Annotated in this window: 30 protein-coding genes and 2 pseudogenes; 13 read left to right on the top strand and 19 right to left on the bottom strand. The window is 65.1% G+C overall.

Annotation, left to right across the window (positions count from 1 at the left end; translation table 11 throughout):
• Positions 1-516 (bottom strand): PHP domain-containing protein (locus LLH00_01045; protein MCE5269854.1); only part of this gene is annotated, 516 nt, incomplete at its 3' end.
• 206 nt (positions 517-722) lie between these two features.
• Here LLH00_01045 and LLH00_01050 point away from each other — a divergent pair.
• Both LLH00_01050 and LLH00_01055 read left to right on the top strand, forming a co-directional pair.
• The gene (locus LLH00_01050) at positions 723-2,267 is read left to right on the top strand and encodes a methylenetetrahydrofolate reductase C-terminal domain-containing protein (protein ID MCE5269855.1); all 1,545 of its coding nucleotides are present in this window, start codon (positions 723-725) and stop codon (positions 2,265-2,267) included.
• Between the two features lie 92 nt (positions 2,268-2,359).
• Positions 2,360-4,195 carry an SUMF1/EgtB/PvdO family nonheme iron enzyme gene (locus tag LLH00_01055; GenBank protein ID MCE5269856.1) on the top strand — a complete coding sequence of 612 codons (1,836 nt, stop codon included), beginning with the start codon at positions 2,360-2,362 and terminating at the stop codon, positions 4,193-4,195.
• 148 nt (positions 4,196-4,343) lie between these two features.
• On the opposite strand, the gene LLH00_01060 is transcribed toward LLH00_01055, so the two are convergent.
• A complete protein-coding gene (locus LLH00_01060; protein MCE5269857.1) occupies positions 4,344-5,774 on the bottom strand; it encodes a transglutaminase domain-containing protein in 1,431 nt (476 codons plus the stop codon).
• 134 nt (positions 5,775-5,908) lie between these two features.
• Positions 5,909-9,238, bottom strand: a complete 3,330-nt coding sequence (locus tag LLH00_01065) for a glycosyl hydrolase-related protein (protein ID MCE5269858.1) — start codon at positions 9,236-9,238, stop codon at positions 5,909-5,911.
• Positions 9,239-9,502: 264 nt separating this feature from the next.
• On the opposite strand from LLH00_01065, the gene LLH00_01070 reads away from it, so the two are divergent.
• Positions 9,503-9,967: a hypothetical protein gene (locus LLH00_01070; GenBank protein MCE5269859.1), complete on the top strand. Its 465-nt coding sequence runs from the start codon at positions 9,503-9,505 to the stop codon at positions 9,965-9,967.
• Positions 9,968-9,985: 18 nt separating this feature from the next.
• Here LLH00_01070 and LLH00_01075 read toward each other — a convergent pair whose 3' ends face one another.
• The 7 genes from LLH00_01075 to bla all read right to left on the bottom strand — a co-directional run bounded on the left by LLH00_01075 (position 9,986) and on the right by bla (position 21,465).
• Entirely contained in the window at positions 9,986-12,445 is a 2,460-nt protein-coding gene (locus LLH00_01075; protein ID MCE5269860.1) for a hypothetical protein, read from the bottom strand.
• A 162-nt stretch (positions 12,446-12,607) separates the two neighbouring features.
• On the bottom strand, positions 12,608-13,477 hold the full coding sequence (gene folP, locus LLH00_01080) for a dihydropteroate synthase (protein MCE5269861.1): 870 nt from the start codon (positions 13,475-13,477) through the stop codon (positions 12,608-12,610).
• A gap of 32 nt (positions 13,478-13,509) precedes the next feature.
• Positions 13,510-15,543 (bottom strand): ATP-dependent zinc metalloprotease FtsH, encoded by a 2,034-nt coding sequence (gene ftsH / locus LLH00_01085; GenBank protein ID MCE5269862.1) that lies wholly within the window; start codon positions 15,541-15,543, stop codon positions 13,510-13,512.
• 229 nt (positions 15,544-15,772) lie between these two features.
• Positions 15,773-17,266 (bottom strand): tRNA lysidine(34) synthetase TilS, encoded by a 1,494-nt coding sequence (gene tilS / locus LLH00_01090; protein ID MCE5269863.1) that lies wholly within the window; start codon positions 17,264-17,266, stop codon positions 15,773-15,775.
• A gap of 140 nt (positions 17,267-17,406) precedes the next feature.
• Positions 17,407-17,898 (bottom strand): HEPN domain-containing protein, encoded by a 492-nt coding sequence (locus tag LLH00_01095; GenBank protein MCE5269864.1) that lies wholly within the window; start codon positions 17,896-17,898, stop codon positions 17,407-17,409.
• Positions 17,899-18,015: 117 nt separating this feature from the next.
• Positions 18,016-20,670 carry a valine--tRNA ligase gene (locus tag LLH00_01100; protein MCE5269865.1) on the bottom strand — a complete coding sequence of 885 codons (2,655 nt, stop codon included), beginning with the start codon at positions 20,668-20,670 and terminating at the stop codon, positions 18,016-18,018.
• A gap of 42 nt (positions 20,671-20,712) precedes the next feature.
• A complete protein-coding gene (gene bla / locus LLH00_01105; protein MCE5269866.1) occupies positions 20,713-21,465 on the bottom strand; it encodes a subclass B1 metallo-beta-lactamase in 753 nt (250 codons plus the stop codon).
• 221 nt (positions 21,466-21,686) lie between these two features.
• On the opposite strand from bla, the gene LLH00_01110 reads away from it, so the two are divergent.
• The gene (locus LLH00_01110; GenBank protein ID MCE5269867.1) at positions 21,687-23,360 is read left to right on the top strand and encodes a formate--tetrahydrofolate ligase; all 1,674 of its coding nucleotides are present in this window, start codon (positions 21,687-21,689) and stop codon (positions 23,358-23,360) included.
• Positions 23,361-23,472: 112 nt separating this feature from the next.
• Here LLH00_01110 and LLH00_01115 read toward each other — a convergent pair whose 3' ends face one another.
• The 6 genes and pseudogenes from LLH00_01115 to dusB form a co-directional block, all read right to left on the bottom strand.
• Positions 23,473-23,976 carry an OmpA family protein gene (locus tag LLH00_01115; protein ID MCE5269868.1) on the bottom strand — a complete coding sequence of 168 codons (504 nt, stop codon included), beginning with the start codon at positions 23,974-23,976 and terminating at the stop codon, positions 23,473-23,475.
• Positions 23,977-24,015: 39 nt separating this feature from the next.
• Positions 24,016-24,123 (bottom strand): annotated as a pseudogene (locus LLH00_01120) (thrombospondin type 3 repeat-containing protein).
• 15 nt (positions 24,124-24,138) lie between these two features.
• A pseudogene (locus tag LLH00_01125) lies at positions 24,139-24,831 on the bottom strand (porin family protein).
• Positions 24,832-24,989: 158 nt separating this feature from the next.
• Complete coding sequence (locus LLH00_01130) at positions 24,990-25,733, bottom strand: sugar isomerase domain-containing protein (protein MCE5269869.1); 744 nt, start codon at positions 25,731-25,733, stop codon at positions 24,990-24,992.
• A 66-nt stretch (positions 25,734-25,799) separates the two neighbouring features.
• On the bottom strand, positions 25,800-27,320 hold the full coding sequence (locus LLH00_01135; protein MCE5269870.1) for a hypothetical protein: 1,521 nt from the start codon (positions 27,318-27,320) through the stop codon (positions 25,800-25,802).
• A gap of 376 nt (positions 27,321-27,696) precedes the next feature.
• A complete protein-coding gene (gene dusB / locus LLH00_01140) occupies positions 27,697-28,677 on the bottom strand; it encodes a tRNA dihydrouridine synthase DusB (protein ID MCE5269871.1) in 981 nt (326 codons plus the stop codon).
• Between the two features lie 468 nt (positions 28,678-29,145).
• Here dusB and LLH00_01145 point away from each other — a divergent pair, with 468 nt between their 5' ends.
• Positions 29,146-29,802 carry an endonuclease III gene (locus LLH00_01145; protein MCE5269872.1) on the top strand — a complete coding sequence of 219 codons (657 nt, stop codon included), beginning with the start codon at positions 29,146-29,148 and terminating at the stop codon, positions 29,800-29,802.
• A gap of 1 nt (position 29,803) precedes the next feature.
• Here the strand turns inward: LLH00_01145 and LLH00_01150 are convergent, their stop codons facing one another.
• Entirely contained in the window at positions 29,804-30,667 is an 864-nt protein-coding gene (locus tag LLH00_01150) for an HDOD domain-containing protein (GenBank protein MCE5269873.1), read from the bottom strand.
• A 40-nt stretch (positions 30,668-30,707) separates the two neighbouring features.
• Positions 30,708-30,926, bottom strand: a complete 219-nt coding sequence (locus tag LLH00_01155; protein MCE5269874.1) for a hypothetical protein — start codon at positions 30,924-30,926, stop codon at positions 30,708-30,710.
• Positions 30,927-31,116: 190 nt separating this feature from the next.
• Here LLH00_01155 and LLH00_01160 point away from each other — a divergent pair, with 190 nt between their 5' ends.
• The 7 genes from LLH00_01160 to LLH00_01190 all read left to right on the top strand — a co-directional run bounded on the left by LLH00_01160 (position 31,117) and on the right by LLH00_01190 (position 42,149).
• Positions 31,117-35,901: a SpoIIE family protein phosphatase gene (locus tag LLH00_01160; GenBank protein MCE5269875.1), complete on the top strand. Its 4,785-nt coding sequence runs from the start codon at positions 31,117-31,119 to the stop codon at positions 35,899-35,901.
• 3 nt (positions 35,902-35,904) lie between these two features.
• Complete coding sequence (locus LLH00_01165) at positions 35,905-37,974, top strand: PAS domain S-box protein (protein MCE5269876.1); 2,070 nt, start codon at positions 35,905-35,907, stop codon at positions 37,972-37,974.
• Positions 37,975-37,987: 13 nt separating this feature from the next.
• Positions 37,988-38,422 carry an ATP-binding protein gene (locus tag LLH00_01170; GenBank protein MCE5269877.1) on the top strand — a complete coding sequence of 145 codons (435 nt, stop codon included), beginning with the start codon at positions 37,988-37,990 and terminating at the stop codon, positions 38,420-38,422.
• A gap of 104 nt (positions 38,423-38,526) precedes the next feature.
• Positions 38,527-38,877 (top strand): STAS domain-containing protein, encoded by a 351-nt coding sequence (locus LLH00_01175; protein MCE5269878.1) that lies wholly within the window; start codon positions 38,527-38,529, stop codon positions 38,875-38,877.
• Positions 38,878-38,893: 16 nt separating this feature from the next.
• Positions 38,894-40,048 carry a VWA domain-containing protein gene (locus LLH00_01180; protein MCE5269879.1) on the top strand — a complete coding sequence of 385 codons (1,155 nt, stop codon included), beginning with the start codon at positions 38,894-38,896 and terminating at the stop codon, positions 40,046-40,048.
• A gap of 48 nt (positions 40,049-40,096) precedes the next feature.
• A complete protein-coding gene (locus tag LLH00_01185) occupies positions 40,097-40,972 on the top strand; it encodes a cyclic nucleotide-binding domain-containing protein (GenBank protein MCE5269880.1) in 876 nt (291 codons plus the stop codon).
• A 223-nt stretch (positions 40,973-41,195) separates the two neighbouring features.
• Complete coding sequence (locus LLH00_01190; protein ID MCE5269881.1) at positions 41,196-42,149, top strand: LD-carboxypeptidase; 954 nt, start codon at positions 41,196-41,198, stop codon at positions 42,147-42,149.
• A gap of 309 nt (positions 42,150-42,458) precedes the next feature.
• Here the strand turns inward: LLH00_01190 and LLH00_01195 are convergent, their stop codons facing one another.
• Complete coding sequence (locus LLH00_01195) at positions 42,459-45,176, bottom strand: response regulator (GenBank protein MCE5269882.1); 2,718 nt, start codon at positions 45,174-45,176, stop codon at positions 42,459-42,461.
• Positions 45,177-45,650: 474 nt separating this feature from the next.
• On the opposite strand from LLH00_01195, the gene LLH00_01200 reads away from it, so the two are divergent.
• Positions 45,651-46,106, top strand: a 456-nt coding sequence (locus LLH00_01200; protein ID MCE5269883.1) for an anthranilate synthase component I, incomplete at its 3' end; no start/stop codon positions are given.

The following is a 46,106-nucleotide window of genomic DNA, read 5'->3' on the forward strand; positions in this document are numbered from 1 at the left end:
GTTCACCATGTAATCCGGGTCGCCGAAGATTTCCAGTATCTCCGGGCTGTCCCAGGCATAGGAACTCACCTCGCCGCGCACGTAGAGCATGTCGATCAGGTGGCTCATGTTGGGTACGCCCGCGCCGGTGCGGCGGGCCAGCTCGGTCTCGGCGATATCCAGCCCCCGCGCGCGCAGGTCATCCAGCACCGAGGCCATGAAACTCCAGGAACGCTCGCGCAGCCCGTTCAGGTAATGGATAAGGGCGTTGTCCTCGGTATCGATGAAATAGCCCAGGATATGGTAACGCTCGCGGGTGGTCAACTCCACGGCGGGTACAATCCGCAGGCCCATCAGCTCGCCGGCGCGCAAGCCATCCGGCACCGAGGCCAACGTGTCATGGTCCGATATGGCGATGGCTTTCATGCCGCGCACGCAGGCGCTGAAGGCTAATATCTCGGGAAGATAGCCTCCATCCGAGGCCATGGTGTGCACATGAAGGTCGCAGGGGTAGCCTGGACTTTCGAATCTGGGCATCCGCTCGTCTTTCTCCCTTGTTCCCGGGTCATCCGGTCCAGTTGCCAATTTCTTACGGCTCTGTTATTATAATTTTCTGTCGGGGCAGTGTCAACGACGCTCCGGCCGAGTGGCCGTCAGAGGCAGGTCCTGTAACGAGTCGCCGTAATGCGGGGTTTCCTGGGTCAGGGGTTGTCGCCTCAAATTGTCCCCAAAGAGAGGGTGCAATGGAGAACAGGTTCAAGACCCGGCTTAGCGAGGAAGGCTCTTTCGTGATCTCGGTGGAGCTGGTGCCCACCCGTGGCCTGATGCGCAAGGATTTCAGCGAACTGATCGCTTTCACCGAGGCGGCGGTGGCCTACGGGAAAATAGACGCGCTCAGCCTGACCGACAACCCCGGCGGCAACCCACGCCTGTCTCCGGACGTGCTGGGCATGGACGTGCTGTTCCGGGGCATGAGCCCGCTGGTGCACCTGACCTGCAAGGACAACAACCGCAACGGCCTGGAAAGCCGCGCTTTCCAGCTCAACCGCATGGGCGTGCAGAATGTGCTGGCCCTGACCGGGGACTACCCGGTGGACGGGTTCCACGGGGTGGCCAAGCCCTCGTTCGACCTGGACTCGGTGGGCCTGGTGCGGATGCTCCAGGACATGAACCAGGGGCTGGAGGTGCAGGTGCGGCCCGGCAAGTTCCAGACCCTCGACCCGACTGATTTTTACATCGGGGCGAGTGTTTCGCCGTTCAAGCGCCACCGCGCCGAGCTTCTGGGCCAGTTCATCAAGCTGGAGAAGAAAGTGCGCAACGGCGCCCGGTTCATTATCACCCAGTTGGGCTACGATATGCGCAAGTTCGACGAGTTGCTGCGCTACATGCACCTGCGCGGCCTGGACGCGCCGGTGCTGGGCAATGTCTACGTGCCGCACCGGATTGTCTCGCGGATCATGAGCGAAAACCAGGTCCCCGGCTGCGTGGTCACCCCGAAAATGCTCGAATGGGTGAACAGCCACGCCGCCGACTCGGACAAGGGCAAGGCCGCTTTTCTGGAGTTCGCCGCCAGGCAGGTGGCCGCGCTCAAGGGGCTGGGCTACCGCGGGGCGCATATCGGCGGGTTCGGCCTGTCGTTCAAGGATGTCTGCACGGTGATCGACCTGAGCGCGCAGATGGAGTCGCAGTGGCGCGAGGCGGCCCGTGAGATCCAGTACCCGCAGCCGGATGAGTGCTATTTCTTCCAGCGTGACGAGGAAACCGGCATGAGCAGCGACACGCTCTCCCCGCTCTCGGAGCGGGACCGCCGCGACGGCACGCGGGTCAACTACACGTTCATGAAACTGGTCCACGGCAGTTTTTTCGAGCCGAGTGGCGCCGGGTTCCGTCTGGCCCGCGGGGTCTGCTCTTGTGTGGATCGCAGCCAGGGGGCGGCCAAAGCCTTCGAGACCCTGGAGCGCGGGATCAAGTGGCTGGTCAACCGCTGCCAGGGCTGCGGTGACTGTTCCCTGGCCGAGCTGGCCTTTCTCTGCCCGGAGGACGGTTGCCCGAAAGGGATGCGCAACGGCCCCTGCGGGGGGTCGTCCGACGGGGTCTGCGAGAGGAAAGACCGCAAGTGTTTCTGGTTCCGGGTGATCAAGCGTCTGGACAAGGATGGCGGCCTGGACAGCGTGCGCTCCCACGAGCCTGTCTACCGTAACGCCGCGCTCAAGGACAGCTCCTCCTGGCTCAACTACTACCTGGGGCGCGACCATGCCAGGCTGACAGAAGAGGACAAGAAGGCATAGGGTCCTTCTTGTCCTAAACGAAAAACACTTGAAAAGTCGGAGAAAAGCGAGAATATTATTCGTCCACCAAACTAACCAAAGGGGTCCAAGCCATGAAACCGTGGACGAAACTGTACGCCTTCATTTGCATGGTCATTTTCTGCGCCAGCGCCCAGGCTGTTCCGCCGGACAGCCTTGTAACCGTACCGGCGGCCAACTTTCGCGCAACCGACTGGCTCACCGGCGTTCCGCTGGAAGTTTCGATCGACGAGTTCAGGCTTGCCAGAACCGAAACCACACAGAGGGAATTTCAGGCCGTAATGGGCTACAATCCCTCCAGCCACCTGGGGCCGGACCTGCCGGTGGAGAGCGTGAGCTGGTGGGAGGCGATCGGCTACTGCAACCGGAAAAGCATTCAGGAAGGGCTGGAGCCGTGTTACGACCTGACAACCGGCGAGTGTGATTTCAGCCGTAACGGCTACCGCCTCCCCACCGAGGCCGAGTGGGACCTGGCTGACAGCAGCCTCACAGCCTGGCCGGCCGAACAGATCAACAGTCACGCCAACCTCGGCTCGGACAATATGGAAGACATCCCCTGGCTGATGAAAGACCTCAAGGAAAAGGCGACCCGTGCGGTGGGCAGCTACGAGCCGAACGTATTCGGTTTGTACGACATGCTCGGCAATGTCTGGGAATGGTGCAACGATTACAACTACAACCCGACCCGGTTTTCCGCCCAGCCGGTGACAAATCCGCAAGGCCCCGGCTGGAGCCCGGAGCGGGTTATCCGCGGCGGCTCGTTTTTCACCACCACCAGTTTCTGGAACTGGGGTTTCCGCTCCTGTTTCGAACCGGACAGAAAAAGCCGCTACACAGGTTTCAGGGTGGCGCGCACCTCCCCCGGCCGCGGCGCCCACAAGGCGCCAGTCGACGAGAGCAAGTGGCTGGAACCCTACTATAAAGTCCCGCCCAAGTACGAGAACAACACGGGCGGGCTGTCCTCCCTGATTGTCGACGACAAAGGCAAGACAATCACCACGCTCGACCAGTGGCAGGCTAAAAAGAAACTGCTGCATGACAAGTGGATGAAAATCATCGGCACGCTGCCGGTTGTCCCTCCAGAGCCGACTGTGCGAATCATCCGCACCTTCGAGGAGGACATCTACACCGGCTATCTGATGCAGCTGCAGGTGGAGCCGGACTACTGGGAAGAGATATACCTTATGATTCCGAACCGCCCGTTGGCCAAACCCGCACCAGTGGTGATAGTGCCGTTTTACGACGTGGGCACCCCGGCCGGAAAGCACCTGGGCGGCAGACGGTTCACGGCGATGAGCGTGCGCTCGTTCGCCTACATGGCGGTGCAGCGTGGGATGATCGCGGTTTCGATCCGCTGGTTCGGCGAAAGCTACGGTGAAAACTACGCGGAATCGATCGGCAACCTGAGAGCCAAATACCCAAATCTGAGCGGCATGGGCAAGTGGGTCTGGGATTCGCAGCGTCTGGTGGATTATCTCTGCACCCGTCCGGATGTGGACAAAAACCGGATCGGCATTGTCGGCCATTCCCTCGGGGCGATGGTGTCGCTGTACGCGGCGGCGTTCGATGAGCGGATCGCCGTGGTGACCGCCTCAGAGCCAGGCCTCGGCCTTCACGCCTCGGATTTCGAACACTTTTTCTACCTGGACGCCTCGGTCCGCGGCTGGGACAAGGCCACCGAACACCATGAGCTGCTGGCCCTGATCGCCCCGCGCCCGTTCCTGCTGATCGCGGGCAACGAGGCGGACAAGGACGAAAGCGTGTTCCTGATCAACGCCGCGCGCGAGGTCTACTCTCTGTACGGCAAGCCACGCTATATCGGGTTTTTCAACCATGCGGCCGGACATACCCCCACTCCCGAGGCGGTGGGCCTTGGAATGGAGTGGCTGAGGCATTTTCTGGAGAAATAGGCCTGAAACGGAAAGGGGGTGGGTTGCGAACCCACCCCCTTTTTGCTACCCGCTGGAGCCACAGATTACACGGATCAATGCAGCGGTTTTGAAAACAAAATCTTTTGCAGGGGCACGACGCTCCGTAGCCGATAAAAAACCCACCCCCTCAGTTCTCCCCCGCTTTCCAGTCCAGCACCTTGATTTTCAGGTTCCCAATCAGGGGCAGAATCTCCACCTGACGCTCCATCTCGCCCGCGATCAGGCGCAGGTGTGCGGCATCCGCCGGGAGCTGGTCGAATACCGGGTCGACCGCCACCCAGGCGTGGCCCAGACGGCTCTCGCACCAGGCGTGGTAGTAGAACGCACCGTCCAGGTAGATAAGCCCCATCGCGATGCGGGTGGGCACCCCGGCCGCGCGGGCCAGGGAACAGAACAGCACCGCGAACTCGTTGCAGTCGCCCTTGCGGCTCTGAAGCACCTCCAGGGTGTTGGGCAGGCTGAAAGTCGGGCTGGCCGTGACATTTCGCTGCATCCAGGCCAGGATCGAGCGCAGGCGCGTAACCGGCGCGGCCGTGGTGTCGCAGACCTCGGGCAGGAGGGCTTTGACTTTAGGATGATCGCTCAGGATGAACTCGGAGGGCGCGAGCCAGGATTGTTCCGTTTCCGCGCTCAATGTGTCAGGCGCTGCACCCTCGGCCGGGTTGACCGTGATTGTCACCCGGGTCCCCACGGCTTTCTGCGGGCCGCTGTCCAGGTCCAGGCTGTCGTAGTCCAGGCCGTCAAGCTCCAGGCTTAGAGTTGTGAGCCGGCGCGGGGCGGGTATCTCGCGGTCCGGGGTGACCGCCACCAGGCGCTGGATGTCCGGCCGCACCGACGTTCCCACATTCGCCAGGGCCCGGGCCGAGTCCTCCAGCTCCACCTGGTAACCCATGCCGCTGCGCTCGCGCAGGAGCTGGCCCCTGTCATCCAGCCAGGAGTCGACCCGCACTCCGCCCAGGTCCTGGTGCACACGCCAGGCCGTCACCTCTCCCTCACCCCAGACAATCGGCTCGCGTCCGGCCACCTCGGCCTCCAGCTCCTGGGCCGACAGGGAGGAGGGATCGAACACCACCGCGCTGAACTTGCGTCCCTCCGCCACCGCCTCCCGGGCGAACAGCAGCCCCACGGTGCTGGGAAGCTGCGGCAGGCTGGGAAACGAGAGCGTGTCCCGGTGGGTCTCGCCGCCCATCTCCACGTTCAGCAGAAGGCAGGTGTCGCGGGCCTCGCCGGTCACGCCGAATTGGGTCTCGCGCCCGCTCAGGCTGAATGTGAAACGTTTCAGCTCCAGGCTGTCGCCGCTCAGCGAGAGCATGCGGGTCTCCACCGATTCGGGTTTGCCCAGCATGGAGAACTCCAGGTGGCTTATGTCCCGCACCGCGATCCCGCTGTCGGCGCGGCTCACCACCGTATGCGACCAGCCGATTTTCTGACCTTTCAGGTAGATGCCGTACCAGGAATCATCCGCAATCTGAGCGGCCCGCGCGCTCCCGGCCACTGCAAGCGCCAGGAGCAGAACGGAGATAAAAAGCCTCGATTTGTTTTTCTCCACGTTTCTCACTGAGATATATTCCCTTCCTCTATAATCCCCAGGACTCTCATGCAGCTAACACATGGGATACCGTAATGTAGGGGAGGGTTTTAAACCCTCCCCTACGTTTGGACTCGCGGGTCATTGCCTCATTCAATTTTTATCTACTGCGCTACTCCCGGAAGCGTGGGAGTCCTGAAATACACCCGTATCGTGCGGCTCTCGAACGGCCCCAGGTCGAACGAGACTTTCCCGCCGCTCAGGGCCAGCTCCGCGCCCGGCTCCTCCAGGGGTGAGCATGTGCAGGCCCGCACCGCTCCCGGTGGCAGGTTGACCTCCGCCCGGCAGGCCTTGCCCGTGGACTCATAGCAGCGTAACACGAAACCGTCACCGTCCTCGGCCGCCTTGAACGCGCCCAGTTCCACCTGCGCGGGCGAAACAGAGAGGAACCCGGCCTGGTCACCCGGCAGACGGCCCGGATGGTTCACCCCGCAGTGGAACAGCAGCGGCGTGCAGTATTCAGCGGCGCGCTGCACTGTGGCCGCCTCGCGCCAGTCGCCCGCGTGCGGGTAGATCGCGTAGGTTATCTCGTGCGAGCCGCGGTCCGCTGAGGGGTCGGGCCAGAGCGGAGATTTGAGCAGGGTCAGTCGCAGACGGCCGCCCTCGGTGTCGTAGCCATATTTGGAGCGGCTCAGAAGGCTCACCCCGAAAGCGCCCTCGCTCAGGTCGGCCCAGCGCAGGCCCGGCACCTCGAAGCGTGCCCGGTCCCAGGAGTTGGCTCGTGTTGTAGGGCGGGCAATGGCCGCGCCGGGGGTCTCATAATAGGCGCTGTCCGACTTCACGTTCAGCTCCCAGGCGGTCTTGGCCAGCACCTGGTCCTCCCACCACTCGATCCGGCAGCGCACCTCCACCAGGGGCTCATCCCGGTACAGGCTGATCTCGGTGCTGAAAAAGGAGGACGGGAAACTGGTGGCCAGTTGTCTGCGCGGCTTGGTGGGGCCCAGGAAACTGCGCCGCACCCGCACCGTGGCCCGCACCGGCCCGCGCTCGACCACCTCGATTTTATCGGCTTTGTCCAGCTCCCAGCTCCGCCCAGTGTAGCCGATATTCCAGGCATCCCACTGGGCCGGACGGTCCTCGAAAAGCTGGATCAGGTTGCCGCGTCCGCCTTTGGATAGCACCTCGCGGCGGGCGCGCTTGTCGTAGAGGCGGATCACGTTCCCGCTCGCCGGGTCGAGTTCCAGGCGCAGGAGGCCGTTCTCGATCGCCCGCTCGCTCACGCTCAGCCCGGGGTCTCCGCCGGAGGCCATCCGCCGCTCCAGCAGCGTGCGCCGCAGACGGTAGACCTTATAGCCGGTGGCCGGAACCGCATTCGCCCGGAAAATCAGCCGGGCGGTGAGGCTGTCATCCTCCACAACCTGGCAGGGGACCTCAGTTCCATCCGGCCCGTAGAGCCGCACCCCGCGCAGCACCGCGCTCGGGGCCGTGTACTCCGCAGTCGAGCTGCGCAGCCAGGACAGGCTGTTGAACACGATCAGCGGCTCACCCTCCGGTCCCCGCGCGGTGTTCACCGCCGCCCCGATCCCGGAAAGCGCCACCTCGGTCGCATGAGCGCTCAAAGCCGCCGCCCGCTCGAACCCGGCCGCGGCATCCGTGTACACCGCCGCGATCCCACTGCCGGGCAGGATATCGTGCATCTGGTTGAACAGCACCTTTTTCCAGGCCTCGGTGAGCCGTGCGGCCGGATAAGCCGCGCCGGTCAGCAGGGCATCCAGGGCACAGACTGTCTCGGCGCTGGCGAGACCGCTTTCCAGGCGACGGTTGTACTCTTTCATTTTTGCCTGGCTGGTGTAGGTGCCGCGGTGGTATTCCAGATAAAGCTCGCTGTTCCACTCGGGAAGGCGCGCCAGCACAGAGTCCGGCAGGGCGGCCAGGTACTGGTCCATACGCCCGAACTCCACCCGCGGGAACAGGGCCAGCGTGCGCAGGTGACGGGCCCGCTGCAGCATGTCCTCGTCCGGACCGCCGCCGTGGTCGCCGTAGCCGATCAGCACCGCCATGTTCCTCAGTCCCGTACCGGCCTCGAACTGCCGCAGGTCATCCAGCATCTGCTGCGGGTCGACCACATTCGTGTAGCCGCTGTAGGGCATGTAGACCAGTATCCGGCTGTTGTCCGGCCCGCGCCACCAGAACAGGTGGTAGGGGAATATGTTGGTGTCGTTCCAGAGAAGTTTCTGGGTCACGAAAGCCCCGATCCCGCAGCGGCTGAAAAACTGCGGCATGTTCCAGTTGTAGCCGAACGAGTCCGGGTTCCAGCCCAGCTTGATCTCCTGGCCGAAATGCTCCTTGAAGTAGGCCTTGGCGTAGAGGATCTGCCGCATCCAGCTCTCCGGGCCGATCAGGTTGCAGTCCGGCTCGACCCACATCCCTCCGGCGATCTCCCAGCGGCCCTCCGCCACACGACGGCGGATGCGCTCGAAGGTGTCGGGGTAGTACTGGCGCATCCACTCGTAGAGCTGGGCCTGGCTCTGGGTGAAAGTCAGCTCCGGGTACTTGTCCATCAGGCCGAGCACGCTCTCGAACGTGTCGTGGGCCGCCTCCACGGTCTCGCGCCAGCGCCAGAGCCAGGCCAGGTCGATATGCGCGTTGGAGACCAGCCGCAGGGTGAACGAGTGCATGTAGGCTGTCAGTCGCGGCGCGGCGGCCACTGCCGCGTCCACCGAGCGGATGAAATCCGCCGGCCGGCCCTGCTCCAGCGCGGCATGGTCTATCCGCTCCAGGGCGCTCTCCAGCTCGTTGATCAGCTCCAGGCGCTGCGACTCTGTGCTGGAGGACAGGTCGGTCCCGGGGTCGCTCTCCAGTTGCATGGCCCGCTGGTGGGTGTCGCCGCTCAGCAGACGGTAGGCGGAGTAGAGCTGCACCCGCAGGTCGCGGGCCTTCTCCACCGCCGCCTCCCAGCCGGGCAGGGTCAGACGGGCCTCGCGGAAAGTGACTTTCTGATGTCGGGCGCTCAGGCGCAGGGCGACCAGATACTCCCGCCCCGGCTCGGCGGAGGCGGCAAGAGTCACCTTGTTCTCACCCGCTTTCAGCCTGGCCGACGGCTTGCCGTCCACATACAGGGTCCCGTCCGAAAGAACGGTGAGGCTCAGTTCCACCTTGCGACCCTTGACCGGCTGCAGGGCGATCCGTTCCGGCAGCTTGAACCGAGAGCGGAACCAGCATTGCTCGGCATCCAGCACCGGCTGGTAGCTGAATTTCTCCCAGCCGCTGTCGTTGAAACCAAGGCTTTCCGCCCCGGCGGAATCGACCTTGGAGGCCCGCCAGCCCTGCACGGGCGGGAACTCGATCTGGGCGGCGAGCTGGAACGCGGCCTCCAGGCTCCGCTGGGCGGAAAGAGGCTCGGGAGTGAAACCGAGAGCAAGAACAAGACTGACCGCGGTCAGGAATGCCAGGCTGTGGCACGCGGGGCGGGTTATTCTGAAAGAGCGTCTCATAGCCGGGTCCGGTCGAGGGTGGGAGTAAATGCCAGGAAAGCCGGAACGAGCCTGGCCCGTTCCGGCTTTCCAATATTGATATTAGCTTCCCGGCGGATTGTCAACCCGAATCGAGCAACACATTTTCCGGAGGATAATCCTTTGCTCCCGGTGCGCAGGGTTATATGTTCCGTCCAAAGTAAAAAGCCGCCGGCACATTCAAGCGGCAGCCCTCCGCAGTCGGAACGCCATAGTCATGATCGCAACTCAAAGGAACCGGTTGTGATGGAAGAAACACCGCTTGTCATCAAGCCGCACCACTGCTTGGACATTATCCGTGATTTCGGGGCCGGGCGCGAGCATACCCCGCATCCCTACGGCCACGCCGTGCACCTGGCGGCCGAGCGCCTGCGCCAGGACCCGCGCACCCTGCTGCGCCTGACCGTGGGGGCGGATTTCATCTGCGCCCCTTGTAACCTTCTCAAGGCCGGACGCTGCACGGACAGCACCGACACCCCGGGGCGCGCCGTGCGCAAGGGCGCCTACAACCGCCTGATCGACCGCCGTCTGTTCCGAAGATTCGGGTTGTCCGAGGGCTGCACTCTGCGCGCGGATGAATTCTGCCGCCTGGCCCTGGAGCGCCTGGGTGACATCCGGGAAATCTACCGGGAGGAGAAAAGCGAAAAGACCGCCTGGCGCGAGGAAAACCTTTTCCGCGGCCTGCGGTCTTTTCTCGAAAACTGTCCCTGAAACCACTCTCTCAGCGGCTCACTCCGGGAAATCCGGCGGCAGGGTCTTGGTGGCGCTGTATTGCTCCCACAGCTTGCGCGCCTGCTGGTCATCTGCGTGACGGGCGACCCAGCGGCTGAGGATGGCCTGGGCCATCAGTTTCTGGTCCGTGGCGTCGTACAGGCGCACCAGCTTGGTGAACCCGAGCTGGAAATCCGGGTCCACTTTCACCGCCTCGACCAGCAACTCGGCGGCGGCGGTGGTGTCGGCCCGGTCCAGGGCCATCTTGGCCAGGCCGGTCCATTTCAGCGCATCCGCCGGATGGGAGGTGAAATAATTGGTGGCGAACTGCTTGGCGACATCGTACTGTTTCTCGCGGGCGAACCACGAGGCAAACATGAACAGGCGCTCCTTGTAGTCCGGGTCGAAGAACTCGGTCTGGTTGAAATTGAGCACCGCCTGCTCCTTGTTGTTCCGCATCAGGAAAGCATCCGCCAGCATGGAATACACCCGCGCGATGGTGAACAGCGTGCGCATCCCCTCCTTGCGGCTCGCCGGGATGTCCTTGACCGTGGTGTGGTAGCTGTAGTCCAGCCACAGCAGGTGCGAACTGCGGTTGATGTCGATCACGATCTTGTCCGCGCCGCGCCAGAAATAGGTGCTGTCCGGCCCCGCGAGCGGCTCCTGGTCCAGAAGCTGGACCGTCAGGCCGCGCCGGACCAGGAAACGGTCGAACCCGGCCATGTTCTCGATCCCCAGGCTGCCGGAAAAATACAGCGGTCGGCTGAAAGAGTTGGCCCGCACGATATCCACCACGGCCAGGTCGCGCACCAGAAGAAGAGTGCCCTTGGGGAAACGCACCTCCAGCTTGCCGGCCTTGAAATCGTAGGGCTCGGCCAGACGCGCCGGACGCATGCTCTCCACCTGCTGATCCGTGTAGTTGCGCGCCACCGGGGGTGACATCTTGTCCAGGCTTTTGATGTATTCCGGGTCGACCAGGTAGTTGTAGTTGAGCACCGAGCGGCTGCTGTCGGCGAACAGGTAATGCTTGGCGTACATCACCGGGTAGTACTCCTGGTCGCTCGAGACGATCAGGATGCCCTTGTCCTCGATGCCGGAAAACATGTTCCTGGCGTAATCGAGGATCACGAAATCCCGGGCCAGCGAGCTCCGATGCCAGTTGAACCACAGCGGAGACACCAGCAGCAGGAACAGAAGGGTGAAAAGCCCCGCGCCCGGCAACCAGCTCAGACTCCTTTCCGTGAACTCGAAACGCCGCACCAGCCAGCCCAGCAACCTGGTGCAGTCATCCTTCAGCCAGGCCAGCCCCAGCACGGCCCAGACACCGAAAAACAGGTAGCTGATCAGGAAACGACTGTCCAGGTCGCCGAAATCGCGGGCCACACTGGTGCCCGCCTGCCCCATGGCCGGCTGCGGTCCGGGCGTGGGGTTGACCAGCCAGAGCTGTATGAGCACCACCACCAGCAGCAGAGCGAACGACCAGAAAAACAGCCGTCTCCGCCCGCTGAACATCCGCACCAGGCTGTAGAGGAACAGTCCGAGCAGCACCAGCGCCACGCTCCAATGCGGGGCCTGGGCGGCGAAACAGCTCCAAAGCAACGGCAACTGGACCGAGAAGAAACCGGCGGCGCGCGGCAGTGAATGCCGGAGCGCGTCCAAGCCGTAGAAATAGACCCAGAAACGGCGGCTGAACAGGTCGATGGGCTGGCCCAGACCGGGGTCGAGCACCGGACGCACGGCCAGGTAGATATAGAGGCTCAGGCCGACCAGGAACACGATCAGGGCCGGGACCATGTTCGCCGCGAGCGCCTCCCGCACCTTACCGCCCCAGCGCCAGAACACCAGCAGGGTCAGCAGGGCGAAGGTCGGCACGAAGCTCTGGCTGAACGACAGGCCCAGAAGGAGCGCCCAGAGCAGCATCCCGGTCCCGGCGGCCAGCGAGCCCTCCTGGATCCGCACCAGGAGCCAGAGACCGAGCAGGAGCAGGAAAACGTTGAACACCCCGGGACCGGCCTGCAGCGCCGAGCCCCAGAGCGCGGGCAGGCTGAACAGGAACAGGCTGGCCGCGGCTGAAAACAGGCGCCTGGCGGTGATCCCCAGGCTGGAGCCCGCCCCGCAGGCAGCGACCGCCCGGTCGAGCAGGCCGAATGTCAGGGACGCCGCTCCGGCGCCGCTCAGCACCGAGATCAGGTTGACCGCCGAGGCCGGCTCGAACACGAACGAAGGCTTGGTGGAGATGAGGAAAACGAGCCGGGCCAGAAGGTTGAGCACCGGGGACAGAAGTGTCATGCTCAGATGTTGGAAGAACGAGCAGGTCAGAAGGTAGAGCAGGTTTCCCGGGGCATCCGGCAATCCGGACATCAGGCTGTTCACCACCCAGGACGCCGATTCCTCGGAGGCAATCGAGGGGGCCATGCTGAAAAGGTACAGCACCAGAGTGCCGATAAACACAAGCCAGGAAAATTTTACTCTGCTCATCTTTGTCTCAGTCTCCTCGCGCCCCACTGTTCCCCGCGCGCTTTCACGTTGCCTGCGCTCAGCCGTTCCGCCCTGACCCGCACTCGATCAGCCCCGGGCCGGGGGCGGATACCGCAAGATAGTCCCAACGTAATTCAATGTCCAACACCTTCCCGGCTCCGCTCACCCGCGGCAGTCCCGGAACCGCGCCGCAATCTGCACCGTGCGAACTGCCTGGGCCACATCGTGCACCCGCAGCACCGCGGCCCCATTCAGCACCGCCACCGTGACCGCGGCCAGGGTCCCCTCCAGCCTTTTCTCGCGGTCGTCCCCCCCGAGGAAAGACTTGCGCGACGGCCCCACCAGCAGCGGACAGCCCAGAGACCGGAACCGCTCCAGGCCAAGGATCAGCCTGTAGTTGTCCTCGGCCGACTTGCCGAAACCGATCCCCGGGTCGAGCACAACACGCCCGCGCGGGACGCCGGCCCGCTCCGCAGCCTCCAGGCGCCCGGCGAAAAATTCTCCGATCTCGCCCAGCAGGTCACCGTAATGCGTATCTGTCTGCATTGTGCGCGGGGTGCCGCGCATGTGCATCGCCACCCAGGCGGCCCCGGTTTCGGCCAGAGCCGGAAGCATCTGGGGGTCCAGAAGCCCCGCGCCCACGTCGTTCACGATTTTCGCCCCGGCCTCGACCGCCCGGCGCGCCACAGCCGCCTTGTAGGTATCGACCGAAAGCACGGCCCGCGGGTGGCGCTCCAGGATCGCCCGGATCACAGGGACGACCCGCGCGGCCTCCTCGTCATCCTCCACAGGAGCCGCGCCGGGACGGGTGCTCTCCCCGCCCACGTCGATAATGTCCGCCCCGGCCTCCAGCATGGCCGTGGCGTGCGCCAGGGCGGCCTCGGGCGGAAAATGCCGCCCGCCGTCATAAAACGAATCCGGGGTCACGTTCAGGATGCCCATCACCAGCGGCACACCGCCCAGGTCCAGGCTTGCTCCCGGCAGCTCCCAGCGCGTATCCGGCTCCACAGTGGCAGTTTTGCTATCGTTCATCCTCATCCTCTGGTGCGGTCAGCCACAGTCCGCTACTCGGCTTTTTCAGCCGGGGATTCCTCTTCCTCCCCGCCCTCGGCGGCCTTGGCCTCAGTCTCGGAGGCAGCCACGGTCGACCCGGCGGTGCGGGTGGTGCGGCGACGGCGCTTGTTGGGAGCGGGGGCGGCGGCATCGGCGGCAGACTGGTTGTCCGTGTCCGGCGGCGCTTCCGCGGCCGGCGCCTCGGCCTTTTTCTCGGGCTGACGCGGCGGCAGCTCGCGCCGCTCGATCAGGGCCTCGATCTCCTCCGCCCCAAGCACCTCGCGCTCGAGCAGCGCCGCGGCCATCATATCCAGGATTTCCCGGTTGACTTTCAGTAGTTCCATCGCCCGCTGGTAGGCCTCATCGATGAAGCGGCGCACCTCGCGGTCGATCAGGCGGGCGGTGGCCTCGCTGTAGTCCTGATGCTGGGCTATCTCGCGGCCCAGGAATATCTGCTCTTCTTTCTTGCCGAAAGTCAGCGGCCCCAGCAGCTCGCTCATGCCCCAGTTGCAGACCATGCGCCGGGACAGGGCGGTGGCGCGCTCCAGGTCGTTGCCCGCTCCGGTGGTCATCTCGCCCAGCACGAGCTGCTCGGCGCAGCGCCCGCCCAGCAGGGCGACCAGGTTGTTCATGCACCACTGGCGGCTGTAGAGATGACGGTCCTTCTCGGGCAGGTAATGGGTCACGCCCAGTGCCATGCCGCGCGCCACGATAGTCACCTTGTGCACCGGGTCGGCGCCGGGAGTGAGTTTCTGAACCAATGTATGCCCGGATTCGTGGATCGCGATCTGGCGCTTTTCCTCATCGCTTATCACCATGCTCTTGCGCTCGGCGCCCATCATCACCTTGTCCTTGGCGTCCTCCATATCCTTCATGGTGACTTTCTCGCGGTTGCGGCGGGCGGCCAGAAGCGCGGCCTCGTTCACGATGCTCTCCAGCTCCGCTCCGCTCAGACCAGGCGTGCCCTTGGCCAGCACCGACACGTCCACGTCCTCGTCGATCGGGATATTCTTCATGTGCACCTTGAGGATGCCCTCGCGGCCGCGCACGTCCGGACGGTCGACCACGATCTGCCGGTCGAAACGTCCCGGGCGCAGAAGCGCCGGGTCCAGCACATCCGGGCGGTTGGTGGCTGCGATCAGGATCACGCCCTCGTTCGACTCGAACCCGTCCATCTCTACCAGGAGCTGGTTGAGAGTCTGCTCGCGCTCGTCATGCCCACCGCCCAGCCCGGCGCCGCGGTGACGGCCCACGGCGTCGATCTCGTCGATGAAGATGATGCAGGGGGCGTGGCTCTTGCCCTGCTCGAACAGGTCGCGTACGCGCGAGGCTCCCACGCCCACGAACATCTCGACGAAGTCCGAGCCGCTCATGCTGAAAAACGGCACCCCGGCCTCACCGGCCACGGCCCGCGCCAGCAGGGTCTTGCCAGTGCCCGGAGGGCCCAGCAGAAGCGCGCCCTTGGGCAGGCGGCCGCCCAGTTTCTGAAACTTGCGCGGGGCCTTGAGGAATTCTATCACCTCCTCCAGCTCGATCTTGGCCTCATCGCAGCCGGCCACATCGGCGAAGGTGACCTTGGGACGGTCGCCGCTCAGCAGCTTGGCCTTACTCTTGCCGAACGAGAACGCCTTGCCCCCGCCCGATTGGATTTGGCGGATCATGAACAGCCAGAGGGCGATGATGAAGACCCAGGGCAGCCAGCCCATCAGGCTGGTCATCCAGTTGACCGTGGGCGGCCGGGCCGAGACCTCCACCCCCAGGCCGTCCAGTTTCTCCACCAGCGAGGGGTCCTCGAAGGGAAGGTAGGTTTCGAAGGCCTGGGATGAGTCAGCGTCCTTGGCGTTTGCCGTGGCGCCGTCGGCTTTCATCTCGCCGAGGATTTTCTTTTCGGTGATCGTGACGCTCTTGACCTTGCCCTCGGTGACGAATTTCATGAACTGCGAGTAGTTGACCTTCCGGACTGTCTCTTTCTGCGGAGAAATCAGGCTGAAAATCGTGATCGGCAGGAGGATGACCAGGATCCAGAAAGCGATGTTCTTGGACATGTTTCCGTACTTGGGGCTTTTTCCGCCCCCGGATGCGGATTTACGCTGCCCCTCTGGGCGCGTGTCTTTTTTTCGGTTGTTGCCGGCACCAGCCATATCGCAGCCTCAAGTTTTTCGTTGTCAGCAGTCAGAGTGAATCGGTTCCGGCGCCGGTCCTCTCGGCCGTCCCGACCTGTCGGACGCAATTGTGGGAAAATGATGTTTAATATAAGAGGCCCCCAAAACAGTGTCAATGCTGGTCAGACGTATCTGATACACCCTCATGCAGTTCGCGTGCCCGAATTTCCAAGGCCCGACGCGTGGAGGAGTTGACCGGGGCCAGGGCCGAGCGCGCCACGCCCGGCGCCCAGATGACCCGCCCGGCCGCGTCCCGAACCACCGGGACACTCCCGCGCCGACCCGCCGGGACCCGCGCTTCGAGGAAAGCTTTTTTCAGCTTGCGCCCACCCGTGGCGCCGAAAGGCGTGATCCGCTCACCCTCGCGCCAGGCGCCGGCGCTCAGGGGCAACTCCAAAGCGTCGAGGTCGAACACCGCCTCCAGGGCCCGGCTGTCCCGTAGCAGCGCCCCGGCCTGCGACTCATCCCAGGCGGCTGGCTGAAGCTCAAGTTCCCAGTTCACCCCAGGCAGACTGACCACGGTGCGGCGGTTCAGGCACAGAGCGGTCTCCCCCTCCATACCTAAACCGGCGCTGACAACGAGCCTTTCCGCCGGAGCCACGCGCAGGCGGTCAAACTCGCGCTGCGCGCCCAGGCCATAGGGAAGGTCGAGCCTGCGGCCGCTGGGGCCGCAGAGGACCAGACGCTCCAGGGCGGCCAGGGGACGGCCCGAGAGGATTGTGTCCGGCCCGGCGCTGCGGCGCACCGCTCCGCGGATGATGTGCCGACGCAGAAGGGTGGGAAGGGCGGCCAGGGCCGCGCAACTGAAAGCCGCCTCATCCGGTGCGCAGGGCAGCAGGGCCGCCGCACGCCGACTTTCCGCCAGGCTTTCCAGGATGGAATCCAGCTCGGTGCAGGCCTCTCCCAGGGCGTCCAGGCGCTCACGGAACAACGGGTCCGCGTTGCGCTCGATCGACGGGATCAGCTCCAGGCGCAGGCGGTTGCGGAAATATTTCGTACTGGCGTTGGAGGGGTCCTCTGCCCAGACCAGGCCCCGAGCACGGGCGTACTGTTCCAGATCATGACGGGGGATGCCGAGCAGCGGGCGGATGAGGAACCCCTCCTCCGCGCTGTAGTGCATCCCGGCCAAGCCGGGCAGGCCGCTGCCCGACAAAAGGCGCATCAGCACGGTCTCGGCCTGGTCGTCCCGGTGATGGGCCAGGGCAAGACGGTTCGCGCCCAGCTCGCGGCAAGCCGAGCGCAGGAAAGCGTAGCGCAACTCGCGGGCCGCCTCCTGGACGGTGAGGCCGGTTCGCGCGCAATGCGCGCCCGTATCCACCTTCCCGGTGCGGCACTCAAGCCCCAGCTCACGGCTGCGCGCGGCCACCAGCTCACACTCGGCGCGGGACTGCGCCCCGCGCAGGCCATGGTCCAGGCTGGCCACAACCAGGCTGAACCCCAGCTCCGGGGCCAGAGCGGCCAGACAATCGAGCAGGGTCATCGAGTCCAGGCCGCCCGAAACCGCGCACAGGACCCTGTCCCCCGGCCGGATGAGCGCATGGTCGAGGATTTCCCGCCGCACGTGTTCCAGCAAAGCGATTATGTCTGCGGAAACCTGCCCGCTCATAGCGATGCCAGGATAAAAAAAGAAAAAAATGTAGGGGCACGGCGCGCCGTGCCCCTACGAAAAAGCCCCGTCCTCAAGGCGCTACCTCCCACCACAGCCAACCTCCAGCGCCAGCCGGCATCCCGCCTCCCTGCGGCCCCCTACCGCCTTCTTTTCTGACCGGCCGCACCGCCGCCGCCACCGCCGCCGCACTCCTCCATCTCATCCAGGCCCTCGCCGGCCTTGCGCGGGTTGGCCAGGATTATCTGCTTCAGGTGCTCGCGCACGTAGCAGAGAAAGCGCTCGCAGTCGCGCAGCAGGTTTTCGGCATCCCGGCGCTCCAGGCGCACCTCGGTGCGGTGGTCGCCCTCACCGCGCATGCGGTAGCTGCGCTCCACGATCTCGCCGTACTCGCGGGGGATAGTGCCGTTGGTCAGAAAGTTCTCGTTGAACATCTGCAGGACGATCTGGTGTTTGGACGAGTCTTTCATCTTGATCGCCAGCAGCGACTTGACCGCGTAGTAATTGGCCTGGTATATACGGTTCACCGAGTCACAGACCTTCTCGCTCTTAAGCAGAAGCTCGGCATCGCCCTTGTTCTCGAACGCTCTCTGGATACGGTACTTAGCCAGGTCCAGGAACATTTCCTTCATCAGTCACCACCCGCTTCAAGCCATGGCCCCGACCTCAGACCGCCGGGAAAGAACAGGAACATTATGCCTGGTTAAATGTTAGCACAAGTCCCGTCGAATTCAAAATAATAATCGCCCTCAACCGCCCAGGCGGGTCAGGTTCAGGTGCAGACGCTCCAGGGAGTCGCGGTAGCTCTGGGCCTTGTCGCGCTCCTTGGCGATCACCTCGGCCGGGGCGCGGCCGGTGAAATTGGTGTTGGCGAGCTTGGCCTCCACCGCGGTCAGAAGGCCCGAAACACGTTCGGCCTCGCGGCGCAGTTTCTCGCGCTCCTTGTCCAGGTCGATCAGGCCCTCCAGGGGCACGAACAGCTCGCTGGAGCCGAGCACCGCCACGGCGCTGGCCGCGGGCCGCGCGCCGGCGGGGATGAACTCGATCCCCTCCACCGTGGCCATGCGGCGAATGATCCCGGCATGCAATTGGACGCTCTCGCGCAGACGGCTGTCCGCGGTGGCGATACGCAGCTCGGCCGGTCGTCCCGGGGGCACGCCCATCTCGCCGCGGATGTTGCGCACCGCCACCACGATATCCTGGACCAGCTTCATCTCGGCCTCGGCCGCCTCATCCTGCCGCGAGTTGGAGGTCTCAACCCAGGGGCGCTGGAGGATAGATTCTCCAGAGTGCGGAAGGCGTTGCCAGATGTCCTCGGTGATGAACGGCATGAACGGGTGCAACAGGCGCAGGGCGCTCTCCAGCACGGTCCAGAGCACGGTGCGCGCCCGCTCGGCCTGCTCGCCGCCCGCGGCGATGCTGGCCTTGCTCAGCTCGATGTACCAGTCGCAATAGTCACCCCAGAGGAACGAGTAGACCGCCGAAGCGGCGTCGTTCAGGCGGAAACTGTCCAGGGCCGCGGTGACATCGCGCGCGGTGCGGTCCAGACGGCTCAATATCCAGCGCTCGGCCAGCTCCTCCCGCCGCGCCTCGAACGGGCCGCTGCCGGTGGGGTCGAAATCCTCCGGGAAATTCATCAGCACGAAACGGCTGGCGTTCCAGAGCTTGTTGGCGAAATTGCGCCCCAGGTGGAATTTCTCGGTGGACAGGTAGAGGTCCGTACCCGTGGCGGCGATCGAGATCAGGGTGAAACGCATGGCGTCCGCCCCGAACTCGCCGATCAGCTCCAGCGGGTCCACCGCGTTGCCCAGCGACTTGCTCATCTTGCGCCCGGTCTCATCCCGCACCGTCCCGTGCAGGTAGACATCGCTGAACGGCGCCTCGCCCATGAACTCCAGGCCGGCCATGATCATGCGCGCCACCCAGAAGAAAATGATCTCCGGCGCGGTCGAAAGCACGCTGGTCGGGTAGAAACGCTCCAGGTCACGGGTGCGCTCGGGCCAGCCCAGGGTGGAAAACGGCCAGAGCTGGCTGGAGAACCAGGTGTCCAGGACATCCGGGTCCTGGCGCAGGCGCTCGGAGCCGCAGTCCGGGCATTTGTCGGGGTCCTGCTCGGCCACGATCACCTTGCCGCAGGCCTCGCAGTACCAGACCGGAATCTGGTGGCCCCACCAGATCTGACGGCTGATGCACCAGTCGCGGATGTTCTCCAGCCAGTCGAAATAAATCTTGGTCCAGCGCTCTGGATGGAATTTCACCTTGCCCTGGCGCACCACCTCCAGGGCTGGCTCGGCCAGGGGTTTCATCTTGACGAACCACTGGGTGCTCACATAGGGCTCGATCACCGTGTCGCAGCGGTAGCAGTGGCCCACCGCGTGCTGGTGCTCCTCGGTCTTCTCCAGCAGGCCTTGCGCGCCCAGAAGCTCCAGCACTTTCCTGCGGCAGGCGAAACGGTCCAGGCCCGCGAACTGCTCCCCGGCCGCGGCGCTCATCGTGCCGTCCGGGTTCATCACCGCGATCTGCTGAAGGTTGTGGCGCAGGCCGATCTCGAAATCGTTGGGGTCGTGGGCCGGGGTCACCTTGACCAGCCCGGTGCCGAACGCCGGGTCCACGTGGCTGTCGGCGATGATCGGAATCTTGCGCCCGGTGAGAGGCAGCTCCAGCTCGCGCCCGACCAGGGCCTTGTAGCGCTCATCCTCCGGGTTCACCGCCACTGCGGTGTCGCCCAGCATGGTTTCCGGACGGGTGGTGGCCACGGTGATCCGTCCACCGCCATCGGCGAACGGGTACTGGATGTGGTAGAGCTTGCCGGCCGAGGGGGTGTGGTCCACCTCCTCATCCGCCAGGGCGGTCTGGCAGCGCGGGCACCAGTTGATGATGTACTTGCCGCGGTAGACCAGGCCTTTCTCGTACAGTCGAACGAACACCCGCCGCACGGCCCGCGAGAGGCGCTCATCCATGGTGAAACGGTAGCGGCTCCAGTCGCAGGCGCAGCCCATGGCCTTGAGCTGGTCGATGATGATCCGCTCGCGGTCGTTCTTCCAGGTCCAGACCTCATCCAGCAGCGCCTCGCGGCCCATCTGGTGACGGTTCCTGCCCTGGGCGGCCAGGCGCTTTTCCACCACGTTCTGGGTGGCGATACCGGCATGGTCCACTCCCGGCACCCAGAGGGTCTCGCAGCCGCGCATCTTCCGGCTGCGGATCAGGATGTCCTGGATCGTCTCGTTCAGGGCGTGGCCCATGTGAAGCACGCCGGTCACGTTGGGTGGCGGGATGACGATGGTGAAAGAGGGTTTCTCCGATTCCGGGTCGGCCTTGAAATACCCTTTTTCATCCCAGAACTCGTACCACTTGCCCTCGACCTCTTTCGGGTCGTACTGCTTCTGCATCTCGTTTGTCGGCATATCGTTATGTTACCACTATAAGTTGAGGATTATTCCGCTCAATCAGCGCGGCTGCGCGGTCAACTCCAGGGTGTGACGGATCAGGCCCGGGTCCCCACAGGCCCCATGCCCCGGCGCCACAAGCCTGCAGCCCGGGAAACGCTTAAGGACATTGTTCAGCGAATGCGGCCAGGCGTCCACGACCGCATCTTCCAGGTTGCCCAGCCCCTTGGCTTTCAGTTCCTTGACCAGGCAGCCGCCGAAAAGGATTTTCTCGGCCGGCAGATAGACCACAATGTTGTCAACCGTGTGCCCGGCTCCGGGATAGTAGCAGATAACCATCCGGCTTCCGAACTTCTTGCGCAGCTCGGCCGAGAATTCATGCTGCGGCACGGGCAGCCCTTTCGACCTCGCTATCGCGCAGGTCTTGTCCAGGGCGAACGAGGCGATCCCCCGGCGCTGCACCTCGGCCAGGCCGCCCATGCAGTCGGCGTGCCAGTGCGTGGGGACCACCACATCGAGCTTCACGTGCAGGCTGTCCTGCACCCAGTCTATCAATCGGCCGGTCAGCGCGTCGTCCCAAGGCGTGTCGATCATGAACGCCCGGCCCTGGTTCACATACACCAGGCCGTTGGCCGGCACCCGGCCGCCGTACTGGGGCAGGTCCTTGTACGAGACGTGGAGGTAGACATTGTCCGAAAGCTTTGTCACTTCCAGGTCGTCTGTCAACTTCACCGCATTGTCCTGGGCGGACAGAGCGCCCACCCAGACAACGGCGGCCGCCAGCAGGAGGATCAGAATTCGAATTCTTTTCATGCGCTTGATGCCGCGCTTTCTCCTGAGATGACAAATCATTCGCTTGACTTGAAATAAGCCAGAAAGTTAAACTACTTTAGACCGCGGGTCAATTCTTTTGCTCCGCGGGCCCGGCTCTGCGGGTCGAGCCCAGACTGGAGTGCAGGGCCGATATGTGTTAAATTATCTGCCTCCCCCAGACCGGAGAGACCACCGGACAGAAAACGAACCAGGAGGACAGAGTGCCCAACGTTCCGTCGGACATAGACATCGCCCAGGCAGCAACGATTCGGCCCATCCAGGAGGTGGCCTCCCAGCTCGGCCTGGAGCCGGAAAGCCTGGATCTGTATGGGCACTACAAGGCCAAGGTCGGGCTGGAGCATGCCGCCGCGGGCGGCCGCCAGGGCCACCTGGTGCTGGTCACAGCGCTCAATCCCACCCCGGCCGGCGAGGGCAAGACCACTGTCTCCTGCGGCCTGGCCCAGGCCCTCAAGCGCCAGGGGCGCAAGGTTGCGCTCTGCCTGCGCGAGCCCTCCCTGGGCCCGGTGATGGGGATCAAGGGCGGAGCGGCCGGCGGCGGCTACGCCCAGGTGATCCCGATGGAGGACATCAACCTGCATTTCACGGGTGACATCCACGCGGTCACCGCGGCCCACAACCTTCTGAGCGCTCTGATCGACAACCAGCTCCAGCAGGGCAACCCGCTGGGCCTCGACCCGCGGCGGGTCACCTGGCCGCGTGCCATGGACATGAACGACCGCGCCCTGCGCAACGTGACCGTGGGCCTGGGCGGCCCCCTGAACGGCGTCCCCCGCGAGGAGCATTTCATTATCAGCGTGGCCAGCGAGGTAATGGCGATCCTCTGCCTGGCCTGCGACCTGGATGACCTGAGCGCGCGCCTGGGGCGGATTATCGTCGGCTACACGTTCGGGCGCAAGCCGGTCACCGCAGGCGATCTGGAGGCCCACGGCGCGATGGCCATGCTGCTCAAGGACGCGCTCAAACCCAACCTGGTCCAGACCCTGGAAAACGGCCCGGCATTCGTGCACGGGGGGCCGTTCGCCAACATCGCCCACGGCTGCAACAGCCTGGCCGCCACCCGCACCGCCCTGGCCCTGGCCGACTGGGTGGTGACCGAGGCCGGGTTCGGCGCCGAACTGGGGGCCGAGAAATTCTTCGACATCAAGTGCCGCGCCGGGGCTCTGCGCCCGGAGTGCGCGGTGCTGGTAGCCAGCGCCCGGGCGCTCAAGCACCACGGCGGGGCCAAGCTGGAGGCCCTGAAAGAGGAAAACCTGGAGGCCCTGGAGCGCGGGCTGCCCAACCTGGAAAAACATCTGGAGAACCTGGCAAAGTTCGGGGTTCCGGTGGTGGTGGCGCTCAACCGCTTCGTCCAGGACAGCCCGGCCGAGCTGGACCGGATCGCGGATTTCTGCGCCGGCAAAGGCGCGAGCTGCGCCCTGGCCGAGGTCTGGGAGAAAGGCGCCGCGGGCGGGATGGACCTGGCCGATAAGGTGGTCGCGGCGGTGGAGTCGGGAAAGGCCGATTTCCGGGTGCTCTACGAGCTTGAGGATACGATCCGGCACAAGATCGAGACCCTTGCCGGCGAGATTTACGGGGCCGAGGGCGTGGATTTCACCATCGAGGCGAAAAAGCAGATCCAGGCCATCGAGGAGATCGGCCTGGGCGGCCTGCCGGTCTGCGTGGCTAAAACACAGTATTCTCTGTCGGACAACCCGCTGCTTCTGGGCCGTCCGCGGGACTTCCGGATCACCGTGCGCGCGGTCACGCCCAGCGCCGGAGCCGGGTTCCTGGTGGCCCTGACCGGCGAGGTGATGACCATGCCCGGGCTGCCCAAGACCCCGGCCGCGGCCCGCATGCGGGTGGACAACAGCGGCAAGGTGTACGGGCTGTTCTAAGCCAGGGAGTGCCGCAGGCCGGCCCTTTTTCTTTTAACAAATCGACAAAAATGAAGGGGCACGGCCTGCCGTGCCCCTTTGTTTTCCAACCATCAAATTCTTGAGCTGCGCTCTACTGCTCGCGCATGCGGATCGTGGCCGTGCGCTGCTCGGCGCTGCTGGGCGCTCCGGCTGTTTTCTCCAGCGGGAACTTGCCCTTGCCTGCGATCTTGATCTGGGCCGCTTTCACCCCGCGGCTGACCAGATAATCCCGCACCGCCTGGGCGCGGCGGTCGGACAGCTCCTGGTTGTAGCTGACCGTACCTTTCTGGTCCGTAAAGCCGATCACGTTCACGTTCTCGCCGCTGGCAGCCAGGTCGCGGGCCAGGCTGTCAAGACGGCTGAAAAACTCACGCTTGACCAGGGCGCGTCCCAGGTCGAAATAGATGTCCACCACGTTGGAGGCGGCCTCGACCACCTGGCAGCCCTGGGCGTCCACTTTAACGCCCTTGCCGGTCTCCGGGCACTTGTCCAGATAGTCCGGCACCCCGTCCCCGTCCGTGTCCAGCGGGCAGCCGTCCGGAGTCACAGCCACCCCACGCGGCGTGTCCGGGCAACGGTCATCGTAGTCCGGCACCCCATCGCCGTCGGAATCGGCCGGGGCCGGCGGCTCGGGAGCCTGACAACCCTGGGCGTCGACTTTCACCCCGGCGGGCGTGTCCGGGCACTTGTCCATGTAATCCGGCACACCGTCGCGGTCCGTGTCCAGCGGGCAGCCATCAGCATATACCGCCACGCCTTTGGGCGTGTCCGGGCAACGGTCGTTCACGTCCGGGATGCCGTCACGGTCGGAATCTTTCTGCCGCGAGCGCACCCGCCCGAACAGAAGGTTGATCCCGGCGCCGATCTCCCAGTTGTGCGTCTTGCGGTCCCCCCGCCAGTCACCGTCGATGAAGTCCCGCTTGATGTAGTGGTCCACCGCGTCGAACCGCAGCGAAACGTTACGGTGGACAAACACCTCCAGGCCAGCCCCGTACAGCACCAGGTTGCGCTTCTCGCTGGCCTCCACTTTCACCGCATGGCCGTTGATGCTGCTCAGGGCGTAATCCGGTTTCATGGAGGCGCGGCCCCAGCCGGCGCTCAGGTAGGGGCTGACCGGCCCGGCGGGGATCATCAGGCGGAGTCCGCCGCCCCAGGCGCTGTAGCGCGCCCCCACCTTGGTCGCCCCGGAGCGGTCCTGCGGGCTGATCTCGCTCGGACCCACCAGGCCGAAGCCCTCCAGCCCCAGCACCGGGCAGAGGTCCACCCCGAAACGCGCGCCCCACAACGGACCGTCATCCAGGGTGTTGGGGTTCTGGTAATCGATCCAGTGGCCCAGAACTGGATTGAGGTAGACCGTCCCGGCCCCGTGCTCGGCGTGGAGCGGCGCCGCGGACGGGACAAGCAGCACCGCCGCAAGGATCGTGACAAGGATTGAGTTTCGTAACTGCATCGACACCTCCCATACGTGATTATATAATCGATTTCCGTCGGACCCGCGTATTACCATATTTATATCGTACCACAATCGCGCGGAGCGCGCAAGTAAAGGCCCGCGCCGGGGTCTGTCCACGGCGCGGGCGCAGGTGACGGATCGCAGGGATTCGAGGCTCAGAAATGGCGCATCTGCGGGGCGAAACCGGCCCGGATGCGGTCGGTGTGGGCCTGATCGTTGACCGCCACCACCGGCGGGACCTCGCCCGCGGCGGCCATGATCTCGGCCACCCGGATCACCAGGCAGTTGATTATGAACGAGTGCAGGATCGTGGCCACCGCCCCGACCTTCAGGTTCGGGTGGCCCGGCACCGGGACCGCGGTCTCGGCCGGGTCCATGTGGTTGTCGATCACGATGTCCGCCACCTCGAACAGGCGCTTGCCGGAGGGATGGGCGTTGGCCGCTCCGGCGGGCACGGCGCGCGAGTAGGCCGGGCAGGTGACCGCGATCACCTTGGCCCCCAGATCGCGGGCGCGAATTGCGGCCTGCACGCAGACCGCGTTGAAACCGTAGGCGTTGGCCACTATCAGCACATCGCCCGCTACCAGGCCGTACTGGGCCAGGCAGGCATCCGCGTGGGCGGCCTGCCCCTCCAGGTGATGGGTGAAACGGATGCCGTTGGCCGCGCTCAGCCCGAAATCGAGCAGGGCGTTGATCGGGATCAGCCCGCCCTTGCGGCAGAAAGCGTCCTCCGCCGCGATCTGGCTGTGCACACCGGGACCGTAGATATGCACCACCCGTCCGGCGCGAAAGCGTTCGACCATGGCCCGGGCCGCCCGGTCCAGGGCCCCGTCCTCCTCGGTCGTGACCTGCTTCAGGCAACGGCTGACATATTCGAGATACAGTTCGATTCCGTTCATGTATGTTCCAAGGGGATAGAAAGTTTGTGAATATTCACAAATAACATGGAAATTGTATACAAGTTTTTATTCGACTTTCGTTTCGGCCTGGGGCAGTGGCTCGGCGTTGATCGCGGTGAGAATGACTTTTCCCTGCTGACGGCAGAGGTATTCGGGGATGCGTTCATGGCTGGCGGCGGTCACCTCCTCGTCGTAGCCGTTCTTAGCCGCTATCGCAACGCCGATGGCGCTGATGGCCGCAGCCAGGGCCACCGCCCCGGCGATCCCCCCGGCCGTGAAATAGTAGACCATCCCCACCATGGCCGCCAGCCCCAGGATGATAGGCAGGGCGTAGAGGGTCTTCTTGACCGCGTTGCCGACCCGTATTTCACTGGCCAGGGATTCCATGTAGCTGCGGATGAAGCCGCGTGCGGCTTTCTGCCCCGAGTCCTGGCAGAGGAACGCCCCCAGGACGCCCAGGGTGAAATTCACCTGCTCGATCCGTGAGCTGTAGCGCCCGAAAAGGTAGTGATCGGCCTGATCGGCCGTATGCAGAAGGGCCAGCAGGTAGCCGTACGAAAGCTGAAAACACTGGCCGGAGCGCAGGTTGGAATTCAAGTTGTAGAGGGCCTCGGCGCGCAGGAATATCCCGCCTTTCTTGCTCTTGAGCGCCTGACTGAGGAAACTTCCCGCAATGGCCTTGCGCGCGGCGGCCAAGTCATCCCCGGCCGTGGCCGGAGCGACGAAATCGTAGCGCAGGGCCACCTCCTGCGCCCCAATCACGCTCTTGGCGCGGATGTAATCCTTGAGCTGGTTGATCCCCTCCAGCTCGATCCGCGCCAGTTCCTCCTCCATGCGAAGGTTGAGGAGAAGTTCCTTGAAATGGAGGAAATCGAAAGGATAGCTCTCGAACAGCGCATACAGATGGTGCAACGTCTCGGCGGCCTCGGCGCGCAGCGTGTTTTCGAGGTAGAGGTCCTCTTTCATGTCGCGCGCCTGGGTGTCGTTCTCCATGCGCTTGGCCACGTAGTGTCTCAGGACCAGGCTCTCATCGAACAGCACGGGCAGCCCGATCTCCTCGATTATCTGACTGATCGGCAGGTTCTTCTCCGGCGCGGCCTTGATCATGCGGTAGCGGATGTTGAACCAGCGCTGCAGGCCGCGGTCGAAGATATAGTCCCGCATCTTGCGGAGGTTGAGTTCCTCCATCAGGACGTTGAGCCGCTCCATTTCGTTCCCGCCGAACTGGGGGTTGAACAGCAGGAAATACAGTCCCACCACCTCGGTCTCATCCAGCTCGGCCAGGGGGGCGAGGTTGGTCAGACGGCGCTCCTCGGCCCGGCTGGAGAGCACCAGGTCGAGAAGGGCGATCTCGCAGCTTTTGGGCATCACATCATGGCGCAGTATTTCGGCGGCTTTGTTTTCCAAGGCGCGGTAGAGCAGGGTCAGCGACAGACTGTGCTCGGTGCCCAGGGCGGCCAGGTGCGGGTAGTTGCGCGCGTTGACCTCCTCGATTATCCGGCGGAAGAAATCGAGTTCCTGGGCCTCGGCCAGCAGCGAGGCGGTGCGGTTCAGCTTTATCTGGTTAAGTATACCCATTTTGTTCATAATACGCCGACCACCGTAGACAAAACTGCCTGCAGAATAAGGGGCTGTCTCATGGCTGGTTTCAACGCCTCTTTCAGCCGGCAAGATTGTCATGGATTCGCCTCCAGAGTGACAGTGCAGTCAGCGGCGGCCGGGGGCGGCGGCCGGTTTCCTGCACTCATGCCTCTGGAGAGAATTTATAGCAATTTTCACGCCGAAATCAATAAAGGCTCTATCCATTCGGATAGGATCACGGCTAAGTCCACGCAACCGGGCCTGAGCCCGGAATTATCCCTGAAATTGCGCGTATCGCGCTCGTGATTGCGCCTCGCCGCAACCAGTCCGGCCGCAGCGACCTCTATCCGCAAGGATACCGCCGGGGCCGGCCGCCATCCGCTCAGACCCCCGCGCCGCCCTCGGTTTTCTGCACGGTTATGTCCCGTCCCTCCAGATATTCGAGCAGGACACACCGCACCTCCGCCCGGCCGGGCGCCGCGAACAGCCTGCGCCGCAGCTCGGCCCCGCCGGGCAGTCCGCGGGTGTACCAGCCCAGGTGCTTGCGCATCTGGATCACTCCGCTGTTCTGGCCGTACGGCTCGACGCTCAGCTCCAGGTGCTCCAGGGCCACCCGGAAACGTTCCTCCAGGGAGGGCGCGCCTGGGTCCTCTCCGCAGTCCAGCAACCGCCGGACCCGCCCGGCCAGCCAGGGGTTGCCCAGCAGGGCCCGCCCCAGCATCACGCTGTCGCAGCCGGTCGCAGTCAGCATCCGGCGGGCGTCCTGCGGCTCTACGATATCCCCGCTGCCGATCACCGGCACCGGAGCGATCTCTTTCATGCGGCGGATATGCTCCCAGTCGGCCTGCCCGGAGTAGCCCTGCTCGCGGGTGCGGGCGTGGATCGTCACGGCCGCGACCCCGGAGTCGAACAGGCGGAGTCCAATCTCGAGGTAGTTGAGCGAATTGGAGTTCCAGCCGCTGCGGATCTTGGCGCACACTGGCACGCCGCCCGCCCCGCGCACCGCGGACCGGGCCACCCGCTCAAGAAGCGGCGGGTCCTTGAGCAGCGAGGAGCCGCCGTTACGCCGGATAACTTTGGGCACCGGGCAACCGAAATTGAGGTCGATGAAATCCGGCTCCAGCTCCGCGGCATGCTGTGCGGCGCGCTCCATCACCCCGGGCTCCGCCCCGAAAAGCTGGATGCCCAGCGGGCGCTCCTCCGGGAGGAACCGCATCAGGCGCATTGTCCTTTCTCCCCCGCGCGCCAGGCCCTCGGCGCTGACCATCTCGCTCCAGGTTATCTCCGAGCCCAGGCGGCGGCAGATACGCCGGAACGCCGAATCCGACACTCCGGCCATCGGCGCCTGGGCGATTTTTCCCACGAAATCCAAACTCCGACCCCCTCCCCGTTTTTCCGACAGTGCGATTATAAGTGCTGAAATATTTACCCTAAAGACTCATACTGTCAAGACAGGGGGCGTTGAAGCTTGCCGGAACGCAGTTTCCGGGCCTATGTTGTAGCAGGCCGGATGACGATACCGGCACCGATCAGATGCCGGGCATGCGGGTGCAAAAGGTCTACAACAAAACCGGCACGACTTGCGGGGACCCGATACCTCTTGCGGCCATCGGGCCGCTGCATTTTCTTTGGTGGCCGCGCATGTCTGAGCCTGCACCACGGGCAGCAAGTCGGCTTGGGCCCGATATACACCGGTCCATGTAGGGGCCCCTGTGCCTGCCTCAATCGGATTGGGCGGCCACAGGGGGCCGCCCCTACGCAAGACACGAGGACTGTACCCCGATATATTGATGGAGTCGGGAAAAAACCGCTCAAACCAAGGAGACACAGCTTGCGGGACAGCGATATAGATGCGGTGGTGGCACGGCTCGAGGCCATGGCCGCCCAGTGGAAAACGCCGATCGTGACCGAGATGGCCGAGGCCCGCCGCGACCCGTTCCGGGTTCTTATCGCCACAGTGCTCAGCCTGCGCACCAAGGACGAGACCACGGCCTTGGCCAGCGCCCGTCTGTTCGCCCTGGCCGACACGCCCGCCGCCATGCTCGGGCTGAGCCGGGAACGGATCGCTGAGGTGATCTACCCGGTAGGGTTCTACCGCACCAAGGCCGAAAACATCCTGGAGCTTTGCCGCATCCTGCTGGACCAGTATGAGGGACAGGCGCCGTCCGAGATGGAGGCGCTTCTGGCCCTGCCCGGGGTCGGGCGCAAGACCGCGAATCTGGTTCTCAGTCTGGGCCACGGTCTGCCCGGCCTCTGCGTGGACACCCACGTGCACCGTATCTCGAACCGCCTGGGCTACGTGCACACCCGCACCCCGGAAAAGACCGAGTTCGCCCTGCGCGAAAAGCTCCCCCTGCGCTACTGGACCGCCTGGAACGACCTTCTGGTGGCGTTCGGCCAGAACCTGTGCAAGCCGGTGTCGCCATTCTGCTCGCGCTGCACTCTGTTCGAGCTCTGCGCCCGCGCCGGTGTGATCCATTCGCGCTGACTCAGGCGAAACGGCTGAACTCCTCGATGAACTTGAACGTACGCTCCAGCTCTGACCGCAGCCGGGCTGACACCCCGATGCTCCGGGCCCGCTGCCCCAGGACCGCGGCCAGGTCCACCCGCTCCGGGCCAGGCTCGGCCAGCGGGTGCGGCTGGCCGTAGAGCACGGCCAGGCGCTCGGCCAGGGCGATCACCGCCGCTCCGACAGCGCTCCCGCGGTCGAGGCCCTCGGGCAGGCCGCAGCAGTCGGCGTGATGCAGGCCGATCAGGCGGCAGACCGCCTCCGGGATGTTCCACTGCTCGGCCAGCAGGCTGCCCGCCAGCGGGTGGTCGAAACCGAAAGCCGCCCGCTCCAGGGCCAAGGTGTCCGTACCCTCCCCCGCACGCCCCAGCCGTAAAAAAAGCCCGGCCGCGGCACGCGGGTCGAACTTCTCGAACACCACCCAGCCGATGTCGTGCAGCAGGGCCGCGGTGGTGACCGCGCCCACTGCGGCGGAGGGAATGTCCAGCTCGCGCAGGATATGCTCCGCGGCCACTGAGACGCAGTGCGAGTGACGCCAGAAAGCCTGCGGGTCGAACCCGGCCGCAGACTCGGCCGCGCCCAGGTTGTCGCGGGCCATGCTCTGGAACACGATGTTTTTCACCTGGTTGTAGCCCAGGTAGGTGATCGCGCGCGGCAGGGAGTCGATCCGGCGGCTGAGGCCGAAAGCCGCGGAGTTGACTGTCTTGAGAATGCGGGCGGCGTACAGCGGGTTGGAGGCCAGGGCCAGGGCCACCTCGCGCGGGTCGCGGTTGAAATCCACCTGCACCACCCGGCTCGCCGGGGTTTGCATCCCGCGCAGGACATGCTCCAGGCGCCAGAGCACCTCCACCTCCAGGCCGGCGCGTGACAGCGGCTCGATGCCCTCAACCCCGCAGGCTGACCGTGGCGAGGGCCTCCCAGATCGCTCCCGCCCCTTCAGACTGCGCCGCTGGCGCCGGCTCTGCAGCCGGGTCGGGGCCCGCTCCCGCTCCGGGCTTCGGCGTTTCATCCACGGTCGGACCCGCGTGTCTGCGGAACAGATAAAACAGAAAGTAAAGCAGCGCCGCAGCCAGCAAGGCGGTCACGAGATAGCTCAACGGCATGCCCGACCCTCCCGTCGGATGGGATGTCCAGTTCCTGTAGGATTTTACACTGCGCATGTCCGGCCTGTCAAGCCGCGGCATGATTTTGGCTTGACTGGGCGGCGCGGTTTCTGGTACAATTCCAGAGCGCCGGCTGTCTCGGTGATCGCCTTGCAGTGAAGGGGTGCTCGTGTTGAAAGGAACCCCCGCCTTGTCCTGGAAACTCACCATACCCTCGACTCCCGGCCGCGCTCGCTGTTTCCTGGCCGCTATTCTGTCCTGCCTGGCTCTCCAGTCGCCGCTTCCGGGTGCGACCGGACCCGACCCGCAACGCCTTGCGAGCAAGAACGCCGAGCTTCGCCAGCGTCTGGAGGCCCTTCAGGCGCGCGGCGAGATGTTCCGCTGGAGCGCTTTCGAGCAGGGCCCGCTGCTGCGAACAGGAAGCGTGCTCAAGAGCGTGGCCTGTCCAGACGGCCACCTGGCCTTTGCCACCGACAACAGCGGCCTGGTTCTGTATGACGGGGTCAGCCTCCAGGTGCTGGACCACCGCGTCGGGCTGCCCGATGATTTTGTCACCGCCTTTGTCCCCCTCGACAGCCAGGCGGCCTGGATCGGCACGGCCGGGGGCCTGGTGCGCGCCGGGGGCGGGCGTGTCCTCCCGCCCGACAACCTGCCCGTCTCCCTGCGCGGCGCCCTGGTGAGCTGCCTTCTGAGCGACCCGGCGGGCGGGCTCTGGGTCGGCACGCAGAGCGTCGGCCTGTGGCGTCTGGACGGCGGCGGCTGGACCTGTGTCTACGGCGCGCCCGACAGCCTGAGCGGCCCGAGCCAGGGGATCAACGACCTGGCGCTCGACCCGGCCGGACGGGCAATCTGGGCGGCCACGGTGGGCGCGGGACTGTTGCGGGTGGACAGCCACGGGGTGCAGCGTTTCCCAGCGCCCCTCGGCCCGGGCAGCGAGGAAATCTACTGCCTGCTCGCCGGGCGGGACGGCCTTCTCTGGCTGGGCAGCGCCGGGGCCGGGGCCGGGTTTCTGGCCGGCTCGCAGTGGCGGCGACTGGACATTCCGGAGGCCGGAAACGCTGGTGTCACCTGCCTGTGCGAGTTGAGCGACGGCAGTCTGCTGTTCGGCACCACGGCCGGGGCCTGGCTGTACGAGGCCGGCGCGGCGGAATTTTCCCGCCTGCCCCTGCCCGAGGAGCTGTCCCCCTACCCTGTAATCTCCGCAATCGAAAGCCACGGCAGCCTCTGGCTCGGAATCAGCGGCCAGGGCCTGCACGTTTTCGACCTGGAGCTGGTCCGCCGCTACGGCCCGGAGCAGGGGCTTCCCGCCCCCCAGGCGTTCAGCCTGGGGCAGTCCGGGGACGGGGCCATGTGGTGCGCCACCCGCGAGGGGGTCGTCCGCCTGGAGAACGGCCGCTGGAGCCAGCCGCGCGAGGCGGAATTCCTGCCCGACCGTCTGGTCACCTGCCTCTCCTTCGGCCCGCTGGACCGTAAATGCTTCGGCACCTACGCCGGGGTGCTGCTGTTGGAGCAGGACGGCAGCCGGACTGTCCTCGACCGCGACAACGGCCTGGCCAGCAACATGATAAACCACCTTCAGACCGACCCAACCGGCGGGCTGTGGATTTCCACCGAGGGCGGCGGCCTGGTCGAATACCATGCCGGCGGGATCAATCAGTACAGTGAGGCCGAGGGTCTGCCCTCCGCCCAGGTCCAGGCCAGCCTGAGCACGGCTGATGGCTCGGTCTGGGTCGCTACCCGCAAGGGCCTGGCCCTGATCAGGGAGGGAATGGTTCTGTCCCGCACCGCTAAGGGCGGGCCGGTCTCGCCGGGGGCGTTCCATTTTACTTCCCTTTGCCTGGGAACGGACAGCTCGCTCTGGGCCGCCACGGACGGCATGGGCCTCTGGCAGCTGCCTCCCGGCGGCGACTGGGTCCGCCACGGCACGGAGAGCGGGTTGGCCTCCGAGGAAGTCTACTCCGTGGCCCGGGCCTCCTCCGGCCGGATCGCGGCGGGCACTGCGCTGGGACTGGGCCTGTATGACGGCACGCTGTGGCGCAACTACGGACCGCAGCAGGGAGTGGGGCCCGGAGCGGTGCGCTCGGTGTTCTGCGCCGCGGACAGCGCGCTCTGGCTCTGCGTGGAGGGCCAGGGTGTCGTGCGGTTCAACCCGGACCGTTTCGATCCGCCAGAGACCTGGGTCCTGAGTCCCGGCGGCGGGGCTTTCACTGCCGGCCCGGACACCCGCGCCCGCAGCTTCAGGCTTTCCACCGACAGCCTGCGCGGGCAGTTCTATCTTCCCGGCGGCTGGTCCGAGCCGCTGGAGGCCAACCCCACTGACAGCCTGCAAGTCGACAGCCTGACTGTCGAACTGGCCGCTCTCACACCCTGGTGGCCGGGCGCGGAGGGCGCGTTCCGCTATTCCTGGCGCCTGGACAACGGCCGCTGGAGCGCTTTCAGCCCGCGCAGCGACCTCGACCTCAAGGGCCTTTCCCCAGGCGCGCACGTGCTTTCGGTGCGCGCCCGCGGCCCGCACCTCAGGACCGACCCCACCCCGTCGCGCTACCGTTTCTACGTTGACCTGCCCGGCCCCTGGCGCGACTGGCGTGTCTATGCAGGCGTAGCCGTGCTTGCACTGATTATTTCAGGGCTGCTGGGGCGTCGGCGGATTGTCTGGTGGCTGGTCCGCGCCCGGCGGCGCAATTTCCGTCCCATCCAGCCCAACCCGTTCCATCCCCACCGTCCCCAGGCCGCCGATGAGCCGCTGCCGGGACGGGAGGCAGAGCTGGCGGCCCTTCTGCGCGAGGACGGCAACCAGTCGCTGGTCCTGCACGCCCAGCCGCGCAGCGGCCTGAGCAGCCTTCTGCGCCACGCCGCCGCCCGGATGCAGGCTGACGGGGCCGGGGCTGTGCTGATCGACCTTTCCGCCCCCGGCCTGGGCGACCTTCCCCGGCTGCTGCGCCGTCTGCTGGAAAGCCTCGGTGGACAGGCCCCGGCCGCGGGCGAGGCGGTCCGTCCCGAAAGCCTGATCCCCCTGGTCCGGGAGTACGGCCGTCCGGTGCGCCTGCTGTTCGACGGGGCGGAGGCACTCGGCCGCATGGCCGCCCGCGACAGCACCCTGGCCGCCCGGTTCAACGATTCGCTGCGCGAGCTGCTGCAGGCAGGCGACAGGGTGTCCCTGGTGTTCGGGGTCCATTCCCTGGAGCAGTTCCGGGCCGGGCTGCCGCAGCTCTACAGCATGAGCCGGTCCCTGAGCCTGGGCCCCCTGAGCGAGACCGCAGCGGCCCAGGCCCTGCTGCGCACCCTGTCCGGCAGCGCTACCCTGCACCGCGAGGCGCTGGTCGGCCTGGCCCGTCTGAGCGGGGGTCAGCCCTGCCTGCTCCAGCATCTGGGTTTTACCGTGGTGGAGTTGCTCAACGCCGAGGGGGTCAACTACCTGGAACCCGAGCAGGCGGACCGCGCGGTGGGGAGCCTCGTCGAATCACCCCCGGGGCTGCTGCTGGACCGCTGGGACGAGCTGTCCCGCACCGAGAAGCTTCTGCTGAGCGCCGCGGTGGCGCTGCGCTCGCGCTCCGGGCGGGACGGGCGGACCGGCCTGGCCGACATCGCCGGGCTGCTGCGCTCGCACGGACTCCCCCTGCTGGATGAGGAACTGGGCAAGGCCGCCGCGCTCCTGGCCGGTCGCGGGCTGATCGCCTATGACCCAGCCTCCGGGCGGCTCGACCCCGGTGACACCCTGCTCGCTCGCTGGGTGCGGGCGAACTGCCCGCCGGAAAGAGTCCTGGCCGCGGAGGACTACGAGCCCTCCGAGCTGCTGCACCGCGCGGCCGGGGCGATGAGCCAGTCGTTCCGGGCGGGCGAGTTGCTGGAGCGCCTGTTCGAGGTCCTTCGCCCGGCCCTGCGTTTCGGCTGGGCCGCCTGGCTGCCGCACGGACCCGGGCGTGGCGCCGCCACCGGGACCGGTCTGCCGGTTGAGGGCCTGCCGGAAACCCTGCCGCCCGAGGCCTCCGAATGCATGGGCCACCGGGCCGGAGCGTTTCTGGCGGACGAGAGCGCCATGCAGGACTGGACAGTTCAGGTGCCTGCCGGGACATTGCTGGTCCCGGAATTCCTGCACGGCGAGCTGGACGGGGTGTTCGCGTTCGGGCCGCGCGAGGGCGGGCAGCGCTATTCCAGCCGCGACCGCGGCCTGCTGGAGAGCATGGCCGACCAGGCCGCCGTGGCCCTGGAAAACGTGCGCCTCTACGAGCAGGAGACCGAGCGCGAGCGCATGCGCCAGGAGCTGGAGACCGCCCGCCGCATGCAGTTAGCCATCCTGCCCGAGCGCTCGTTCCGCGCGCCGGGGGTGGAGATTTGCGCCTATCTCAACCCGGCCAGCGAGGTGGGCGGCGACTATTTCGATTACCGGCGGCTGGATGAGGACCGTCTGGCTTTCGTGATCGGGGATGTCAGCGGCCACGGTCTGAGCGCCGGGACCCTGGTCTCGATGACCAAGAGCTGCCTGTTCAACCAGTTCCGGGTGGACCACAGCGCGTGCGCGGTGCTGACCGCGATGAACGACATGCTGCGCGGGGCGCTGAGCGAGCGCCTGCTGATGACGTTCTGCTACACGGTGTTCGACACCGCCGCGCGGCAGTGTATCTATTCCATCGCCGGGCACCCGTTCCCCTACCATCTGAGTGCAGCGGGCGAGCTGAGCGAGCTGGAACTGCCAGCCTACCCGCTGGGTGCGCGGGCCAGGAACGATTTCAAGCAGCGGAGCCTGTCCTACAGCCCCGGCGACCTGTTCGTGTTCTACTCGGACGGGATCGTGGAGGGATTGAACCCGGAGGGCGAGCAGTACGGGTTCGAACGGTTCGAAGAGTCCATCCGCCGCCAGGCCGGACGCGCCAGCGTGGAGGCGGTCAGCGCCGCCCTGCTCCTGGATTTCCAGGGCTTCGCCCGCGGCGCGGCCCAGGCGGATGACCTCACTCTGGTTGTAATCCGGACAGGATGAGCGATGAGCCTGGAATTCTCCATAGAGACCAGCCGTCAAACCCAGACCCGTCAGGGCGTACTGGAGGCTTTCTGGCGCAGCCTGCTCTCGGCCGGAGAGGCCGCTGCGCTCCTGTCCGGCCTGGCCGAGGCCCTTTCGTCCCTGACCGGCTGCGCAGCCGTGGCCTACTGCCTGGACCCGGACAGCGGTGAGCTGACCGCCGTGGGCAGCCTGCACGCGCCGGGGCTGTGCGCTCCCCGGCCGGAGGCGCTGGAGTTCCCGGAGGCCGCCGCCCCCCTGCGTCTGGACCTCTCCGCAGCACCCGACAGCACGTCCTGGGGTGAATTCATCGCCGTCAACCGCGCGGCCCTGGAGGGCTCCGGCTGGCGTCTGGCCTGGGCGCTGCCTGCCGCGGGCCGTCTGGCCGCTCTGGTGTTCCTCTGCGCCGGGACGCGGCTTCAGCGGCGCAGCGCGCGCACCGCGGCCGAGCTGGCCCTGCGCGCGGCGGTCCTGGGCCTGGAGCGTCTGGCCGCGCGAGAGCAGGTCCGCCGGGCCTCGTTCGAGTACCGTCTCAAGTTGCTGGAGATCGAGACCCTGCGCGATGTCGGCGTGGCCCTGGGCGGCCTGCTGGACCTGGACTGCCTCTGCCGCGAGCTGCTCGCGCGCGCCGCCTCGCTGCTCAACGCAGAGCGTGCCGCGGTGCTTCTGGCCCCGGTGGCGGATTCCTCCGGGGAAAGCGTCCCCCTGGCCGTGAAAGAGTCGTTCAACCTGGAACCGGGGCAGGCCGAGGCGTTGGAGCAGTTCGTGCGGGGAAGCCTCATCGCCGACCTGTCCGGGGGACTGGCCCTGCGGCTCAACCTCCCCGGCGCGCTGCCCTCGGCGACCGGCTGTGGCAAGCTGCTGGCCGCTCCGGTGCGCCACAAGGGTGTGCTGTTAGGGGCTCTCCTGGCCGCGGACAAGGAGGGCCGTCACGGCGCCCGGCCGGATTTCGACCCGGAGGACGAGGGCCTTCTGACCGCGATCGCCAATTTCGCCGGGGCCGCGGTCTCCAACGCCAACCTCTACCGCAGCGTCAACGAGATTCGCCGCTACAACGAGAGCATCCTGGCCAGCATCGCCAGCGGCGTGATCACCACCGGCGCCGGCGGGAAAATAGTGAGCTTCAACGCCTCGGCCGCGGCGATTTTCGGCCTGGAGCCGGCGGCGGCCGCAGGCCTCAGTCTGGAACAGCTTTTCGCCTCCATCGGCTGCCCCGGGCTGCCCGAACGCCTGCGCCCGGCCCTGGAGCGCGGCGTGGCTTTCCAGGAGACCAGCCTGCGCGGCGTGCGGCCGGACGGCGCCGAGTTGGTGCTCAACGTGAGCGCCGCGGCGCTTCTGGATGAGGAGAGCGGCGGAGTGCGCGGCCTGGTGGTTTCGGTGGAGAATATCTCCGAGCCGGCCCGGGTGCGGGAGATGCTCAAACGCTATGTCAGCCCGGAGGTGGCCGAGGCGGCCCTGTCCGGGGGGCGGATCCCCGGCCTCGGCGGGGAGCTGCGCGAGGTGACAGTCCTGTTCGCCGACATCCGCGGGTTCACCGCCCTGGCCGAGGCCCGTGCACCGGATGAGGTGGTGGAACTGCTCAACCGGTATTATAATCTTATGATCGAGGTGGCGTTCAGTTTCAAGGGCACGGTGGACAAGATCGTGGGCGATGAGATCATGGTGCTTTTCGGCGCTCCGGTGGCTTTCCCGGACGACAACCGCCGCGCCGCGCTCTGCGCCCTGGCCATGCTGCGCGAGCTGGAGCGTTTCAACCGGGAACGCAGGGGCCCCGGACAGCCGCCTCTGGAGGCCGGGATCGGCCTGGGGCGCGGGACGGTGATTTTCGGCAATATCGGCTCCCGCCGCCGGATGGACTACACGGTGATCGGGGACACGGTCAACCTGGCCAGCCGCCTGGTGGCCGTGGCGCGCCCGGGGCAGATCGTGGTAAGCGACAGTGTGGCCGAGTCGCTTGGAGCGCAGTTCAGCCTGCAGGAACTGGGACGCCTGCATCTCAAGGGACGGCGCGAGCCGGTCCTGGCCTGGAGCCTCACCGACGGGCCGCGACAGTGAGTTGGGGAGACAAATGGACCGCATAAAGCCGTTCGACATAGAGGAGCAGATGAGTGTCCCGATGCAGCCGGACCAGGAGCTGGCCGTGGCCGAGCGCGCCGCCTCGCTGGCCCGCTGCGCCGGGTTCGACACCGACCGGGTGGACGAGATACGGATCGCGGTGATCGAGGCGGTGATAAACGCCATCGAGCACGGGAACAACCCGGAGAAGACGGTCCACGTGTCGCTGCGGCTGGAGCGTCAGCCGAAGCGGCTCGAAATCTGCATCTCCGACCGCGGGGCCGGGTTCGACCCGGAGCGCGTGGAGACGCCGGACATCCACAAGAAGATGCTCAAGGGCAACCGCAAGCGCGGCTGGGGCTTGAGCCTGATGCGCAGCCTGATGGACGAGGTGAGCATCCAGACCTCGGAGGCGGGCTCGCGCGTGGTGCTCGTGAAAAAGGGCTGACAAGTGGTTTGACAATCCCGCCGGCCCGCTCTAAATTCCTTATGAGGCCGGGGGCTGCGATTGCGCTCCCCCGGGCCGATAACCAGCACGCGGAGAAAGCATCCATGGCCGACATTTTTCAGGTGACTGTCCAGCGTGGCCCCGACTATGCGATCCTGCGCACGGACGGGTATGTGAACAACACCGGGGGCGAAAAAGTCGCCGAGCAGGTCTATCGCCTGCTGGATGACGGGGTGAAACGGTTCATCCTCAACCTGTCCCGCAGCCCGATTGTCAACAGCGTCGGCATCGCCGTGCTTATCGAGATGATCGAGCGCGTGCGGGAGGACGGGGACCGGGTGATTTTCTGCAACTGCACCCCGGTGATCGCCAAGACTTTCAAGATCATGGGACTGACCCAGTACGCCGAGCTGTGCGGCGACGAGAAGGAAGCGGTCAGCCGGATAACCGCCTGAGAATGGACTGAACACGATGAAAAGAGCTGTGGCCGGCCTGCTTGCCGCTGTCTCGGTCCTGCTGTGCGGGGGGCTCTACGCCGCTTTCCCCAAGGAGCAGCTCCGCGACAAACGGGTTATGAACATCATCGTCATCCTCGACTGCTCGGCCAGCATGAACAAGATCATCGGCCCGGTGCGCAAGACCGACATCGCGCGCAAGGTGGTCGAGACGATCCTGGAGGGTATGTACCAGGACAGCCACGACGCCGGCTCGATGAAATCGGGCCTGCGGGTGTTCGGCTCCAAGTTCTTCAAGTGGAAGCAGAACTGCGACGACACCTCGCTGGAGGTGGCGCTGGACGACATCGAGAAGACCCGCCCGCCGATCAACGATAAAATCTCCACAATCGTCGCCAAGGGGCAGAGTTCGCTGTCTCTGACCATCGACGCGCTGAAAGGTGATTTCCCGGAGGAGAACGACAAGGCCAATTTTATCGTGGTGGTGTCGGACGGTGACGAGTCGTGCGGCGGCAGCCCCTGTGACGCGGTCCGGCAACTGATCGCCGACAGCCGGGGGGTTTCGGTCAACACGATCGGCGTGGAAACCGACCAGGCCGGCCTGGACAACCTGAACTGCATGGCCCAGGCGGGCAACGGACGGTATTTCGACAGCAAGGATGTCCAGGAGTTCGTCAATTTCCTCAAGGACGCCAACCGGACGATCCAGAGCAACCGCCGCAGCCTGGCCCTTAACGAGGCCAAGAACGACACCAGCACGATACGCATGCGGGACGTGACCGAGTCGATGACGCTCTACAAAGTGGAGGCGGCCACCCCGCTGTACCCCGACCGGGACGAGCGTTTCGCCGCCCTGGACACCCTGCACCCGGAGGACCGCCTTTTCCTGATCTCCAGCCGCGGGCTGTGGAAAGAGATTTTCGTCCCGGACAAGAAGCTTCAGGGCTGGGTCCTGGCCATGACCGGCGGCTCGCAGTCCTCGGTGACAGTTTCGGACGCCAAGACACCGCTCTACACCGAAAAAAGCCCCTCCAGCGAGGTGCTGACCTATCTGGACGCCGGCGAGCAGCTCACCGTGCTCAAGCAGGAGGGCACCTGGTACCAGGTGTTCAGCCAGAAACTCAACCTGCGCGGCTGGGTGATCGCTTTCAACGTGGCGGAAAACCGCTGAGCCGCGTGCTTCTGATTCCCGCCTCAAGCCTGCAGGAGAGACACCACCATGGCCGGAGTACTCAAAAAACACCTCAAGGGTGAGACGATCATCGCCGAGGGCACCGAGGGCAAGGCGGTGTTCATCATCCGCAGCGGCCAGGTGGAGGTTTCGAAGCAGACCCCCGGCGGCGCGGTCCGCCTGGCCACCCTGGGGCCGGGGGAGGTGTTCGGCGAAATGAGCATGGTGGACGACCGGTTCTCCAAACGCACAGCCACGGTGCGGGCGGTCGAGGACTGCGAGATAATAGTCTTGGACAAGAAAGGCTTCGAGCACTACCTCCGCCAGTCCTCCACCGGGATTTTCAACCTGATCAAAAACCTGGCCCAGCGCCTGCGCGAGACCAACGACATAATCGCCCGGGCCGGGATCGACGTACACAACCTGCCCCGCTCGCGGCAGGCCATGCCGGTGGATGAGAACAGCCCGAAGAACATCACCCTGGACCAGCTCAAGGAATCGGTGGAGGCGGCGGTGGACCTCAACCTGATCCCCAAAAAGTTCAAGGCCGGACAGGTCCTGGTGCGCGAGGGCGCCGAGGCTTTGAGCGTGTTCATGCTCAAGAGCGGCACGGTGACTGTGACGAAAAGGCTGGGCGAGCGGGAGGTCGAGCTGGACCGCCTCTGCGCCAACGAGGTGTTCGGCGAGTCCGCGATGTTCGGCGAGGGGCGGCGCACCGCAACGGTGACCGCGGATGAGGCGGGCGAGTTGGTGGTGTTCGGCCGCAACGACATGGAAAACATGCTGCGCAAGGCCCCGCTGGAGTTGTTCCTGGTGCTGGAGTGCCTGAACCAGAAAATGCAGCGCAGCACCCTGCGTTATTTGGATAGCCTGCGCGAGATCGAGCGCCTCAAAGCCGAGCTCGCCGCCGCCCGCGGGCAGTAGACGGCGTCGCAGTCCCTCCCGCCGGACACCGCCGGCTGAGCCCCCGAGTCGCTCAGCCACCCCGAAGTCGAACCCGAATAAATCCGGATGAGCCACACCGCGGCAGAGTTGCGATACAGAAAATGCAAGGGCGGGTTTGAAACCCGCCCCTACGTCGAATCAAGAAGGCCAACCCTGCAATAGATTGCGGGACATTCTCCGATCAACCCGGCAAGGACATCCCTTGACTGTCAAGCCCGAAAGACTGCGCCCCGGAGATACGGTGGGCCTGGTCACCCCGGCCAGCCCGCTTTTAGACCTGCGCGACATCGACCACGCCCGCCGGGCGCTCGAGGAACTGGGATTCAGGGTGAAACTTGGCAAGTACCTGCGTCGCCGCCACGGTTTCCTGGCCGGCACGGACGCCGAGCGCGCCGAGGACCTGAACGCCATGTTCGCCGACCCGGACGTGCGGGGGATTTTCGCCACGCGTGGCGGCTACGGCAGCGCGCGGGTGCTGCCGCTTCTGGACTGGAACACGATTGCCGCCAACCCCAAGGTCCTGGTGGGCCACAGCGACCTGACCGCCCTCTTGACCGCAGTGCACCAGCGCACCGGGCTGGTCACGTTCTGGGGCCCGCTGGCCGGCTACGACCTGGGCCGTCACGCCTCGGCGTTCAAGGCGCGCTGGCTGGTGCGCGTTCTCTGCCAGAACGCGCCCACGCTGCGCCTGCCCCGCGGGCTGGACAGCGGACGGCCGCGCCGCTGGAGCTGTCTGTCCGGGGATTCCCCGGTCTCGGCCCCGCTGACCGGCGGCAATCTGAGCCTCCTGGCCAGCCTGACCGGCACGCCCTGGGAGGTGCAGACCGCCGGGCGGCTGCTGTTCGTGGAGGACGTGGACGAGGAGCCCTACCGCATGGACCGCCTTCTGGGCCAGCTCGAAATGTCGGGAAAGCTGGGGCAGGCCGCGGGGATCGTGGTGGGGCGCTGTGTGGGCTGCGAGGGCACGGGACGGATGAAACGCACGTTCAGCCTGCGGCAGGTTCTGGAGAATCGGCTGGCCGGGCTGGGCGCGCCGGTGGTCTACGGCGCCCCGATCGGGCACGAGCCGGACAAGATCACCCTGCCGCTGGGGGTGAGAGCCTGCCTGGACCCCTCCGGCACGAGCCTGACCCTGCTGGAGAGCGCGGTGCTTTGAGCGGTGGGCCTCAGGCCTTCTTGATGGAACAGACAGAGCATCTAATTTGGAAAACAGCAGGGGCGGGTTTAAAACCCGCCCCTGCGCGTTTCTGAGACAGATCCAGACTGTAGGGGCGACCGGCCGGTCGCCCCCACGATAAGTTCATCGCGGAGAATTATATACCGGGGCTGGGGCACGGTGCACCGTGCCCTGCGAAAGACGGGGGCGCGATCTACATGTACTGTTCGCGACCCCCGATGGCTTCCGGTTCATTCACCGAAACGACAGAAGACAGACTGTTGCAGTAAAATGTTTTCTATCCGAGTTTCAGACGAAGTTCTTGATCTTTTCCTTGATATTCTCGTAGGCGAACGGCTTGAGCAGGTAGTCGTTTGCCCCCAGTCGGGTGGCCTGCTTGAGCAGGACACTCGAATTGACATCGCTCATCACGATCACCGGGGTCTGCACTGTGTTCTCGGTCTCGCGCAGGACTTTGAGCGCATCCAGGCCGTTCATCACCGGCATGCGCAAGTCCAGCAGCACCAGGTCGGGGGTCTGTTTCTCGGCGTAGGCCAGAGCCGCCCGCCCGTTGAGCGCGGCGCTGGCCCGGAACCCATCCCCCTTGAGCCTGCGGCAGAGGTCCTGGCAGAAACGCAGGTCGTCATCCGCCACCAGGATATGCACCCCCTCCTCCCGCCGCTGTATCTTGCCGCGCGCCCGTTTCAGGTGCTCCAGCACTCTGTCGTCCTTGTCAGACTCCACTATCTTGAGCAACTGCTTGAGCTGTGGCTCGTTGTGCCCGATCTCTCCGATCACCCAGACCCCGGTGCAGCGGGTCTCGGGGTCGCCGTCCAGCATGAGGTCGCGTAACGGGTCCTCCACCTCGCGGTGGCCGAATTTCCAGATGGCCTTGATCGCGTTGCCTCGCACCCGGTTGTCCTTGTCGTACTTGTATTTCATCAGGATACCGAGCACGTTGCGGTTGCCCGAGGACTCCAGCGACTCGATCACGTTGGCCCGCACCCGGGCGTTGGGGTCGTTGAGCAGCTTCATCAGCAGGCTGGTCTCGTTCTGCTTGAGCATGTCCGCGATCAGCTTGACCGCCGTGGCCCGCACGTGGTCGTCCGAGTCTTGGATGATGTCGGCCAGGGTGCGGGCGGTGAAATCCTTATCCTCGCGGATCAGGATGTCCAGCACTTTCTGCGAGGTCTTCGGGTTGCCCAGCTCCAGGTCCTTGATATAGGCGTAGCTGCTGTCCACGGCCACCACGAATTCCACCAGCTTCTTTTTCTGCTGGATTCCGAGCTGCGGCTTCTCCTCGTCCTCGCGCAGGGTGCGCAGGATTGTCTTGACCACCGCGTTGCGGGCCAGTTTGCGTATGAACTCGCTGTTGTACTGTGACAGCGGAAGGATGTGCTTGAGGCTGTCGAGACTGCCCAGGAAAGCCAGGTCCTTGAGGATTTTTATTTTGGCCGAGTCAGGCAGTTTCTTCAACTGTGCGGCCTGGAGCTGGAGACGCTTTTCCGGGTCGGTCTCGGAAGCAGGGTCGATCTTCTCATCGGCCGGCTGGCCGGGCTCGGCCGGAGCCTCCTCCTGAGCGGCGGCCAGGGCCTCTTCGGTCGTGTCCGCCGGGGACGTGGCCGGACTGTCCTCCCCGGTGGCGCTGAACTCCTTATCCATCTCGTCCAGGTGTGTACGGATCTCCTTGAAAATCTCACGCGCCCGGCGTTCCAGATGGGGCTTGCGCAGGAACGACAGCTCGATGAAAAAGTAGAGGACCTGAACGAGGCGCTTGATGTTGTCGCTGTAGGTCTGGACTACGGAGTTCTGGTAGTCGACGCTGTTTTTCTGGCGGTATTCCTCGATGCTCTTCTGGGCGAGGTTGATCTGCTCCTCCAGCATCCCGGGGTTGCCCAGGCGCAGCACCAGGATGTTCAGGTCCCCCTCGGGCAGGCAGCCGGGCGGGGGCGGCGTGCTTTCATCCGCTTTCAGGGCGGCCAGCTTGTCGCGCAACGTGGCGAACAGGTCGGCCTGCGCTTTCTGCTCCTGGCTGAGACGCTGGCCGGGGATTTCCTTTATCTCGAGCAGAGCCACCAGCTTTTCCACGGTCTTGCAGTCCAGCTCCTGCAGCCAGAGCTTGCGGTTCTGGCGGGCCTCCTTGGCCCCGGCGTTCATGTAGAGCACCCGCTTGAACACCAGGGCCTGGCGCAAGGCCTCCAGCTCGAACTCGTAGTACTTGCGGAACTTTTCCAGCAGGCCCTTGATCAGGTTCTGTGAGCCGCTGGCCGCATAGACCTCGTCCAGCACGCGGCGCACCCCGGTCAGGGGGTCATGGTCCGCGCTGATCTCCACCAGCAGGCGGGCCAGGCGCTCCAGTTTCTTGCAGATCAGGACCTGGGTGGTCAGACTGCGCGAGGGCTCGATGTGGTGGATCTCGTCATCCAGCCGCGGCGAGAGGGAGGATTTCTTAGTCTGGTCTATCGTCACCCGCTGGATATTCAGACGGTTGAACTCATCCAGATAGAAAAAGAAGCGCAGGAGGGTGTCCTCCTCGGCCAGGAAATCCTCGAAGCGCTTCTTGACCTCCTCCAGCTTGTCGCCCTGGATCAGGTCGTACTGGTAGGTATAGCGCAGGAAAATCGTGATGAAACAGTGGTAGAACTCCGAGATGTCACCGGCGAATATTTTCTCCAGCGCATCCAGCTTGGTGCGGAAATATTCCTCCAGGACCTGGCTGCGCACCGCCGGGTCGGAGTTTTCGGAGATTCTTTCCCGGAAAACGCTGTCGAGGACCGCGAAAGCCCCCATCAGCGAATCTCCCAGGGTAGTCTCCTCCATGCGCAGGTTCACCCGTTTGCTCAGGAAAGTCTGGGCAAAGCGTGAATCCTGCTTGAGCTTGTCGTAGCGGCCCAGGAAGATCAGCCCCGTGTCTTCGTTCAGCCGGGGCAGGCCCTGCTGGACCTCGCTGGCGCGTAACGCTTCGATCCGGCTTTCGAGGAACTTCCGTGCCTCGACCCCCGGGTTGACTCTCAGACCGAAATCCATATCTCAGTGATACCTTTGTTCGAGGACCCGTTTCCTGGCAGGGAACACTAAAAATAAGTATACCGCATTTTTCCCGATTACTCAATCTTCCCTGACACATGATTCGTCCCTCAACCCGAGGCAGCCGGCCCGGCTGCCGCCCACCTCAGAAAAAACACGGCCCGCCGGTTCGAAAAACATTGACATGCGGCGGCCCTGGCGCTAAAATGAAGCTGATTTTCCGGACTGTTTTCCTTCGTCTTCTATTTACGAGTGCAGACATGTTTGCCATCCAGAACACAAGCGCGGTTTGCAGTTGGCGCAACTGGTGCGGCCAGGCGTGGCATATTCACGCCCATGTCATACTGCGCCCGTAATGCGAGCTTAATAAGCATATCGGATTCACCGGCCAAGGCCGCGGGCGCTTAAACCAAGCATCCGCGGCCTTGCTCGTTTCAGGCGGCTTTCAAATTCAACCGGAACCGGAGAAAACAGATGGAAAATTGCCTGCCCTCAAAGGAAGAGTTCATCCGGCGCGCCAGGCCGGGCCGCGTGGTTTCGGTGGCGGCCGAGCTCTACACCGACACCGAAACCCCGATCAGCGTGTTCAAGAAAGTCTGCGAGCCCAGCGAGTACGCGTTCCTGCTCGAAAGCGTCGAGATGGAGGAGAAAATCGGGCGCTACTCGTTCCTGGGCCTCAGCCCGCGCACCACTTTCCGCGTGACCGGCCGCCGGGTGGAGGTCACGACCGACGGCACCGTGGAGCGTCTGGAGGGCGACCCGATCCGCCTGCTCGGCGACTGGGTCGGCCGCTACAAGCCCGAGCCTGTGGCCGGCCTGCCACCGTTCCAATGCGGCCTGGTCGGCTATTTCGGCTACGACACGATCCGCTGGTTCGAGGACATCCCCAGCACCAAGCCCAACCCGCTCGAGCTTCCCGACTGTTTCCTG

It is taken from the genome of bacterium (assembly GCA_021372515.1).
Taxonomy (GTDB): Bacteria; Gemmatimonadota; Glassbacteria; order GWA2-58-10; family GWA2-58-10; genus JAJFUG01.

What these genes read in the sequence shown, in the direction of transcription:
- LLH00_01170 (MCE5269877.1), top strand. Translation starts at nt 37,988, where the DNA reads ATGGACCGCATAAAGCCGTTCGACATAGAGGAGCAGATGAGTGTCCCG.
- LLH00_01055 (MCE5269856.1), top strand. Translation starts at nt 2,360, where the DNA reads ATGAAACCGTGGACGAAACTGTACGCCTTCATTTGCATGGTCATTTTC.
- LLH00_01180 (MCE5269879.1), top strand. Translation starts at nt 38,894, where the DNA reads ATGAAAAGAGCTGTGGCCGGCCTGCTTGCCGCTGTCTCGGTCCTGCTG.
- LLH00_01135 (MCE5269870.1), bottom strand. Translation starts at nt 27,320, where the DNA reads ATGAACAAAATGGGTATACTTAACCAGATAAAGCTGAACCGCACCGCC.
- LLH00_01185 (MCE5269880.1), top strand. Translation starts at nt 40,097, where the DNA reads ATGGCCGGAGTACTCAAAAAACACCTCAAGGGTGAGACGATCATCGCC.
- LLH00_01070 (MCE5269859.1), top strand. Translation starts at nt 9,503, where the DNA reads ATGGAAGAAACACCGCTTGTCATCAAGCCGCACCACTGCTTGGACATT.
- LLH00_01075 (MCE5269860.1), bottom strand. Translation starts at nt 12,445, where the DNA reads ATGAGCAGAGTAAAATTTTCCTGGCTTGTGTTTATCGGCACTCTGGTG.
- ftsH (MCE5269862.1), bottom strand. Translation starts at nt 15,543, where the DNA reads ATGTCCAAGAACATCGCTTTCTGGATCCTGGTCATCCTCCTGCCGATC.
- LLH00_01155 (MCE5269874.1), bottom strand. Translation starts at nt 30,926, where the DNA reads ATGCCGTTGAGCTATCTCGTGACCGCCTTGCTGGCTGCGGCGCTGCTT.
- LLH00_01100 (MCE5269865.1), bottom strand. Translation starts at nt 20,670, where the DNA reads ATGCCGACAAACGAGATGCAGAAGCAGTACGACCCGAAAGAGGTCGAG.
- LLH00_01195 (MCE5269882.1), bottom strand. Translation starts at nt 45,176, where the DNA reads ATGGATTTCGGTCTGAGAGTCAACCCGGGGGTCGAGGCACGGAAGTTC.
- LLH00_01175 (MCE5269878.1), top strand. Translation starts at nt 38,527, where the DNA reads ATGGCCGACATTTTTCAGGTGACTGTCCAGCGTGGCCCCGACTATGCG.
- LLH00_01050 (MCE5269855.1), top strand. Translation starts at nt 723, where the DNA reads ATGGAGAACAGGTTCAAGACCCGGCTTAGCGAGGAAGGCTCTTTCGTG.
- bla (MCE5269866.1), bottom strand. Translation starts at nt 21,465, where the DNA reads ATGAAAAGAATTCGAATTCTGATCCTCCTGCTGGCGGCCGCCGTTGTC.
- LLH00_01165 (MCE5269876.1), top strand. Translation starts at nt 35,905, where the DNA reads ATGAGCCTGGAATTCTCCATAGAGACCAGCCGTCAAACCCAGACCCGT.
- LLH00_01065 (MCE5269858.1), bottom strand. Translation starts at nt 9,238, where the DNA reads ATGAGACGCTCTTTCAGAATAACCCGCCCCGCGTGCCACAGCCTGGCA.
- tilS (MCE5269863.1), bottom strand. Translation starts at nt 17,266, where the DNA reads ATGAGCGGGCAGGTTTCCGCAGACATAATCGCTTTGCTGGAACACGTG.
- folP (MCE5269861.1), bottom strand. Translation starts at nt 13,477, where the DNA reads ATGAACGATAGCAAAACTGCCACTGTGGAGCCGGATACGCGCTGGGAG.
- LLH00_01130 (MCE5269869.1), bottom strand. Translation starts at nt 25,733, where the DNA reads ATGAACGGAATCGAACTGTATCTCGAATATGTCAGCCGTTGCCTGAAG.
- LLH00_01095 (MCE5269864.1), bottom strand. Translation starts at nt 17,898, where the DNA reads ATGAAGGAAATGTTCCTGGACCTGGCTAAGTACCGTATCCAGAGAGCG.